Below are 56,117 nucleotides of genomic sequence, written 5' to 3'. Positions count from 1 at the left end.
TGTATATCCCTAGCGGCACTGTTGATCATTTCGTCAGTTGGAAAGAAGATAATTCTCTAGCGTATGAGTGGGCGAACTTTCGATATGTCGAAGGGTGGGTAAATTCCTCGAAAAACAAAAAGGAAGCCTCCCTAGTCCTAGACCCCTTCGTAGTGGGTGAAGGATGGTTCGAAATTTTACTTCCATCAATGCAGCTTGTGGCTACTGATCTTATTCCCGATGAATTTAAAGAACTGGCAAAAAGCACCTTGGAAAAGCTTCCAATCCGAGACGACGAGCGAATACTCCGAGTCCGCCGAGAGTGGTACAGAATGTATGAGGAGGAGGAGCTTACCCTCGAAGGACTGAGAAAAAAGGCCCCTCTTATCGCAGCAGCGGTTGAGAAAAAGAATGCGCAAGATGGTGGCTAATCCTCGCAAATCCAGGTTCGCTATGTTGCTCCGCCCTACAGCCTGGAGAATTTCAAGCTGCTGCATCGACAGTTGTTTTCCGACCTCTATGCCTGGGCGGGAGAGATAAGAAATGTTGATATCTCCAAGGGCGGAACGCGTTTCTGTAACTGCGGAAGAATCGAGGTGGAAGCCCTGAAGATTTTTTCCAATCTTCAAGAAAACAACTGGCTGAGTGGACTTGAGCGAAACGATTTCTGTGAAAAGTTGGCGGAATTCTACTGCGAGCTGAACATGATTCATCCGTTTCACGAGGGCAATGGCCGAGTCCAGCGGATCTTCTTTGAACACCTCGCGCTATCGGCAGGTTACGAACTGGACTGGGAAGAGGTCAGCCAGGATGAGTGGCTTGAAGCGAATATCAATGGCGTCTATGTGAACTACACGCCCATGGCAGAGATCTTCAAGCGCATCGTCACTGCCTAAAACCTCCTATCGAAGTTGGCCGCAATGGCCTGCTGGTTCTCGCGTGCTACGGCGTGCCGCCATCCTGAACATTCCCAACACCCGTGGCTTGGACATAAACGGCGACGCCTTCGTCGTTGCTGCGTGTCGAACCCGGACTAGTCTTTGAGCGTCGCAGCACACTCAGCGAGCGGGCTTGGTAACTCGTTCTGATACAGGCGCAACAGCGCCGCATTTCACTTGTGCAATGGTAGCTGTGCGTGGGAGGGGGCGTCCCTGCCGGGTTCCTGTATCTCCGGTTTACCAACCTGCACGCAGCTGCCACCCCTCCGCTTGGTAACCCGTTTTGATGCAGCTGCAGCAGCGTCCCATTTCGCTATTGCAGGCGGGTTGTGCGCCTGCGCATTCGTGCAATGGCAGCTGTGCGTGGAAGGGCTTCGTCCCTGCCGGGTTCCTGTATCTCCGGTCGACCAATCCGCGCACGGCTGCCACCCACAACAGGGCTGCGCATCTTCTGGCGAAGATGGGGACGGCAGTGATCGATGAGGCGGGTTCTAGATGAAGGAGAGGGGTCAGGCGTGCCGATCGTTCCCCCGTGTTTTAAGGGGAACGATCACAGGGCGTTTTAGTTCAGGTACTGACTGCCACGAATCCGCCGCCCCAACACGTCCAGCAGATCACAACCATCGCGCAACAGAATGGCGCTGGCGTGGGCGATCTGTGTCAGGTCGCTGGCATCGGCGTGGCGGTTGTCCATGTGCACGATGCTTTCCATCAGTTGAGTCACCGCGAGGATGCGGTAGGCGGCGCTGGCATGCAGTTCGTCCAAAGGCGCGCGGGTGTCGATAAACAGGGTGGGCGTGGAGGATTCGTTGCTGGTTAGCGCGATACGGTCCGTCATGGTGTGTTGCTCCGTGAGTTATCAAGAGCTGCCATCGGCTCGCCGTCAAACGAGTTGGGTGGCAACTGTACGCAGGTTGACGGACCGGTCTCACGTAACCCGGCGCACCCAAAGGTGCCCCACGTACAGGTGCCATAACGCAATGCTGCAGGCACAGGTGTGCCCGAGCGTAGAGATGAGGCAATGCACGTCGTGAGAGATGTTGTGGGCCGTCAAACCCGATCACGAATGAGTCGTGACAGGCGCGAGGATAGGGAGCGAGAAGAGGGCGGTCAACCCGATATGTGTAGCCTTGAACGACCTTTTGTATCCACAGGTGGCTGTTGATCTGGCTTGCCGCTTGCCGCTTCTTGCTGCCTCTACTGATCGCTGCTTCTTGTAGCCGCTGCCGCAGGCTGCGAACGACCGCGCAGCGGGCGCAGGGGGCTTGAGATCGCTGAAGGTCCTTCGGCCCTTTTCGCAGCCTGCGGCAGCGGCTACAAAAAAGCCCCCTGTCCAAGCGCCTGCGGATAGGGGACGCAGGCACCTGGAAAGGGGGAGCACAAAGGTCTGCTAGCACGACTCCCGGCTTTACGACTGCTTCTACTGATCGCTGCTTCTTGTAGCCGCTGCCGCAGGCTGCGAACGACCGCGCAGCGGACGCAGGGGGCTCAAGACCGCTGAAGGTCCTTCGGCCCTTTTCGCAGCCTGCGGCAGCGGCTACAAAAAAATCCCCCTGTCCAGGCGCCTGCGGATAGGGGACGCAGGCGCCTGGAAGGGGGGTGAAAGGACTCGCTGATAACGGCGCTCTGCCTTTGCTCGCAGCTTGCCGCTTGAAGCCTGTCGCTGTTACTGGGCGATGGTCTTCACTGAGACGCCACGTTCCACCGGGGTGGAGCGGCCGTAGATATCTTCAAACCGCTCGATATCGTCTTCGCCCAGGTAGCTGCCCGATTGCACTTCGATGATCTCCAGCGGGATCTTGCCCGGGTTGCGCAGGCGGTGCACCGAGGCAATCGGGATGTAGGTGGACTGGTTCTCGGTGAGCAGGAACACGTTCTCGTCACAGGTGACTTCGGCGGTGCCGCTGACCACGATCCAGTGTTCGGCGCGGTGGTGGTGCATCTGCAGGGACAGGCAGGCCCCCGGCTTGACCGAGATGTGCTTGACCTGGAAACGCCCGCCCATGTCCACCGAGTCGTAGGAGCCCCACGGACGGTAGACCTCGCAATGGTTCTGGGTCTCGCTGCGGCCCTGTTCGTTGAGGGTGTTGACCATCTGTTTCACCCCTTGGACCTTGTCCTTGTGGGCGATCATCATGGCGTCCTTGGTTTCCACCACGACGATGTTTTCAAGGCCGATCACCGACACCAGCTTGCCGTTGCCGTGGATCATGCAGTTGCGGCTGTCCTGGATCACCACATCGCCTTTGCTGACGTTGCCGTTGGCGTCTTTTTCATGCACGTCCCACAGCGACGACCAGCAGCCGACATCGCTCCAGCCAGCGGTCAGGGGCACCACGCAGGCGCGCTGGGTCTTCTCCATCACCGCGTAGTCGATGGAGTTGTCCGGGCAGCAGGCGAAGGTGGCTTCGTCGATGGTCACGGTGTCCGGGTCCTGCTGGCTGCGCTCCAGGGTCAAGAGGCAGGTGTCGTAGATGTCCGGGTCGTGTTTCTTCAGCTCTTCGAGGAAGCGGCTTGCGCGGAACAGGAACATGCCGCTGTTCCAGAAATAGCCGCCGGCCTGGACAAACTCGGTGGCGCGTTTTTCGTCGGGTTTTTCGACGAAGTGCGAGACCCGGCTGACCCCCTCCGGGAGCAGTGCATCGTTGGTGGACTTGATGTAGCCGTAGCCGGTTTCCGGCTTGGTCGCCGGGACCCCGAACAGCACCATTTCGCCACGCTCGGCGGCCACGGTGGCCAGGGCCAGGGCTCGTTGCAGGGCTTTCTGGTCGTCCAGGACGTGGTCGGCGGGCAGTACCAGCATCAGCTCGTCGCGGCCTTCGTTGACCAGCATCATCGCGGTCAGGGCCACGGCCGGGGCGGTGTTGCGGCCGAAGGGCTCCATGAGGATGCGTTGGGATTCGAGCTTACGCGCCGCCAGTTGCTCGTTGACGATAAAGCGGTGGTCCTTGTTGCAGACCACGATGGGGGTATCCATGCCTTCGAACACCAGGCGCTCCAGGGTCTGCTGGAACAAAGTGTGTTCGCCGGTCAGGGCGAGGAACTGCTTGGGGAATTGCTTGCGCGAAAGCGGCCAAAGACGTGAGCCGCTACCACCTGACAAGATCACCGGAATCATGTTGTTACTCCTTCAAACATCGTATGGGTTAGAGCTACTGCGTTCTGTCGTTTCACTCTTGTTTTTGTTGCGTGCCCGGATGCGCTGCCCACCTTCTGTAGGAGCCGGCTTGCCGGCGAAGGGGCCCGTGAGGACGCTTTCGCTGGCAAGCCAGCTCCTACGAGAGGCGGGGAGCAGCCTTCCGGAAATTCATTAGCGGGTGGAAACCGGGCGCTTGACCCAGACCGGCGACAGGCTGCTGCCGTTGCCGGTGACGTAGAGCACCGCCGCTTCGCCGCGCTCCAGGGCCACGGGCTTGAGGTCGCTGACCTTTTTCTCGCCGTCATACAGGGCGAAGCTGACCTTCACCGGGTTGATTTCGCGCTCGCCGCGGCCCTTGGCGGCCACGGCCTTGACCACATCGGTCTTGCCGTCGGCGGTCTTCAGGGTCAGGGCCTGGTCGCTGAGGTTCTGCACCCGCACCAGGGATTTCTGCTTGTTCTTGAACGGCGGTTCTTCGATCAGTTGCGGCTGGCCGCTGGCGTTGTTGACCAGGGTGTAATAGTGATCGGCGGCCAGTTTCACCGGCACGCTCTGGCTGCCCACCTTGGCGGTGTAGTCGCCGCCGGGCATGAAGCTGAAGTCGCTGCTGGCCAGGGGCGCGACGTCATTGACGTTGGTGCTGCCCACCGTGGCGCTGACTTCGCTGTTGCTGGCGTTGTACAGGCGCACGAAGGTCGAGCCCTTGGGCGCGGTGGGGCCGTACAGGGCGGCATCGCCACCGGCGAATACCGGAGCTGATAGCAGGCCCAGGCCCGCAGCCAATACGGCAGCTTTCAGGGATTTGGCAGCGAGACGACGAGGAGTAGTAGTGAAAGTCATGAGTGTTACCTCTTTTCAGTTTTGCGCCCGGTCGGGCGTCTCGGATTTGTTGAGTGCAGCTACGTTCTGTTGGCGAGCACCGGCTTGCTTGAGCTCTGCGACCCACTGCGGGTCGGCGTCGCCGATTTCGTTGTTCACAGGCAGATAGCGTTCAGGGAATTCCCAGATCAGCACCTGGGGCGGGTTGTTCTTGAAGTCGTCGCTTTTCAGGTAGCTGAGCATCGGCAGGATCGGGCCGTGGCCATCTTCGGCGTAGCTCAGCACGTCGCTGTGCAGGGCCTGTTTCAGGGCGCCGACGAAGTTCCAGCTGGGGTTGGCGCTGTAGCTGGTGCCCACCAGGGTCACCGGCACTTCGCGGTCGGCAAACAGCGCGTCGTCGGCGGCCGGCTGTTCCTCGCTGGCCCGGGTCACGCGCTTTTGCAGGGGCTCTTCGGCCGGCATCAGGTTTTCGAACAGCGGGTCCAGGGGCAGGAAGCGGCGCAGGTCGCCCTTGTGTTCCACGGTCTCTTCGGTCTCGGTGACGAAGCGTTGTGGCTGACCGCTGAGCGGGGTCTTGGCGGCGATGGTCAGGGCCAGTTGGCGGGCGACGATTTCGGCGCCGGCGGGGGTCCAGTGGGTGTCGGTGCGCAGGAACACTTGCTGGCCCTGTTGCTTGGCCTGTTGCAGGGGGCCAAGCAGGTCGGGGGCAAGGATCTTGTCGGCAGCGACCCGGGCGTGGAAGTCCTGGTAGAGGTTGGCGTGGATGCGCGCCGGGCGCACTTCGTCCATGTGTTCCGGGTACAGGCGCACCTTGGCCGGAACGATCGCCATCACCAGTTTCACCCCGTGCTCCTTGAGGGTCTGGCGCACGCCTTCCACCAGGGCGTAGTTGCCCTGCAGGTTGAGCTCCTCGTTGACCACGGGGTTGAACTCTTCATCGCTGTACAGCCACTGGTCACGGCCCAGCACCACCCCCGGGCGCCCTTCGTTGAACAGCTTGAAGTCCAGGGCGGCCCAGAGGTTGGTGCCCAGGCGCTTGATCGGGAACTGGTCGTCGTAGTGGGTTTCCACCGCCTTGGCCCAGCGCCCGTTGAGCACGGTGGCGTCGTTGTTGGTACTGAAACCGAAGAAGCTGCGCGCCGACCACAACCCCAGCACCAGCAGGGTCAGCAGGAACAGGGCGATGTAGAACACACGTAATGAGCGGGTCATGGGCAGATCCCTCAGAACTGGAAGTAAAGGAACGGCGAGAAGCTTTGCGCCGAGAGTTTGAGAATCGAGGCAATGAACAGCAGCAGCACCAGGGCGCGCATGGCGTAGCGCGACCAGTCGGCAGTCCAGTAGGCCGGCTGCACCTGGGCCTCGGTGCCGACGATGTAGCCCGGCTGGTGAATGCTGCCGGGGTTGTCCCCGGGGACCGCCTTGATCAGGCCGGGCTGGGCGCTGGCCGGGCCGTCGGCGGCGGTAGTGACCTCGGGCTTGGCCTTGACCGGCGCCGGGTTGCGGTACAGGTCACGCAGGCCGAAGAACGCCAGGGTGGCGTAGGCCAGGATCAGGGTCGCCACTTGCAGGCCGGTGAGGCTGGCGCGGTTGAGTTCCGACAGCGACCAGTCGCCAAAGCTGAACATCGCGCCGTACATGCGGCCTGCTACGTGCAGGTTCTCGGCGCGGAAGATCACCCAGCCCATCACCACCAGCAGGAAGGTCAGGGCCCAGCGCACCGGGTTCAGGCTGCGCGGCGTGGTGTTGATGCCCAGGGCCTTTTCGATGGCCAGCCACATGCCGTGCCAGGCGCCCCAGACGATGTAGGTGAAGTTGGCGCCATGCCACAGGCCGCCCAGGAGCATGGTCAGGAACAGGTTGCGGTAGGTGATCAGGGTGCCTTTGCGGTTGCCGCCCAGGGTGATGTACAGGTAGTCCCGCAGCCAGGTGGACAGGCTGATGTGCCAGCGCCGCCAGAACTCGGTGATCGACTGGCTGATGTAGGGCTGCTTGAAGTTTTCCATGAAGCGAAAACCCATCATCAAGCCCAGGCCGATGGCCATGTCGCTGTAGCCGGAGAAGTCGAAGTACAGCTGCGCGGTGTAGGCCAGGGCGCCGAGCCAGGCATCGCCCGTGGTGGGGTTGTGCAGGGCGAAGCAATGGTCGGCGACCACCGCCAGGGTGTCGGCGATGAACACTTTCTTGATGAAGCCCTGCATGAAGCGGGTGCAGCCTTCGGAGAACTTGTCCAGGGTGTGGGTGCGGTTGTTGAACTGGTCCGCCAGGTCACGAAAGCGCAGCACGGGGCCGGCGATCAGGTGCGGGAAGATCGCCACGAACGCCGCGAAGTCGATCAGGTTGCGGGTGGCCGGGGTGTCGCCGCGGTAGACGTCGATGATGTAGCTGATGGACTCGAAGATGTAGAACGAGATGCCGATCGGCAGCAGCACGTGGGTCAGGATGAACGGCTCAAGCCCCATGGAGGTCATGATGGCGTTGATGCTGTCGACGCCGAAGTTGGCGTACTTGAAGTAGCCGAGGATGCACAGGTCCACCGCCACCCCCAGCAGCAGCCAGCGCTGGGCGGGTTTGGTCCTGACACCGGCGGCGCCGACTTTCAGGCCGATCCAGTAGTTCCACAGGGTGACCCCGGCGAACAGCGCCAGGAAGTCCACGCGCCACCAGGCATAGAACACATAGCTGGCGATCAGCAGCAGCAAGTTGCGATAGCGTTGCCCGCTCAAGTAGTACAAGCCGAGAAAGATCGGCAGGAACAGGAACAGGAACACATTGGATGAGAAAACCATCCCGATCTCTCCATGTTTAACCAATAGTCAGAGGCCGGAGCCCCCCCAAACCCCCCCGTGAAAAACCGGGGAAGCGGTACTGCGTGCAGCGCGCCCCCTGTAGGAGCCGGCTTGCCGGCGAAGGCGCTCTTGAGGGCCTCTTCGCTGGCAAGCCAGCTCCTACAGGGGGACGTTCCAACGATTCGAATCAGGAGCCCTTTTCATGGGCCGGGTCGTAGACCTTGGTCAGGTCGCCACCCAGGCGGAAAGTCTTGAACGGCTGCATCTTGTGCTTGCGCTCCAATGTTTCCGGAGCGCAGGTGTAGAGGCTGCAGTAGGGTTCCAGCCAGGCGAATTTCGAGTCGACCTTGAGGTCGGTCATGTCCTGCTGCTTGCCGTTCTTCTTTTCGAAGGTGTCCGGGTCCTTGACCCCGGCCAGCACCCGCTCGCCCAGGCGCTTGAGTGCTTCGTGGTTTTCCTGGCGCAGGTCGACGCCGTTGACCTGGGCGAAGCTGGCGATCATTGCCAGCGGCGGCAGGGCGTAGTTGTGGTAGGCCAGGGCCCGCTGCTGGCGCTTGAGTTCGTTGGGCAAGAAGCCGTCGGCATCGACCTGGTTGGCGCCGACCTTGTATTCCTTGACCGCCCAGTCGAACAGGTCGCGGCGGTTGGTGGCCACGGCGGTGGCCATCACCGACCAGGCGGCCCAGTAGGAGTGGTTGTTGGTCTTGTCCAGGGGCAGGTTGTCCCAGTCGCTGACCACCTGGTCGGCCATCTTGCTGAACCAGGCCTCGATCTTCTGTGCCTGTTCCTGGTGGGTGGCCAGGGGGTGGGAGTCGGAGAACTTCAGCCGCAGGTAGGCCGAGGCCATGCTGCCCAGGGCCCATTTGCGCATGGACTTGCCGGTGTGGTTGAAGTCCTTGGACATCAGCGCATCGGCCTGGGCCCAGGCGCTGAGCCAGGCGAGGGTGCAGTCCAGCTGTTCAGGGCGGCCGTCGCGCATGAACTGCATGACCCGCTTGCTGGTGCCGCGCTCGATCTTGGTGATGTCCGCGGTGGTGTCGCGAAAGGCCTGTTCGGATTGCACGTTGAGGGTCGCCCGGGCCTTGTCCGAGCCTTCGTACTTGCTACGAAACTGCAGGGCGCCGGTGTAGGGCGCCGGCATGGCGTCGCAGCCCTCGCTGTTGTCGCCGCTCTTGAACTTGTCCACCGGGGCGTAATAGCCCTGGGGCGGGCGCAGCGGCGCGGCGGCCTGGGCGCTGCCGGTAACGATGGCCAGCCCCAGCAGGCTGGGTATCAACAAGCGTTTCAAGTCTGTGCTTTGCATAGGTAACCTCATTGCCCGATCTGCGCGGTGCGTTGCTCGGCGCTCGGGAATACGTTGCGTTTGCAAATTTTCGCTTCGACCTTCTGCCCCGCAGTGCCCGCTTCCGGGCCCTGGATCTCGACCGCCAGCAGGTTCTGCGAGGCCCAGTCTTCGTCGGTGCGCAGTTCGAAGGCGAAGCGCCCGTCGGTGTCGGATGTTTCCGGTTTTTCGATCTTGATGTCCTCGTGGCGCCCGTTCATGTACCAGAGGGTGGCTTGCAGGGTTTTCACCGAGGTGTCGGCGAAGCGGATGTCGACCTGATGACCGCTGTTGCGCAGGTCCATGTTCTTGCTGTTGACCAGCAATTCGTTCTTGCCGGGCTTGAGGGTGGTGCTGCCGGTCATCTGCGCGTCCTTGCCCTCGCAGCCGTTGTCCAGCAGGGCCATCATCTGCCGGTAGATGGTTTCCTGGTCCAGGCGGTACAGCGGCGAGAATTCCCAGATGAGGATCTTCGGCGGGCTCTTCTGGAACTCGTCGCTGCCCAGGTACTGCAGCATCGAGCCTTCCAGGCCGCCGCCGGGGAAGGCGACGTTGAGGATGTCGGCACCGATGGCCTCTTCCAGGAAGCCGGCGAAGTTGTAGTTCTTGCCACTGTGACTGGTGCCCACGAGGGTGATCTGCGGGTTGCCGGAGTCGCCGAACAGGTCGCCGTCGCCAGCCTCGCCCTTGGGCTCGGTGGTGAACTGGTCCATGTACTGGATGGCGTAGCTGGTGCCGCACAACTGGCCGGCCATGTTGTGCAGGGTGCCGGTCTTGCCCATGCGCCCGGACTTGTGGGTTTCGAATTCACGCCGTGGAATGTCGGCAAAGGCCGGCAACTGCTTGACCTTGTCGGCGACGATCTTCGCCGTGCGCTGGGCGCCATAAGGGGTCCAGTGCTGGTCGCCGCGGAAGTAGAAGTCGTGGGCCGGCAGGGTATCGGGCAGTTGTTCGTTGGTCAGCGGCGAGAGGTCCGGCACCACGTAGCCCATCTGCGCGAAGCGCCCGAGCATGGCCTTGTAGTTGCTCAGCGCCTTGTCATAGTCGAAACGGGCTTTCTCCGCCGGGTTGAGCTTGTTGCGGTTCACCAGGCCGCGGGTCGGCTGATAGACCACCACCAGTTCCACGCCCTTGCTCTTGAAGGCTTCGTGCAACTGCTTGAGGCGGCGGTAGCCTTCGGGAGTGGTGTTGAACTCGGTGCGCAAATCTTCCTGGGTACGGAACAGCCAGTCGCCCTGGGCTTGCACCAGGGTGGTGAAGTTCTGCTGGTAGCGGGTCACGTAGTTCTTTGCGTCGTGGGCGGCCGGGCACAGGTTGCAGCACGGCTCGGCCTTGAAGTTCGGCGCGGCGCTCGTGGCGCTGGTTTCGTCGGCACGGGCGCCGGCGCTGGCGGCGAGAATCCCCGCGGTCAGGGCCGACAGGCCCAGGAGTTTGATCCAGTGTGGGTGCATGAAAGTCATCCTCAATCCCGCAATTCGGTCTGGCGTTCGACGGGGTCGATCAACACGGCTTTCTGCTGGCGCACCAGCAGGTCGAGAATTTCATCCTGGCGGTCGCCCAGGACCCCGGAGAAGCTGATGCCGCTGCTTTTGGTCGGCGCCAGCATGGAGACCCGGTACAGCTCCACGCTCAAGGGGGAGTCGATGGACATCGGCCCGCTGCCGTTGGCGGCCAGCTCGCCGCCGACCACGATCAGCGAGACCTGGGCGTCGAACGGGTCGAGCTTGATGTCGCGGTCGGTGTCGGAAAGGTCCTTGATGTGGCCATAGACCCCGGTCAGGCCGTTGGCCATGGCGATGTTTTCGTACAGGCGGATGTTCACGCTGTTGCGAATGCGGATGCCGTGGCGGCGGTTGCTGATCACCTTGTTGCCGTAGATCAGGTTGTCGGCACTCTCGTAGAGGGTGATGCCGTCGGTGTGGTTGCGGTAGATCTCGTTGTAGGCGATCAGGTTGTTGACGCTGTTACGGTCGATCACCAGCCCGGAGAGGTGGTTGTCGTAGCTGCGGTTGTTGAAGATGAAGCTGTCGTTCACTTCCCGGGAAATGATGATGCCGTGCTTCTTCTTGGTGCCGTGGACGGTGTTGTCGGCAATGATCAGGCCATGGGAACGGTCGTGGGGGTCGATGCCGTAGACGATGTTGTCCTTGTAGGTGTTGCCCTTGAGCACGAAGTCCCGGGTCTCGTAGCAGTAGAAGCCGTACCACATGTCCGAGAACGTCGAGCCGACGATCCAGCCGGTGGGCTCGGGGCGCTTGAGCACCTTGGCCATGTTCGGCGTGTACTGGGAAATACTCACCCCGTAGGACTTGGAGTTGGCGTAGCCGAAGCTGGCCATCGTGCTGTTGACGATGTAAGTCTCGGTGCCGCCCCAGGCCAGCAGGAACGGGCGGAATTCCTTGGGCGAGCGGAAGGTCGCCGGGCCGTTGTCCTTTTCGCGCCAGCCCGTGACCTTGGTGTCACGCACGAACAGCTGGCCATCGTTGACCAGGAACGAGCCGCCTTCCTGGGACAGGCGCAGCTCCTGGGTCTGTTTGTCGATTTCCAGGATGCCGTGGCGGCCGACGACGATGGGCAGGCGGGCCAGGTAGACCCCGGGTGCGGTTTCGCTGATGTACTGCTTGGGCAGCTTGCCCACCAGTTCCTTGAGGTTGACGTAGCCGTCGTCGATGAAGATCGCCTGGGGTATGCCGTGCTGGCGCACCACCCATTCGGCCATCTTGTTGTCACCGCCGATAAAGTCCTTCAGGGCGTCTTCCTGCATCATCCGGCGCACGCTGATCTTGCCCGGCTTGCTGCGCACGATCTTCGCCGCGGCCACCTCGGCGGTGTAGCCGGAGAGGTCGGGCAGGGTCGGCTTGGCCAGGGCCAGGGGCTCGATGGGAGCACTGCTGACGGTGTAGGTCTTGGCCTGTTGCAGCTCCTTGGCGATGATCGGCGCCTTGGCCGTCTCGGCAGTGGCGAAGGCGCTGCTGCTGGCCAGCAGCAGGGCGCCGGCCAGGAGGCTCAGGGAGCCTCTGGACAACGGGCTCTGGAGAGTTTGATTAGGCATGTCGGGCACTCCTTTAGCGGCTTGTATCAGAAGCGCCAGATCACGTCGATAAAGGCGCGGTGCATGTAGGAGTCGACCTCTTTGCCGTAGGCGTCGCCGGGCTTGAACACGCCACCGCGCAAACGCACCAGGGCCGAAGGTTCATCGATCGACTGGCTCAGGGCCGCGGGCAACAGGCCTTGCTTGAAGTACTTGGTGACCACCAGGTCCATCTCCTGGCCGAGGTCCTTCTTGCCATCCATGAGCGGCAGCGAGGTGCTGCTGAGCAAGGCGCCGGTGGTGTCGTCGTAGTTGTTGTCCACTGCGTTGATGCCGTTGCTGCCCACCGGTTTGTTGCCGTCCACACGCCAGAACTTGTGGTAGACCAGGCTGGCGTCGTAGTCCTCGCGCAGTTGCCAGGAACCGAACAGGGTGGCGCTCTGGGTGTTGTTCATTTCGCCCCGGAAGGCTTCGCCGAAGCGGTGCACCCGGGAGCGAGTACCGGTGTAGTTGGAGCGGTTGCTTTGCAGGCCGTTCTGTTCGTACTCGGCGCTGGCCCGGGCATAGGCCGCGCCCACTTGCCAGTTCGGGTCAAGGCGCAGGCGCACGCCCAGGTCGGTGGCCCAGCCGTTGAGGTTGTCCCCGCGCTTGGCTTGGGTCGGGCGGCTGCCATCGGCGTTCAGCGGGTTGACCGTATCGCGGTCGCCGCGCATGCCGGTGAGGCTGGCCCAGTAGTTGACGGTATTGGTGTTGCGCCAGTTAAAGGCGTCGCTGTTGGCTTCCAGGCCGAGCCAGGTCAGGTCGCCGTTTTCCTTCTTGTCCAGCGGGTCGCTGGCCACGCCGGGCTGGGCATAGTCGAGCTTGCCGTCGTCGTGGGTGTGGTGGGCGCGGATGCCCACCCACTGGCCGGGCGTCCACTGGTAGGCGGCGTCGGCGTACAGGTGCAGGCGGTCCTTGTCCTTGGGCGCCAGCTCCTTGAGGTCGGTGCGGTATTCACTGAAGCGCTCGGCGGCCCCCAGGTTGGCCCGCAGCAGGGTGGTGTCGAAGGTCCAGTTCAGCGCCTCGATGTTGGTGTCGCGCCATTGCCCGTCATCGTTGCGCAGGCGCTGGCGGCCGAACTTCAGCTGCTCGCCGGGGTAGGCGGTGAAGCCGCTGTAGCCGACCCAGAACTCGCGCATGGCCAGGTAGTTCTTCTTGGTCTTGCGGTCATCGTTGCTGGACTGCTGGCTGGCGTCGTCGCCGGACTGTTGCAGGGTGTCGGTTTCGATCACGTCGCTTGCGGTCACTGCCTGGCCCATGGCGTAGGCGCTCCAGTTGCCGCTTTCGCCATAGACCCAGGGCCGCAGGTCGAGGCCGATGCCGTTGACGTCGCCACCGCCCTGGGTGCCCAGGTCGCGATCGTCCTCGGACTGGCCGGTGATCTTCACTTCCAGGCCGAAGTTCTTGGTGTCGGTGATGGCCGCCAGGGTCGGGTTGGACCAGATCATGGCAAAACCCAGGGCCATGCCCAGTTTCGACAGGCACAAGCGCTTGCCTGTGGTGGTGAAGGCGGGGTGTGCCCGTTCGCGCAGCGGCCGCGATTCGCGAGGGCAGGCGTGGCGAGCGCTTCGCGCTTGGTCGCAGCCTGCGGTAGCGGCTACACGGGCGGTGTTGAATGGGATGGACTTCATAGGGATTCCTCGCCGTCTTCTTCCTGCAGCGCGTGCAGTTGCAGCGTGTTCTGGGTCAGGGCACCGCGCGCCGCCTGCTCCTGTTGCAGCAGGCGCTGGGCTTCGGCGCGCTGGCCGGGGGGCAGTTGTTGATCCAGCTGCTGGGCCAGTTCGTTGGCCTGTGGGGTGTCCTGGGCCTTGGCCAGCTGGCTGAAGACGTAGGCGTTGACCGGGTTGGGCGCGGTGCCGCGGCCCTGGGAAAACAGCTGGGCAATGGCGAAGTCGGCGCTGTTCTGGCCGTTGCGGGCAGCCGTCAGCAGGTGGTCCAGGGCTTTTTGCGGGTACACCTGGCCCAGATAGCCACGGCGGTAGATCTGCCCCAGGTAGTAGTCGGCGGCGACTTCGCGGCCCACGGCTTTCTGGAAGTGCGCCTCGGCCACCTTGGCGTCCGCCGGCACCCACTTGCCTTCGTAGTAGAGCTTGCCCAGCAGCAGTTCGGCCCGGGGCTGGTCGGCGGCGCGGCCGTTCTCCAGGTATTCCATCATCTTGTCGACGTCACCCAGCTCGGGGAAGTCGTAGAGCAGTTGCGCCAGGCTGACCCAGGAGGCCGGGTAGCCGGGGGCGACCTGTTCCAGCAGGGCCTGGGCGGTCTTTTCATCCGGCTTGCCAAGACTGGCATCGCCCAGTACCCGGGCCACGCTGTCGACTCGCTGGGCACTGACGCTGCCACGGCTGTAGCCGGCCTGCAGTCGCTTGATCAGCTCGGCCTGCTGTTCTGGCTGGCCGCGTTTCTGGTAGACGGTGGCCAGCTCGACGTAGCAGATGTCGGTGCTGTCGAGGGCGGCCTTGCAGATGCTTTCCACCTGGTCCAGGTGCTGGTCGTAGGTGCCCTGGGTGCGGTACAGCAGGACCTGGGCCAGACCGGCTTCCGGATAGCCGGCGGCGCGCCATTGGCTGATCTGCTGCTGGGCGTCGACGTTGGGGAAGCTGTGGGGGTATTGCAGGTACAGCATCGCCAGGGGGATCAGGGTGTTGCCTTCGCCATTGGCAAAGGCTTTCTTCAGCAGGCCTTCGGCTTCGTGCTGCTCGGCCTCGCTGGAGCCGGGCTTGGCCACCAGCAGGCGCCCCAGGCGCGCCTGGGCACGGGGCGAGGTGTCGGCTGCGGCGCGGTAGGTGGCCTCGGCCTGCTTGATCTGCGCCGGGTCGCGGCTTTCCACCTGAATGTCGGCCAGGCCCACTTGCGCTTCGCTGTAGCCCAGGTCTGCCAGTTGGCGGTAGTTCTGCTGGGCCAGGGCGGTGTCGCCGCGCTTCAGGGCCTCGTTGGCCAGGCGCTGGTCCGGCAGGCCGGCGCAACCGGCCAGGGCCAGCGCCGCGACCAAAGGCAATACCGAACCCTGTAGCCGCTGCCGCAGGCTGCGATCGAGCGCGAAGCGCTCGTGCTGGTTGTCGGGGAGCATCGAGTCGGCCGGATGGCGTCCGCTGCGCGGCCGGGCGCAGCCTGCGGCAGCGGCTACAGGGAGCTGGGTAGGCACTCTCATGGTTACAGACCCGCAGCCATGGCTTTGTCGATCAGCCAGTTCATCGACGGGCCGCGGTCGCTGCTGACTTCCACCGGGCGGCCGGCGAAGGCGCTGCTCAGGGGCGCGTCGGGCTTGATCTGTACGCGGATGTCGGAGGACAGGTCGTTGCTGTTGAGGCTGGCGCTGCTGACGATGGTGCCGGTGCGCACTTCATCCTCGCCGGCGATCTGGAAGTTGACCTTGGTGCCCGGGCGCACGTCGCCGAACTGGCGGTAGGAGAACCGCGCCTCGACATTGGCCAGGCTATTGCGCGGCACCAGTTGGAAGATCACGTCGCCCTTGCTGGCGTACTGCCCGTCGGCCACCAGTTGCTGGGCCACGGTGCAGTCGCAGGGGGAGGTCAGGGTGCCGGTCATCTGCTTGCCGAACAGTTCCTCGACCTTGGCCGGTTGCAGCTGGTTTTCGTCCAGGTGGCCCTTGAGCACGTCCAGCATGCTGGTGCTGAAGCTGGCCAGGGGCGCGCCTTTGGCAACGCTGCCATCGGTCTGCACCAGGCTCTGCACGGTGCCGTCGCGCGGCATGGTGACGTTCATCCCCGGAACGTTGACCAGGCCGGCCTCGGCGTGGCTGACGAAGTACATGCCGTACACCGACTTGAGGATGAAACCGAAGGCGGCAAGGCCGACGATGAAGATCCCGGCGCTGAAGGTCACCGCCCGCAGGCGCCCCAGCGGAGTCATGCCGCTGCCGCTGTCCTTGTTCTTGCGCGCCTTGGTGAAGTTGTCCCGCTGCAGGGTGGCGAGCACGTCGCCCATGCTGACGATGTCGCCGGCCAGGTGCGAGGTGATCAGGTGGCGCAGGGTGGAGATGTCCTGGGGTTCGAGGTTCTGGAACTGGCAACCGACCCGGCCGCTCTGGCGATCGAAGGAGCGGACCTGCAGCTCGACGTCCATGGCCAGGCCGAGGTTGTCGATGACAAATTGCAGGCGGCCCTTGTGCACTTCGCCCACGGTCAGCATCTGCTGCCCGGCGTTGAAGCTCAGGCCGCCGGCGGAGAGGTCGTGGACCCGCACTTCAAGAGGCTTGGCCTCGGTTCCGAAGAAGCGCAGCTTGGCCGGGATCTTGACCCGGGCGTGCTGGCGTTGGGCTTCGGATTCATGCACTACATTGACGTTCACGGCGGTGTTCATAGAGTCGATTTCCTAGTTAATTCAGGCAAGGCGGTTCAGACCATCAGCAGCAGGACAGCGACGAACACGCTGCCGGCCGAGAAGGTCATGGTCCGAGACGACCAGGTGTTGAACCAACGTTGAAAACTGGCCAGGTCGCGGGTCAGCTTGGTGTCCTGGCGGGTCCAGGATTGCTGGTCGAGGCGGAAGAACACGTAGATCTTCACCAGCGCGCCGACGATCTGGTTGTAATAGAGAATCAAGGGGTAGGCCGGGCCGATGCGGTGCCCCGAGCAGGACAGCAGCAGGGTCAGGATCAGGCGGGTAATGCCGATCCACAGCAGGTAGGCCAGGATGAAGGCGGTGCCGTACTTGAAGCTGGCGATGATCGCCACGGTCAGGCCCAGCAGCGAGGTCCACATCGACACGCGCTGGTCGAACAGCACCACGCTGGTGAACAGCCCCAGGCGTTTCATGCCCAGGCCGAGGGCCCGGGAGTTCTGCCGCAGGTTGTTGCCGTACCAGCGGAACATCAGCTTGCGGCTGGCCTTGATGAAGCTCTTCTCCGGCGGGTGCTCCACGGTGTTGATTGCCGCGTCAGGCACGTAGAAGGTGTCGTAGCCCAGGCGCATCAGGCTGAACCAGCTGGACTTGTCGTCGCCGGTAAGGAACTTGAAGCGGCCCAGGCGCCAGTGCTGCAGGGAGTCGCTTTCCACGTCGGCGATGAAGTCCGGGTCGGTGACCACGGTGGCGCGGAACACCGACATGCGCCCGGTCATGGTCAGCACGCGCTTGGACAGGGCCATGGAGCACATGTTGATGTGGCGCTGGGCGAAGCGCAGCTTGTGCCATTCGCTCATGATGTAGCCGCCGCGCACTTCGCAGAATTCGTTGGTGGTCAGGCCGCCGACATTGCCGAACAGCTGGAACCAGGGCACGGTCTTGCGTACCACGCCTTCGCCGAGCACGGTGTCACCGTCGATCACCGCTACCACGGCGCGGCTGTCCGGCAGGTGGCGGGAGATGGCACGAAAGCCGAAGGCCAGGCCATCACGCTTGCCGGTGCCGGGGATGCGCACGAAGTCCAGCTTGACCCGCTCCGGCGGGTTCATCCGCGCCCACAGGCTTTTCACCAGCAGCTCGTCGGACATTTCCACGATCGAGCAGACCACGGTGGTGGGGAAGCCGCAGTCGATGGCTTCACGGATGACCGAGCCGTAGACCTGGGCGGTGGTCAGCGCGTCTATCCGGAAGCTGGTGACCATCAGGTACACATGGGACGGGTCCGCCGCGCTGCCGAGCTTGCGCACCTTGCGCCGCAGGTGCGGGTAGACCACGTAGAGAAACAGCATGCCGCGCACGAAGTGCGTGGCACCCATCGAGTAGCGCCAGATGCCCACGGCGCCAATCAGGAAAATGAAGTCCTTGGACTGTGAGTCGAAGGTCGAGGCGGGCAGCAACAAGGCCATGCCCATCAGCAAACTCAAGTAGAACAGCCAACCGGCGGCCTGAAGCAGGCCGTGCTTTAGCCTGTGCATAATCTGCGTCCATCAAGGTCTCGGGCGAGCCTGTGGGGTGGCCCGAGGGGGGTTAAGGCAGGCATGGAGATCTGGGAGGGCCAGATCGCTGGCCAGCCAGCTCCTACGGGGATGGGGTAGGAGCCGGCTGGCTGGCGAACCCTTACCAGCAGATCCCTTCGGTACGGCCTTTGCTGCAGGTAGCCTTGGACATGAAGCCCACCAGGTCGATGACCTGCTTGCCGTGGGGCACGTCTTCGGCCAGGGCGCGGAACTTCTCGTCGCGGTTGCCGAGAATGATCACGTCGGAGTTGCCGATTACCGCGTCGAAGTCCGAGTTGAGCAGGGACGAAACGTGGGGGATCTTCGACTCGATGTAGTCCTTGTTGGCGCCGTGAACCCGGGCGTACTCGACGTTGCTGTCGTAGATGCTCAGGTCGAAGCCCTTGCCGATGAGCATTTCCGCCAGTTCCACCAGCGGGCTCTCGCGCAGGTCGTCGGTGCCGGCCTTGAAGCTCAGGCCCAGCAGGGCGACCTTGCGCTTGTCATGGCTGGAAACGATGTCGAAGGCGTTCTGCACCTGGGATTCGTTGCTGCGCATCAGCGAGTTGAGCAGGGGCGCCTCAATGTCCAGGGAGCCGGCGCGGTAGGTCAGGGCGCGCACGTCCTTGGGCAGGCACGAGCCGCCGAAGGCGAAGCCCGGGCGCATGTAGTACTGGGACAGGTTGAGGGTCTTGTCCTGGCAGACCACGTCCATCACTTCACGGCCGTCCACGCCCACCGCCTTGGCGATGTTGCCGATCTCGTTGGCGAAGGTGACCTTGGTGGCGTGCCAGACGTTGCAGGTGTACTTGATCATCTCGGCGACTTCGATGTCCTTGCGGATGATCGGTGCATCGAGCTCTTCGTACAGCGCTTGCAGCACATCACCGGAGGCCTGGTCGAACTGGCCGATCACGGTCATGGGCGGGAAGTCGTAGTCCTTGATCGCGGTGCTTTCACGCAGGAACTCGGGGTTCACCGCGACGCCGAAATCCACCCCGGCCTTCTTGCCCGAGCAGTCTTCGAGGATCGGGATCACCACGTTCTTCACGGTGCCCGGCAGCACGGTGCTGCGCACCACGATGGTGTGGCGGGTGGCCTTGTCGCGCAGGACGAAACCGATCTCGCGGCACACCGATTCGATGTAGTCCAGTTCCAGGTCGCCGTTCTTCTTGCTCGGGGTACCGACGCAGATCATCGACAGGTCGGTATCGCGAATGGCCTCGGCGAAGTTGGTGGTGCCACGCAGACGAGCGGTCTGGATTCCTTGAGCCAGAAGTTCGCCCAGGCCCGGTTCGACGATCGGCGACTTGCCGGCGTTGATCAGGTCGATCTTGTCTTTGGAGATATCTACGCCAACCACTTCATGGCCCCGTGCGGACAGGCAACCGGCACATACTGCACCGACGTAACCCAAACCAAATATGCTGATGCGCATCGCATTTACCTCTGTGTTATTCACGCCATTAGATGGCCGGAGTTAATGTTTGCCAGCTGTTGTTGCGCACTCGGAAGTCCAGCGAAGTACGCTGTAGTGCCGTGTGCAGGCAGACTAAGTTCCGAGTGACTAAATAAATGCACTCAAGTTGTGCGCAACCGATCCATGTTGTTTTGACTTGCCCTTGAATGTTGCCGGCGGCTCCTGCTGCAGGTCCCTCGAGAAAAACCATCCGCGTTCCTGTGGATGGCTGGATGCCACGTAGTACGGGCTCTCCAGTTGTTTTCGGGGGCCTTGAAGGCCAGCTGTTCCTTGGCTCGTTAGGGGATAGTTGAGGTGCCTTATCTCCGTTTGTTTACCCTTTAGTTCAAGTTTGTGACTCGTTGGTCAAATCAATGTTGCAACTTGATTAGTTCCTCGTGAGTTCGTGTAAGTCATCTCCTACAACCTCGTTGAGAATCGTTACCGGTGGTATGAGCGGTGTCTGAAGGCATAGTTCCTGCCCGCTCATCCTGTTTTTCGAAATTTCTTGAAATATTGAGAAAGATGGCACTGCTCTCAAACTGATAGCACTAACGGTTTGAGCCTTTAGTTATGGGGAGTTGAAGGGGGGGGATATTTTTGTGCCACTACCGAATAAAAAAAGTGGTGCCACTACTGAAAAAAATCAGCGCTGTCGAGTGAAATAAAAGTTAGGCAAAACGCTGAAAGTTCTATGGCGCCAGAAAATTGGCTTATTAAAGGCGGGGAATGTGCGGATGATCACATTCTGGCGCGCTCGCCGGTTGGAAACGAGCGCGGCAGGGGAACGCTTTATTCCGGTGCGTGGTCGCGCAGGAATACCAGGTTGTCGGCCTTGGACTGCTCCGCGCTGAAGCGGTAGCCCTGGACGTCGAATTGCTTGAGCTGAGCGGGGTCGTTGATGCGCTCCTGGATGACGAAGCGGCTCATCAGGCCACGGGCTTTCTTGGCATAGAAACTGATGATCTTGTACTGGCCGTTCTTCAGGTCCTTGAACTCGGTATTGATGATCCGCGCGTTCAGGGCCGTGCGCTTGACCGCCGAGAAGTACTCGTTGGAAGCCAGGTTCAGCAGCAGGTCGTCACCTTGCTCGGCCAGGGCCTCGTTCAGCCATTCGCTGATACGGGTGCCCCAGAAGGCATACAGGTCCTTGCCCCGGGCGTTGGCCAGCTTGGTGCCCATTTCCAGGCGATAGGGCTGCATCAGGTCCAGGGGGCGCAGCAGGCCGTACAGGCCGGAAAGCATGCGCAGGTGTTGCTGGGCGTAGTCGAAATCCGCCTCGCTGAGGGTTTCGGCGTTGAGCCCGGTATAGACGTCGCCCTTGAACGCCAGCAGCGCCTGCTTGGCGTTGTCTGGGGTGAAGGCCGGGGTCCAGCTACCGAAGCGCGCGGCGTTGAGCCCGCCGATCTTGTCGGATACGTGCATCAGCTCGCTGATCTGCGCCGGGGTCAGTTCCCGCAGTTGCTGGATCAGTTCCTGGGAGTGGTCGAGGTATTGCGGCTGGGTGAAGCGCTGGGTAACCGGCGGTGTTTCGTAATCGAGGGTCTTGGCGGGTGAAATCACCATCAGCATGGGGTCGTCTCCTTTTGGCGTCGGGGGATTCTAGGGGCTCGGGCGCCCGGACTCCACCTATGATGGCGATAGTCATGACCGCTGATCGCGGTTCGCCGGCAAGCCGGCTCCTGCACGAGCCTGTAGGAGCCGGCTTGCCGGCGAAGGGGCCCTGATTCCTGGCACAGATCGGCTATAGTGCGGCGCGGGTTTTGTTCTGGAGGCATCCCTTTTGCGTATCGCGTTTCTCTTCTCGGCCTGGCTTCTGAGTTTCAGCGTGCTGGCAGCGCCCAATGATGTGGCGACCCTGGACCGCAGCACCTGGCCGGAAAAGCTCGACAATCCGACCCTGTTCGACGTCGCCTCGCGGGCCGAGATCCTCACCTTCGCTCGCGCCTTGCTGATCAGCGAAGCCTGGGACGAGGCCTCGATGAAGCAGCGCCTGGGCCTGCGGATGATCAATATGGAGGCGATCTCTGAGCTGCGCGAGCATCTGTGGCAGCGCCTGCTGGATAACTACAACTTCGCCCAGCAGAGCTGCGACCAGGACGCGTCCTTCTGTTACCTGGTGGAAAACATGCAGCAGTTGCGCAAGCAGGCCGGCAAGTTCCATCTGGCGCAGGACTCCTACTACGCACGCTGGGGCGAGCCGAGCCGGACCTTCCACGAGCAGTACCTGGACGAATTGCTGCGCAAGGCCGCGCTGTCACCGCAGACCAGCAGCGAAGTGCTGCGCTTTGGCGACTACGAGCGCAATGGCGACGAGCTCAATGACCGGCTGTTTCTGCTGACCTTCGACAGCGCCGCCAACCTGGCGCCGGACAACACGCCCTGGCTCACCAACTACCTGCGCAAGGCCAACCTCAGCGGCACCTTCTTCGTTCTTGGCAACGATATCCAGAACCGTCTCGACAAGGCGTCGGTGGCCAGCCTGCAATCCCTGTATTCCCGGCAGTGCGTTGGGGTCCAGGGGTGGGAATTCCGTTCCCACAGCCATTGGCAGGACTGGCAGTACTCGATCCAGCGCAGCGCCGACCTGGTGAAAAGCAAGCTGCCGGAAAACTACGTGCCGCTGTTCCGCCCGCCCTATGGCCAGCGTCGCGCCGACGCCCAGGGCTTCTTCAATGCCCAGGGCATGCAGGTGGCGCTATGGGACATCGACGCCCAGGATGGCGCCGGCAAGCTCAAGGCCGAGGACAGCGGGCAAAGAGTGTTGACCTTGATGCTGCTGTGGCGACGCGGGGTGATCGCCTTCAATGCCAAGCAGGATGGGGTCAAGAGCAGCCTGCCCTGGTTGCTGGCCCAGACCGCGCAGAGCGGCATCGGTTGGGAAGACTGCCAGGATGCATTTCGCTGAAACGAAACAGCCTGCGCAAACAGGGAGAAATGGCGGTTGAAGAGGGGAAAAATAGCGGGATTTCGAGGCAGGCGGACTTCCGACTTTAACGGTGCCCGGGCCACTCGCCAAGGGCTATTCGTCACTCTGCAAAATAAACATCAAAAAAGCGTCAAAGTGCTTTTTCCTGTCACGGCTTTTGGAGTATTACGAACTCAGACCGCCGAAACCTGCGACACAGGTGGCGTCTCCCAAGACTCCTTGTGTGTGCAGGTCACCTGAACCCCCGCGGGTGAATTCGGTGGCCCTTCGAGGCGCGATACCCCATGGTATTGCGTCGACTGGCTCCCACATAAGGTGACCGAGTATGGATGACCACGGACGTAGCTCTTCTTCCAACCAGCCAATCCTTTATGTACTCGATACCAATGTATTGATTCACGATCCAAACGCCTTACTGAATTTCGAAGAACACCACGTCGCCATCCCCATGACCGTCCTCGAAGAGCTGGACAAGCTCAAGAGCGGGCATCACAGCGTGGCCGCCGAATGCCGCCAGGCCATCCGCCTGATCGACAAGACCCTGGGTGAAGCCTCACCCGAGGACGTCGAGCTGGGCGTACCGATCCAGCGTGGCAAGAGTGGGCCCAAGGGCTTGCTGTCGATCCTCATGAGCAAGCGCAACGAGCCCACCAGCCTGTTGCCGGACAACCTCAACGACAACATCATCATCAACCAGCTGATCGACCTGCACGCGCGCAACAAGGACCTGCCCGTGGTGCTGGTGACCAAAGACATCAACATGCGCCTCAAGGCGCGGGCCTGCGGGATCGCCGCCGAGGACTACAGCACCGACCAGCTGGTGGACGATGTTTCCCTGCTGCCCAATGGTTTCCACAACATGAGCGGCTCGTTCTGGGACCGCGTAAGCAAGGTGGAAACCCGCCAGGACCATGGCCGTACCTGGCACCAGGTGCAGTTGATCGACAACCTGCCGGCGGTGCACATCAATGAATTCATCATCGACGAACAGGGCTTTGTCGGCTGGATCAAGGAAATCCGCGCCGATGTGCTGCTGATCCTCGACCTGCATCAGGAACCCCTGTTGCACCAGGAAGCCTGGGGCCTGAAACCGCGGGACATCTACCAGGGCCTGGCGCTGTACGCGCTGCTCGATCCGGATATCCACCTGGTCAACCTGTCCGGCGCCGCGGGCTCGGGCAAGACCATCCTGGCCCTGGCCGCCGCTATCGAGCAGACCATGGTCAGCAAGCGCTACCGGCGCATCATCGCCACCCGCAGCGTGCAGGGGCTGGACCAGGAGATCGGCTTCCTGCCCGGCACCGAGGCGGAGAAGATGGAACCCTGGCTGGGCGCCATCACCGACAACCTTGAAGCCCTGCACATGGATGACGAGAACACCCACGGCAGCGTCGACTACATCCTCAGCAAGGTGCCGTTGCAGTTCAAATCCCTGAACTACATCCGCGGCCGCAGCTTCCAGCAGAGCCTGATTCTGATCGACGAATGCCAGAACCTCACCCCGCACCAGATGAAGACCATCATCACCCGTGCCGGCGCCGGTTCCAAAGTGGTGTGCCTGGGCAACCTGGCACAGATCGATACCCCCTACCTGTCGGCCACCAGTTCTGGCCTGACCTACCTCACCGAACGTTTCAAGGACTTCCCCAACGGCGTGCACATCACCCTGCAAGGGGTGCCGCGCTCGATCCTGGCGGAATACGCCGAAAGCCACTTGTAACCTCACCCTGGAACACAACGGGCGGCCCTTGGGCCGCCCGTTGCACTTCTGGCGCAGGCTCAGGCCAGTTGCTGCAGTTCCTCCAGCTCGCTGGAACGACTGTGGGCGCGTGCCATCAGGCTGTAGATCGACGGCAGCACGAACAGGGTGAACAGGGTGCCCACCAGCATGCCGATTACGATCACCAGCCCCAGGCCGAAACGGCTGCTGGCGCCGGCGCCGGAAGAAAACAGCAGCGGTACCAGCCCCACCACCATGGCGGCGGTGGTCATGAGGATCGGCCGCAGGCGGATCCGTGCCGCGCGGATAATCGCCTGGGCCGCAGTGCAGCCCAGGGCCGCGCGCAGTTCATTGGCGAACTCCACCATCAGGATGCCGTGCTTGCTGATGAGGCCGATCAGGGTCACCAGGCCGATCTGCGTGTAGATATTGATGGTCGCCAGCCCCAGCGCCAGGGGAATCAGCGCGCCACAGATCGACAGCGGCACGGTGATCAGGATGATCAGCGGGTCGCTCAGGCTTTCGTACTGCGCGGCCAGCACCATGTAGATCACGATGAGGGCGAACAGGAAAGTCAGCAGCAGGGCATTGCCTTCGTGGATGAACTGCCGCGAATCGGCCTGCCAGTCATGGCTGAAACTGGCGGGCAGGGCCTGGCTTTGCTGCTGCAGGAAGGCCACCGCCTGGCCCAGGCTGACCCCCGGGGCGGGGATGCCCTGGAAGGTCGCGGCATTCTGCTGGTTGAACTGCTTGAGCTTGTTGGGCTGGATGCTGTCATGCAGGCTGACCACGGTGGACAACGGCACCTGGGTGCCGCTGTCGGTCTCCACGTAGAAGCCGTTGAGGGCCTGGGGCGTCAGGCGCTGGGCCGCGGCGCTCTGGGGAATCACGTCGTAGGAGCGGCCCTGCAGGGCGAAGCGGTTGGTGTAGTTCTCGCCGATCAGCACCGCCAGGGTGGTGCCGATGTCCTGCATGCGGATGCCCAGGCTGTTGGCCTTGCTGCGATCGATGCGCACCTCGGTCACCGGGTTGTTGAACTCCAGGTCGCTGTCCACCACCGCGAACAGGCCGCTGGCCCGGGCCTGCTGCTTGATCTCCTCCATGGCCTGGAACAGCGAGCGGTAGTCCTCGGTGCTGCGGATCACCAGTTGCACCGGCAGGCCGCCGGTGGAGGCCGGCAGCGGCGGCAACTGGAAGACGAAGATCGAGTTGCCCTCGACCGCATCGACCTCCTGCTGCAACTGCTGCTGGATGCTGGCCGCGCTGCGCTGGCGTTGCGACCACTCGCTGAAGTTGACCCCGGCGAAACTGGCGGCCACGCCGTCGCTGCCATTGATGATCCAGGTGCTGACGGTTTCCGGCAGGCCCTGGAGGATCGCGTCCAGCTGGTAGGCATAGCGCTCGACATAGTCCAGGTTGGCGTGCTGCGGCGACTTGATCGCCAGCAGCAGGTTGCCCTGGTCTTCGTTGGGCGCCAGCTCCTTGCTGGCGTGGCCGTAGAGCCACGGCAGGCTGAGCAGCACCAGGGCGGCAAACGCCAGGACCGCGCCGCGCCAGCGCAGGGAACGCACCAGGCCGTGCTGGTAGAGACGTGCCAGCCAGTGGAAGAACTGCTCGGCCCAGCGGCTCATGCGACCTTCCTGCTGCCCCGCCGGCAGCAGCTTGGCGCACATCACCGGGGTCAGGGTCAGGGCCACTACCCCGGAGATCAGCACCGCGCCGGCCAGGGTCAGGGCGAACTCCTTGAACAGCGCGCCGGTCAGCCCGCTCATCAGGCCGATGGGCATGTACACCGCAGCCAGGGTGATGGTCATGGCGATCACCGGCGAGGCGATTTCCCGCGCCCCGACAAAGGCCGCCTGCAACGGCGTGCGACCCTCCTTGAGGTGGCGGTGGATGTTCTCCATGACCACGATGGCATCGTCCACCACCAGGCCGATGGCCAGGACCATGGCCAGCAGAGTCAAGAGGTTGATGCTGAAGCCGAACAGGTGCATCAGCGCCAGTGCGCCGACCATCGACAGGGGAATGCTGACCACCGGGATCAGCACGCTGCGGACCGAGCCCAGGCACAGGTAGATGATCGCCACCACGATCAGGATGGCTTCGATCAGGGTTTCGATGACCTCGATGATCGAGGCCTGGATGAAGTGGGCGGTCTCGAACGCCAGGGCCACCTCCACTCCCGGCGGCAGGGTCTTCTGGATCTCCGGCAGCAGGCGCTTGATGTCGGCGACGATCAGCAGCGGGTTGCCCTTGGGCGTGGCATACAGGCCCAGGTGCACCGCCGGCTTGCCGTCCATCAGCGCACTGGTTTCATAGGACGCCGAGCCCAGCTCGACCCGGGCGATGTCCCGCAGGCGCAGGAGGTGGTCGCCACGGTTGCTGATGACCATGTCGCGAAACTCGTCGAGGTTGCTCAGGTCGGTGTTGACCTGGATCGACGAGATCACGTACTGGCCCTTGATCTGCCCGGGGGCGGCCTGGAAGTTGTTGGCGCGGATCGCCTGTTCCACCTGGGCCGCGCTGACGCCGTGGCCGGCCATGCGCTGCGGGTCCAGCCACAGGCGCATGGCCAGGCGCTGGCCGCCGAAGGTCTCGACCTTGGCCACGCCCTCGATGCTGGAAAACAGCGGCTGTACCACTCGGCTGAGGTAGTCGCTCAGCGCCGAGGCGGACAGCGAGCGGCTGGCGAAACCGACATAGGCCACGGCGGTGGCGTCCCCGGCGGAACGCTCGATCACCGGGTCGTAGGCCTGCTCGGGCAGGCGGTACTTGACCTGGTTGACCTTGGCGATCACCTCGCTCAGGGTCTTCGACGAATCCTGGTTGAGGGCCATGCGCAGGGTGATCAGGCTGCGCCCCTGGACCGAGGACGAGCTGACGTAGTCCACCCCCTCCACCGAGGCCAGGGACTGGTTGATCGGCTGGGTGACAAAGCCCTGCATCAGCTCAGCCGGCGCCCCGGGGTAGTCGGTGGTGACGCTGATCACCGAGCTTTCCAGCAACGGGTACTGGCGCACCGGCAGGTTGCTGTAGGCCTTGAGCCCCGCCAGCAGGATCAGCAGGCTGACCACCAGCGCCAGCACCGGGCGGCGGACAAACAGATCGGTGAACTTCACGGCTCTTCTCCCGCGGCCAGGGTTGTCGCACTGCCGCCGGCATCGCTGAGCACGCTGTGCTGCTGCGGTTCGATCGGGGCGCCGTCACTGAGCTTGATCTGCCCGGACGTCACCACTTGCGCGCCCGGCGCCAGGCCGCTGTCGATCACCACCCGGCCGGCATGCCGCGCGCCGGTTTTCACCGATACCCGCTGCACCGTCGGCGCGCCCTGGGCATCCTTGGCCGGCTGGACCACGAACAACTCTTCGCCGTAGGCGTTATAGGTCACCGCGGTTTCCGGCACGCTCAAGGTGCCGCTGGGCAGCGGCTGGGCCAGCCGCACACGGGCGAACATATGGGGCAGGGCGCTGGCTGGCGGGTCTTGCAGGCGCGCCTGGATGCTCAGGGTGCGGGTGCGATCGAGAAACGGATCGACAGCGCTCACTTTGGCGCTGAGCACCTGCCCGGGCAGGGCATCGAGAAGCACTTCCAGGGTCGCCCCCGGCGTGACCTGGGCCAGCGCCTGCTCGGGCACGCTGAAGTTGACGTACAGGCCCTTGTCGCCAATCAGGTTGATCAGCACGTCCCCGGGGTTCACGTATTGCCCCAGGTGCACCTTGCGAATGCCCAGGGTGCCGGCAAAGGGCGCGCGGATGGTGCGCTGCTCGATTTCCGCGGTCAGCGCCTGCAAGGCGCCCTTGGCGGTGGACAGCTCGGTCTGGGCATTGTCGAAGGCTTCCCTGGAGGTGGCGTTGACCGACACCAGGCGCCGCGAGCGTTCGAGGCGGATCCGGGCGTTTTCCATTTCCCCTTGTAGGCGCACCAGGTTGCCGCGCTGGGGCGCGTCGTTGAGCTGGACCAGGACCTGGCCGCGTTCGACCCGCTGCCCTGACTGGATCGGCAGGTTGACGATGCGCCCGCCGATTTCCGCCGGCACGCTGACTTGCTGGATCGCCTCCAGTTCGCCGATGGCTTCCAGGTAGTTCGGGAAGGGCAGGGTACTGGCCGTGGCCACGGCGACCTTGACCGGTGCCTGTGCATAGGCCTGTGGGCCGGGCCGGGCCCCGTGCCACAGCCACCCGGCCAGCAGGCCGACGGTCAGCAGCGCCGCGATCAGCGCCAGCCATGCGCGCAGGGAGGGGGGCTTGGTTACACCGACGGACACCATGACATTCACTCCTTGACGTCAGTTGCAGTTTCAGTAGATCGGCCAGCAACCGGGGGTGAGCAGCTCGACGAGGTTTTCATCCGGGTCGCGGAAATAGATGCTGGAGCCGCCCTTGGGCCATTCGGTACGACCTTCCAGGGGAATGCCGGAGTGGGCCAGGCGTTCCTTCCAGCCGGGCAGGTCCTGCTTGTCGATGGCAAAGCACACATGGATCCGCCCGCTGGCATCGTGGGGCGGGATCTCGCCGCCGCTGAGGTATTTGGTGTGCAGCGAGGCGCCCCGCTTGAACAGCAACAGGGTATTCTGGCCGCCGATGTTCAGCGCCACGAGGACATCGCTCTCGACCATGACTTCCAGCTGGAAGGTTTTTGCGTAGAATTCTTTCGCGATGTCGAGATCGTTCACATAAAGGGCTGTTTCAATAATTCGTTTGAGTTGCAGCATGTGTTGCTCCTTTTGGGACCTTGCTCCCTGAGTTGGAAATGACAGGATGGTCACGGTCTTACTGCGCAATATCGATTTGAACCTGCTGGTGGTGCTTGATGCCCTGCTGACAGAAAAACATGTCACCCGCACGGCCTTGCGCCTGCACTTGAGCCAGCCGGCCATCAGCCACTCGTTGAGCAAGTTGCGCGGGTTGCTGGATGACCCGATCCTGATTCGCCGGGGCAGCGAACTGGTGCTCAGTTCCCTGGCCCAGAACATCCAGCAGCCGCTGCGGGAAATCCTCGGCCAGATCGAAACCCTGTTCGGCAAGTCCATCGACTTCGACCCCGCCAGTTCCCAGCGCATCTTCACCCTGGCGATGTCCGACTACGGCGCCGCGCTGGTGCTGCCCAACCTGATGGTGCGCTTGCGCCGCGATGCGCCGAACACCACCTTGGTGGTGACCCAGGACACCCGGCACGGAATGTTCGAGCAGGTTTCCCAGGGCAAGATCGACCTGGCCCTGGGGGTGTTTCCCAACCTGTCCGGCGACATTTCCACCGAGGTACTGTTCGAGGAAACCTTCTCCTGCCTCCTCGATCGACGCACATTGCCGGCCGACGGCACGCTGGACCTGGACAGCTACCTGGCCCGGCCACACATCCTGGTGTCGATGGATGGCAGCGCCAACGGCGAGGTGGACAGCCTGCTGCGCGACGAAGGGCTGCAGCGGCGGATAGCCGTGAGCGTGCCCCATTGGCGCACTGCCCCCAGCATGATTCACAACACCGACCTGATTCTCACGGTGGCCACTCGCACCCTGGACGAAGCGCTGCTTAACCAGGACCTGATCCAGCTGCGACCGCCGTTGCCGATTCCGCCGTTTCCCTTCGTGCAGATCTGGCATCAGCGTTTCGACAATGAACCGGCCCATGTCTGGTTGCGTGAGCAGGTCAAGCAGGTGGTCGCTCATAGCGCGCTCGGCGGCTGAGCCGGCCGCAGGCGCAGACGCAGGTCCGGCCCCAGCTGGCTGACGTCATACAGGGCAAAGTCCAGGGCCTCCTCCAGGCGGTCGAAGCACGGCAGGTGCACCAGCGGCCGGGCCAGATCCCCCAGCAGGCGCGGAGCCACGTACAACAGCAACTCATCCACCAGATGCGCCTTGAGCAGGTTGCCGGCCAGTGTCGGGCCGGCTTCCACCAGCAGGTCGTGCAGGCCGCGCTGGCTGAGGTTGTGCAGCAACTGCTCAAGGTGCAGGCCCTGGTCGTCCCCGGGCAGCGCCATGACCTGCTCGCTGTCGCTGCTGGCCAGCGGGCACTCCCGGTGCACCACGTGCAGGCTCGGCGCCTGGTCGTTGAACACCCGCGCCGTGGCGGGCACCCGGCCCTGGCTGTCGAGCACCACACGTACTGGCGCCAGGGCCTCCGGGGAGGACAGCTGGCGTACCGTGAGCAGTGGGTCGTCCGCCAGGACAGTACCGCTGCCGGTGAGGATCGCCGAGCTGCGGGCCCGCCAATACTGCACGTCGGCCCGGGCCCGGGTGCTGGTGATCCACTTCGAGCGCCCATTGTCCAGGGCCGTGCGCCCGTCCAGGCTCATGCCCATTTTCAGTTGCACCCAGGGCCGCTGGCGCCGCACCGTGGACAGAAAGCCGCGGTTCAACTCCTGGGCCGCCGATTCCAGCAGGCCGACCCGCACCTCGATTCCGGCGTTGCGCAGTTGGGCGATGCCCTGGCCGTTGACCTGTTCGAACGGGTCCTGATGGGCCACCACCACGCTGTGCACGCCGCTGTCGATCAGGGCCTGATGGCAGGCACCGGTGCGTCCGACATGGCTGCAGGGTTCCATGGTCACGTAGGCGGTGGCCCCCCGCGCCAGGCCACCGGCCTGGCGCAGGGCGAACACCTCGGCGTGGGGCCCGCCGGCCCGCCGATGCCAGCCTTCGCCGACCACTTGCGAGCCATGGGCGATCACGCAACCCACCCGCGGATTGGGCCAGGTGGAGTGGCTGCCCCGTTCTGCCAGGGACAGGGCGTGCTGCATGTGCTGGAAGTCGACTTCGCTGAAGTAGGTCATGGGCGCGCCGACTGGACAGCGGCCGGGGGCGTGATCGGGTAGATCCGGCCGTCGTAGGCGCTGGCCAGGAAACCTTCGCCGCTGGCGTCATGGATCAGGCAGGAAATGCCGCTGGCGGTGGGTTTCTCCACGCTGGCCCAGACGCGCTTTTTCAGATCGAAGACGGCCACGGTGCCGCCGTAGCTGCCGGTGGCGATCATCGAGCGGTCGCGGGAGATGGCGATGCACTTGATCGAGTGGCTGTGGGGCGTGTCGAACACCTCGCTGGCGCCATCGCGCCACAGGCGCAGTTTCAGGTCGCGACCGATGCTGGCGAAGCCGCCCTGGATCTGCGTGCAGCCGTTGGAGATCCGCTCGTGGGCCTTGTCCAGGTAGGTTTCCAGGCCGAAGTCGGCAATCCGGAAGAAGGCCGCGGCTGCGGTGGCGCACACGCTGAAAATGTAGGTTTCATCGGCGGCGATGCCTTTGATGGCGTTCTCATGCATGCGCACCTGGGTGACGAAGCGCGGCTGTTGCTGGTCCAGGCAGAAGATCAGCGCTTCGCCGGTGTAGGTGCCGATGGCTGCGTGCAAGGCTCCGTCCTTGATGAAGGTGGTGCCGCAGTTCAGGGGCGAGCGGTGCTGGTACAGGGTGGCGCCGGTGCGGGCGTCGAACACCGTGCCCATCTGGCCGCCGGTCAACACACTGTCGCCAAAGGGCAGGAGGAAGTTGCACAGGCTGCCGGCCTTGATGCTGGGTTGGCCGTTGATATGCAGGATGCCGGCGTCGCCGATGCTGTAGACGTCTTCGCCGACCACCGCCACGGCGTTGAGGCTGACCGCCGGTTCGATGCCGCTGAGGTCCCAGGTCTGGGTGGCGAAATCCCAGGTGGCATAGCGCGAGCCGAAGGTGACGAAGGCGATGCGATGGCTGCCCAGCAGCGCGCAACTGCGTGGCCAGATGATGCTCGGCAGGGAGGTTTCCGCGGTCTTGACCAGGGTGCCGTCCTGCTTGAGGTGCCAGAGCATGACCGAGCGGTCGTAGCTGAGGCTGATCAGCAGGCGCTGGCTGTCGTCCCAGATGATGCGCTTGATCCCGGCGCTGTGGGCGGGCTGCAGCAGGGTGCCGCGGGGGCTGATGATGGAGATCTTGCCTTCGTCGTCGCCGGCGAAAATGATGCCCTCGCGGGACAGGGCCACGGTGTCGGTTTCCACGCCGCCCAGGTCGATGGTTTCCAGCTGTTGCCCGGTATTGGCATCCCAGCGCCGGATCGAACCGTCATCGCTGCTCGACACCAGGGTCTGGCCATCGGCCGACCAGCACACCGAGATCACGTCGGCGGTGTGGCCGTGGAGGATCCGCAGGGTCTGGCCGCTGAGGTTGAACAGGCGGATGCTGTGGTCCCGGGAGCAGGTGGCGATGGTCTGGCCGTCCGGGGAGAAGGCGGCCATCTCGATGTCGTCGTCATGGCCGATGAGCACGGTCTTCAGGCGCAGGGACGGCACTTCCCAGACCCGCGCGGTGTAGTCGCTGCTGGCGCTTACCAGCAGCGTGCCGGCGGCGTTGAATGCGCACTGGTTGGCCAGGTGATCGTGAAGGACCCGCTGGATCGGGGTCCGGGTCCTGGCATCCCAGAGGATCACCTGGTTGTCGTAGCCGGCGGTGGCGACGTAGGTGTCCTTGAACGTGGCGATGCCGCTGATGGGCCCGAAATGTCTCATGATTATTGTCCTTAATAATGCGTTGGCGGATGACGGGCAGCCGTCCCCCGGCCCGCGGGCTCCGGGGGAGGCAGGCTCTTCTATTTGATGAGATCGATGAGGTGGTGCTTCTTGTCTTTCTTGGCTTGCAGGTAGTGGCTGTTGTGCCGGGTGAGGAAGACCCCGGTGGGGATGGTGCTGTCCACGATGATGCCGTTGTCCTTCAGGGCCTGGACCTTGTCCGGGTTGTTGGTGATCAGGCGGCAGTGCTGCACGCCCAGGGCCTTGAGCATCCTGGCGGCCATGGAGAAGTCCCGGCCGTCCTCGGGGAAGTTCAAGTGGCTGTTGGCTTCGAAGGTGTCCATGCCGCCGTCTTGCAGGCGGTAGGCATCCAGCTTGGCGTACAGGCCGATGCCCCGGCCTTCCTGGCGCAGGTAGATGAGGTAGCCGCCTTCTTCCTGCATGCGCGAGATGGACTCGCTCAGTTGCGGGCCGCAATCGCAGCGCTGGGAGTTGAAGACATCGCCGGTCAGGCATTCGGAATGAATGCGCACCAGGGGGCTGTGTTCGCTGGCGGGGCCCAGCTTGATCAGGATGTGTTCATGGGCCGCCTCCAGGCCGCTGAAACTGTAGAAAGTGCCGGGGGTGGGCGAGTCGTTCAGGGGGATGTCGACCTGGTTTCTGATGCTGAGTGTGTTCATGGAAATCCCTTCCGTTCTTTGACGTTGAACGTGTAATTGTTTGGTTGCAAAAGTAGAAATGCCGGGTCAGAGGCTCTCGGCGAGCCTGAAGCCCATCACGTAGATCTCCCTGGGGTATTTGCCGTGTCGACGGCAGTTGCGGGTCAAGTCGCGAAAGCGCGTGAAGCTGCCGCCGCGGGCAATCCGGTGGGTGCCGACCACGGTCACCAGGTCGTCGATGACGGCGTTGCCGCCGGGGTAGGGGGCGTAGTCATCGGCCACGTATTCTTCGACGTTTCCGGCCATGTCCATGCAGCCGAAGGGCGATGCGCCCTCGGGCAGGGCACCTACCGGGGTGGTGGCGAACAGGCCCATTTCCGCGGTGTTGGCGTGCAGGGGCAGAAACTGGTCGCCCCAGGGGTATTCGAGGTTTTCATGGCCGGCGGCGGCAAACTCCCATTCCGCTTCGCTGGGCAGGCGGAACGAGCGACCGGTACGGGCCGCCAGCCACTGGCAGTAGACGTCGGCATCGCCGGCGCTCAGGCCATAGACCGGATGGTTGGCGCGTTCGCTGGGGAACTGGCCGAAAAGCCAGTTGCCGGGGATGGCGGGGTACTGCGAATCCTCCAGGAATGCCCGGTATTCCAGGTTGGTTACCGGGTACTTGCCAATGGCGTAGGGCTTGAGCTCCACCTGGTGGCGCGGGGCCTCCTTCTCGATCCAGCTGCGGTCCAGCCCCAGGCCCTGCATGCGCTGCAGCACCTGGTCGATGGCCGACTCCTCCAGGCCGATCTCGACCTGGCCGCCTTCGATGGTGATCATCGGCGGGTTGAGTACATCCAGGCGTGGGTCCATGGTCTGTGCCAGCAGCCGTGCCGAGGCCAGGCGCCATGACAGGGGAGCGTCAGGGTTTTCCACCCCCAGGGCCAACTGCTCCGCCGATTTGTCGGACAACTGCCGCCAGACTGCCAGGGGCAGCGAAAGCTCGATGCCTGGCTGAAAGTGTTCCGCGAGGCCCATCAATTGCCTGTCGGTCATTTCGGCTGTCAGGGGGCCGTCGAACACTGGCCAGTGAGCAAAACCCTTGGAATTCATAGTACTTCTTGTCCTGCATCTGGTTGAGGGGAGAGGGGCGGTCACAGGGTGCAGATCAGCCCGGTTTGCAGGCAGTTGCGCTCGAAATCGTCCCAGTAGCCGACGGGATGCTTGGCACGATTGGCGACGGAGATGATTGGCTTCTGCCACTGCAGCTTGGAGAAGCCGGCCTTGAGGATGGCGTGCTCGTAGGTGTCGCGGCTCCAGCGGTGGAAGGTGAAGGCGCTGGGCGGTTGGGTAACGAACTCGGCGTGATGGCGGAAGCCACCGGCATGGGCTTCTTCGCTGAGTACGTGGACGCCGTACTTGGTGAAGTTGCCGCGTTGCAACTCGAAGCCCGGGTCCACGGTGTAGGCGATGAGTTTGCCGCCGGGGACCATGTTCCTGGCCACGACCTTGAACATCTTTTCCAGCTCTTGTGGCGATTGCGCGTAATTGAACAGCCAGGCCGCAGTGACGCGGTCGAAGTGCCCCAGTACGCCCATGTCGCAGACGTTGGCGACGTGATACTCGATGGCCTCCTGGTTGCGCGCCGATTCCTTGCGTGCCAGTTCGATCATCGATGAGGAAATATCTACCCCGACCACCTTGCTGGCGCCCTGGTGGTAAAGCTCGCGGCCGAAGTAGCCGAAGCCGCAGGCCAGGTCCAGGACGGATTTGCCTTGGATGGCTCCCACCATATGGAAGAAGGTTTCGGTTTCTACCGAGCGTTGCGAGGCGGTGTCGGTAAAGTCTTCAAAGCGTTCACCGATGGAGTCATAAGTTGCAGCTTGACTGGTCATTGTTCACCTATCTGGTCGGCTGAGTGTTATTAACTTTCCGATGAGGAAATAGTTGGGCAGGTTGTTTCTGGTTGTTATCGGTTGTTGCGTTGTTCTTATGGCTAGCCGCGAGTGGTAATGATGAATCCACCAATGACGACTAATACGCCAATGAGTTTTTGCATGCTTATTGTTTGGCGTGGAAGACCGACCAAACCGAAATAGTCGATGAGCAAGGAAATGATCAGTTGTCCGACAATCACTGTCATGATGAAGTTGAGGGCCCCTAGGCGTGGCGCCATCAGTAGGGCGACGGTGATGTAGAACACACCGGCAATCCCGCCCATCCAGATCCACCAGGGGCCTTCCTGAGCGGCTGCGAAGTTGGGGCGAGGAACTTTAATAAAGATTATTACAGCAATAAGTGCCAGTAGGCTGACAAGTAGTGATACCCCGGTGGCCCATAGTGGATGGCCTAATAGGTGTCCAAGTCTTGAATTGGTTCCTGCTTGTAGTGGTACTGCGAAACCGGCCAGGAGGCTTAGGAGGATTGATATTAGAAATGCCATGTTTTTTCGTTTCCTTTTTCCGGGAAGTTGTACTTTTATTAATATAATGGCGCCAATTCTTTGTTCTTATGCTGGGTATTCGCCACGCTGATCGTCCTCTGGGACCCTGGGCCAGACAGGCCGGCTGACCATCTCGGGCAGGATTGTTTTCCCCCGGGGGGCGGGGCTGCAGGGTGCGGAAAACTGACCCGCGGGTTTACAATCGCCGCCACCAGATCAGGAGTAACGCCGTGCTGACTCATCTCGATTCCCAGGGGCGCGCCAATATGGTCGACGTCACCGACAAGGCCGTGACCTTTCGCGAGGCGGTGGCCGAAGCGCGGGTGCGCATGCTCCCGCAAACCCTGCAGATGATCGTCAGCGGCGGTCACCCCAAGGGCGATGTATTCGCCGTGGCGCGCATCGCCGGGATCCAGGCGGCAAAGAAAACCAGTGACCTGATCCCCCTGTGCCATCCGTTGATGCTTACCAGTGTCAAGGTCGAGCTCAGTGCCGAAGGCGAGGACTGCGTGCACATCGTTGCGCGTTGCAAGCTATCGGGGCAGACCGGGGTGGAAATGGAGGCGCTGACCGCCGCCAGCGTCGCCGCGCTGACCATCTATGACATGTGCAAGGCGGTGGACCGGGGCATGACCATCGACAGCGTTCGGGTGCTGGAGAAGCTCGGCGGCAAGAGCGGCCATTACCAGGCGGATCAGGCATGAAGATCTCGGTGAAGTTTTTCGCTCGCTACCGCGAGGCCCTGGGCATTGACGGGCTGGAGATCGAAGGCGTGTTCCAGCAGGTCGAGGATGTGCGCCAGGCGTTGCTGTCCCGGGACGGGGCCGAGGTATTGGCCGAGCAGAACCTGATGTGCGCCCGCAATGAAGAGCTGTGCCAGCTGGACGAACCCCTGGAAGACGGCGACGAAGTGGCGTTTTTTCCCACGGTGACCGGAGGTTGAGATGGCGATTCGAGTGCAGTCAGCAGCGTTCGATCCCGGGGCTGAAGTCAACGCCATGCACGCCGCGGATACCGGGGTGGGTGCGGTGGTCAGCTTTGTCGGCTACGTGCGCGATTTCAACGATGGGCAGGATGTCCACGGCATGTTTCTTGAGCACTACCCGGGCATGACCGAAAAGGCCCTGGGCAAGATCGCCGCCGAAGCCGAGCAGCGCTGGCCGCTGTTGCAACTGGAAGTCCTGCACCGCATCGGCGCCCTGGAGCCGGGCGAGCCCATTGTGTTTGTCGGCGCGGCCAGTGCCCATCGCCAGGCTGCGTTCGATGCCTGTGCCTTTGTCATGGACTACCTCAAGACCCGGGCGCCGTTCTGGAAAAAGGAAAACACCGCCGACGGCCCGCGCTGGGTGGAAGGCCGCGACAGTGATCACGCGGCGGCCGCGCGCTGGAAAGACTGATCCCCTGATACTTGCCGGCGGCGCCTGAGCCCGCCGCAATCCAACCTGCAATCGACTGCGACTGTTCCCGCCGACCGCTGGGGATAAGTCGTTGCGCGCGTCGTTGACGATATGTACGTAAAAGTCCAGTATGGATTAACAAGTACAAATAAAGCGTCGCCTGTTTCTCCTCTTCTTTCTGTCTTGCCAAACCAACAACAACCCGCGAGAGAACGAACATGAAAAAACTCCCCCTGATCAGTGGCCTGGCCTTGAGCCTGTTGGCGTGCAGCAGCCTGTTCGCGGCCGAAAAGACCCTGCGCCTGGGCATCGAGGCGGCGTACCCGCCATTTGCCTTCAAGACCGCCGAGGGCAAGATCGGTGGTTTCGACTACGACATCGGCAATGCCCTATGCGCGCAGATGCAGGTCAAGTGCGAGTGGATCGAGGGCGAGTTCGACGGCCTGATTCCTTCGCTGAAGGTGAAGAAGATCGACGCTGCGCTGTCCTCCATGACCATTACCGCCGAGCGCCGCAAATCCGTGGATTTCACCCACAAGTACTACTTCACGTCGTCGCGCCTGGTGATGAAGAAGGGCGCCGAGGTGGACGACCAGTACGCCAGCCTCAAGGGCAAGACCGTGGGCGTGCAGCGCTCCACCACCACCGACCGCTATGCCACGGAGGTGTTCGAGCCCAAGGGCATCAAGGTGGTGCGCTACAGCAACAACGAAGAGATCTACATGGACCTGGCGGCCGGGCGCCTGGACGCGATCTTTGCCGACAGCATTCCGCTGGCCGACTTTCTGTCGATGCCCCGGGGGGCCGACTACGCCTTTGTCGGGCCTGAGCTCAAAGATCCGAAGTACGTCGGCGAGGGCGCCGGGATTGCCGTGCGCAAGGGCAACAGTGAACTGGTGGGCGAGTTGAACAAGGCCATCGATGATATTCGGGCCAATGGTGAATATCAGAAGATCCAGGCCAAGTACTTCAAGTCGGATATCTATGGGGATTGAGACATTGTGGCGTTCTTGAGGACGCCTTCGCGAGCGAGCTCGCTCCTACAGGTGTTGTGCAATTCCGCGTAGGAGCGAGCTTGCTCGTGAACCTTTATTGTCCCTTCAATTCCTTCAGGTGCTTGTATACCGTCGCCCGGCCCATGTTCAGCACGTTGGCCACGTAGTTGGAGGCGCTCTTGCCCTTGAAGGCGCCCTCGGCGTGCAGCGCCAGCACCAGTTCGCGCTTGTGATCGCGGGTCAGCAGGTTCAGCCCCAGCTGGCGCTCGCGCAGCCAGTTGTGCAGGAAGGTGTTGATCCGCTCCTGCCAGTCATCGCGAAACAGCGAGTCGGGCTGGGGAATCAGTTTGCTCGGTGACAGAAACAGGTCCAGCGCCGCCTTGGCGTTTTCGAACAGCGAGATGTTCAGGTTGATGCACAGCACCGCCTGGGGCTGGCCCTGGCTGTCGCGCAGCACGCTGCTGAGGCTGCGGATCTTCTGTCCGTCCCAGTTGAGCTTTTCATAGGGGCCGATGTTGCGTTCGTCGCGGTCGCCGCTGAGCAGGTCTTCCAGGGCTGCGTCGTCGCCCACTTCGCGTTTGGACAGGTTGTTGGCGATGTAGTCGATCTTCTGTGTACGCAGGTCGTGGAGCACCACCTCGGCATGGGGGAAGAACAGGGTGGCAATGGCATCGGCAATCGCCCGGAAATTGTCCAGGGCAGGGTCCTTTGCAGGTGAGGTCATGGTCGTACTCCAGGCAGCTTCAGCGCCCGCCGGCAGCGGGCGCTGGGAGTGTGCCGCAATCGTTGGGGGCGCCTCAACCGGTGGTTCGGTCGAGGCGGGCCGGGGAGAGCATGGCAGGCGTGAGGCCGAAGCGGGTCAGGTGTTCCGGCAAGGGGGCACCTCGCACCAGGGCGGCGCTGGCCTGGCCCATGGCCGGCGAGGTCTGGATACCGTAGCCGCCCTGGCCTGCAACCCAGAACAGCCCCGGAACCTGCAGGTCGAAACCGGCCAGCAGATCGCCGTCGCTGACAAAGCTGCGCAGCCCGGCCCAGGTCCGGGTCGGACGACGGATGCTCAGGGTGGTGGCTTCTTCGATCTGGTGGATACCCAGGGCAATGTCCAGTTCTTCGGGTTGCACATCGTGGGGTTCAACCGGATCGGCATTGGCCGGTGAGCCGAGGAACATGCCGGCGTCGGGCTTCATGTAGAAGGATTCATCCAGGCTCACCAGCATTGGCCAGTGGTGAAAGTCCAGGCCTTCGGCGGCGGCGAAGATGAAAGCCGCGCGGCGCTTGGGCTGCAGGCCCAGGGCGCGGGCTCCGGCCATTGTGCCGATGTGGTCGGCCCAGGCCCCGGCGGCATTGATCAACACCGGCGCACTGAACGCCTGAGCGGTCGTTCGCACCTGCCACTGCCCTTGGCTGTCGCGCTCGATCCCCAGCACCTCATGGTCGGTGCAGACCTGGCCCTGGTTGCGACGGATGCCCCGCAGGTAGCCCTGGTGCAGGGCGTCGGTGTCGATATCGCTGGCGCTGGGGTCGTAGAGCGCGCCATGGACCTTTTCCCGGCGCAGGATCGGCAGGCGCGCGCAGGCTTCGTCGGCGCTCAGCAGTTGCATCTCCGGCACCGTGGCCCTGGCGCTCAGGTACTGGTTGTTCAGCTCGGCCGGATCACCGTTGAAGTCCACGGTCATTTCACCCCGCGGGGTCAGCAGCGGGTGCTCGCAGAAACCCTGCGGCGGGTGGTCGAAGAAAGCCCGGCTGGCCAGGGTCAGGGCGCGCACCTGGGCGGTGCCGTAGGCGGCGGTATAGAGCGCCGCGGAGCGGCCGGTGGAGTGATAGGCGGGATGGGATTCACGTTCCAGCACAACCACCCGGCCATGGGGCGACAGCCAGTAGCCGGTGGACGCTCCGGCGATACCGCCGCCAATGATGATGAAATCTGCCTGGATCATTCGAAGCTCCGCAATAGGGGCGAGCAGCAGTGGTTACTGCGGGCGCCGCAGGTGGTACAGGGCATTGGCCAGGGCGATGTCTTCCAGGCCCAGGCCGATGGAACGGAAGAACACCGGGCGTTCGGCATCCGGGAGCGGGGCCTGTTCGCTGAGCAGCTCCGGCAGGTCGCCGAGAATCGCCGCACTGTCCCAGCCGTGCTGTTCTTCGGCGATCAGCATTTCACCGGCGCAGCCCGGTGTGGTGCGCCGGTAGTCGCAGTAGACCTGCATCTGTGCCAGGGCCGCGGGCGGCACTTCGTGGGCCCGTGGCGCATTGGTGCTGATGGAGGTGATCAGCGCCGGCTTGCCGAGGCTGCTCGGATCCAGCACGGGGCCGGCGGACGAGGTGCAGAGCATGATCACATCGGCGCCCTCGGTGGCGTCCTCAAGCCGGGCCACCAGTTGCAGGCGCGGGTCGAGGGCTTGCAGGCGGGCAAGCTCCGCGGCGGGCTTGTTCGCCAGGCTCGGGGAGTAGAGGCGGATGCTCTGCCAGGGGCGCAGGTCCTGCACATAGCGCAAGTGCGCCTGGGCCACCGCGCCGCTACCGATGATCGCCAGGTGCCGGGTTGTGGGGGGCGCCAGGGCGTCGACCGCGACCGCTGTGGTGGCCGCGGTACGGGCGGTGGTCAGTTCGGCGGCGTCGCACAGCAGCAACGGCTGGCCGCTGTCCATGGACATCAGCAACGTCCAGGCGGTAACCAGCGCACCTTCGGTACGGACGATGTAGGGCGAGGTCTTGACCCCGTACACCCGGTCTTCGGCCAGCACCCCCAGGTAATTGATGAAGTCGCCGGCCCCCTGGGGAAACTCCACCAGTTGCTGCGCCGGTTGCACGGCGAGCCCGGCAGCCAGGTCGCGGAACAGTTTGCGCAGGATCTGCGGCACGTCGATGCGTTCGAGCAATTGACGGGCCTCGGGGCGGGCAATCACGTAAGGCGTGCTGGACATGCAAGGGCTTCCTGGATTTAAACTAATTTGTCTATTATGGACTTTTAGTTTTGATGGGCAATATCCAGGCGAAAAAAAACGCAGCCTGTGGTCGGGCTGCGTTTCTCCAGGTTGCCGGGGCGCCGCGGGAGCGCCGGCCGTCAGGCTTGCGGGCGCTTGCGCTCCACCGGGCGCAGCAGTTCGGCGGGCGGCATCTCGCAGCTGATCTTGCGGCCCAGCAGGGCTTCGATCGATGGCAGCTGGTAGGAGTCGTCTTCGCCGGCGAAGCTGATGGATACGCCGTCGGCACCGGCGCGACCGGTCCGGCCGATGCGGTGCACGTAGTCGTCCGGCACTTCCGGCAGGGTGAAGTTGATCACGTGGCTGATGCCGTCGATGTGGATGCCGCGGCCGGCCACGTCGGTGGCCACCAGGACCCGGATCTTGCCTTCGCGGAAGCCTTCCAGGGTCTTGATCCGCTTGTGCTGCGGCACGTCGCCGGACAGCTGGGCGGCGTTCACCCCATCGCGTACCAGGCGTTCCTCGATGCGTCGCACTTCATCCTTGCGGTTGGCGAAGACCATCACCCGTTCCCAGCCGTTGTCGGTGACCAGGTTGTACAGCAGCTTGTACTTGTCGGCGCCGGCCACGGCATAGATGTGCTGTTCGACGTTGGCGTTGGCGACGTTCTCGGCTTCGATCTCGACGATGGCCGGGTCGGTGGTCCATTGCTTGGCCAGGTTCATCACGTCTTCGGTGAAGGTGGCGGAGAACAGCAGGGTCTGGCGCTCGCTCTTGGGGGGTGTCTGGCGAATGATCTGCCGTACCTGCGGGATGAAGCCCATGTCGAGCATGCGGTCGGCTTCGTCCAGCACCATGACTTCGACCATGTCCAGGTGCACGTCGCCGCGCTGGTTGAAGTCCAGCAGGCGGCCCGGGGTGGCGACCAGGATGTCGCAGTGGCGCGCTTCCAGGTGCTTGAGCTGCTTGTCGAAATCCATGCCGCCAACGAAGGTCATGACGTTGAGGCCGGTGTACTTGGTCAGCGCCGCGGCGTCCTTGGCGATCTGTACCACCAGCTCCCGGGTCGGAGCGATGATCAGCGCCCGTGGTTCGCCCATGTAGCGCTCCTTGGGCGGCGGGGTCTGCAGCAGCTGGGTGATGATCGACACCAGGAATGCGGCGGTCTTGCCGGTACCGGTCTGGGCCCGGCCGATGGCGTCCTTGCCCGCCAGGGTATAGCCCAGCACCTGGGCCTGGATTGGCGTGCAATAGGGAAAGCCCAGGTCCTGGATGGCGTGCATCAGTTCCGGAGCGAGCTTGAAGTCGTGGAAGCGGGTCTTGCCTTCCTGGGGTTCGACCACGAAGTCTTCGAGTTTCCAGGTGCTGACCGGCGGTTTCGGCGCGCGCGGGCGACGCGGCTGCTCAGCTTTGGGTTGCTCGGCCTTGGGCTTCTCTTGGCGTGGGGCTTTGGGAGCGGAAGGGGTAGCCGGTGTGTTCACCGGTTCTTTTTTAGCTGCGGTAGCGGGTGCGCTCCGTTCCGGCTGACGGCCGTCATGACGGCTGCTGGAACTGGGGGAGGGGGCACTGGGGCTTGGCGCGAGCGGCTCAGCCTCGCTTTTACCGAAGATTTTCTTGAGTGCTTTGAGCACGGTCATCTCATCAATTGGTTAAGGAATGTACGCCGGCCAGTGTAATGCAAGAAGCGGGCGCGGCGTAGTCTGTTGCTCGCCGGGGGCACGGCGCGCGGATTTTCTAGCGCAAACGCTCGCTCAGCCAGGTGCCGATGTCGCGGATTTCCTCTGGTAACACCTCGTGTTCCATTGGGTATTCCTGCCATGTCACGGTGACACCATGCTGCTTCAGGTACTCATAAGCGGTACGGCCCATGGCGTTCTGTACCACTTCGTCGTACTGGCCGTGCAGGCAAAGCACCGGAATCCGCTGTTGGCTGGCCGATAGTTGCAGTTCATCGCTGAAGGTCGGGGCATAGGTGGACAGGGCAAGTACGCCACCCAATGGACCCTGCCATTTGAGGAAGGCGGTGTGCAGTACAACGGCGCCACCCTGGGAGAAACCGGCGAGGAAAATTCGCGATGCGTCTATTCCGCTGGTGCGTTGTTCTTCGATCAGTCTGATGACCTCGTCAGACGATTCCTCGAGCTGTTCACGGCTGATGGCGCGGGCCGGGTTCATGGCCAGAATGTCGTACCAGCTGGGCATGGCATATCCGCCATTGATGGTCACTGCCCGGGTCGGCGCCTGGGGCAATACGAAGCGCGTGCTCAGCAGGGTTTCCTGCAGCATCTCGGCTACCGGCAGGAAGTCGTAACGGTCCGCTCCCAGGCCGTGAAGCCAGATCACACAGGCATCTGCGGGCTTGCTGGGCTGAAGAATCAAGGGCTCGGTCATGGCTGCTCCATTTGTGTGCGTGCGCGCTGATTGAGTGCGTGAGTGAAGGGCGCGCCCGGTTGATCGGTGAAGAAGATGTCGCACGGTTGAACGTTTTACTGTTGACCACTGGCTGAAACGCTTTAGCCGGGACTGTGGTACGGGCTTTGCTATGGCTCAGAAAGAGGAGTCCAGGTGAAAGCCCTGTCCGCCGGCGGTAACACTAACAGGCTACCGCAGGCGATGGGATAGCCAGCCTCCTCTGATGAAGGTTCGCCACCGGCCGCTACGGGCTTTGCGAACTGCGAAGGGCTACAGCCCGTTCGGCCGATTGGTGAGATGTAGGCCCCCTATTATGTGGATTTCTCCTACTAGACTCATAGCTAAGGTCTTACGCCGCTTGACCCCATAAAAAAGCCGACACGGGTCAACAGCGCCTCATGAGGGTGCGGCAGGACTCAAGCTCCGACACAACAAGAGCAAAATTGGAGGTTTGAATGAAGATGTTGAAATCCACCCTGGCTGCCGTCACGGCAGCAACGGTGCTGGGTATGAGCGGTTTCGCACAGGCGGGTGCGACCCTCGATGCAGTACAGAAGAAAGGATTCGTGCAATGCGGCGTCAGTGACGGTTTGCCGGGCTTCTCGGTACCGGATGCCACCGGTAAGATCCTCGGCATCGATGCCGACGTCTGCCGCGCGGTGGCGGCTGCGGTGTTCGGCGATGCGACCAAGGTCAAGTTCAGCCAGTTGAACGCCAAGGAGCGCTTCACTGCGCTGCAGTCCGGCGAGATCGACGTGCTGTCGCGCAACACCACCTGGACCAGTTCCCGCGATGCGGGCATGGGCCTGGTGTTCGCCGGCGTCACCTATTACGACGGCATCGGTTTCCTGGTGAACAAAAAGCTGGGCGTAAAAAGCGCCAAAGAGCTGGACGGTGCGACTATCTGTATTCAAGCCGGTACTACTACCGAACTGAACGTGTCGGACTACTTCCGCGGCAATGGTCTGAAATACACCCCGATCACTTTCGATACCTCTGACGAAAGCGCCAAGTCCCTGGAGTCCGGGCGTTGCGACGTACTGACCTCCGACAAATCCCAGCTCTACGCACAGCGCAGCAAGCTGGCAACCCCTACCGACTATGTCGTTCTGCCGGAAACCATCTCCAAGGAGCCCCTGGGCCCGGTGGTGCGCAAGGGCGACGAAGAGTGGTTCAGCATCGTCAAGTGGACCCTGTTCGCCATGCTCAACGCCGAAGAGGCGGGCGTCACCTCGAAAAACGTCGAGGCTGAAGCCAAATCCACCAAGAACCCTGATGTTGCACGTCTGCTGGGCGCGGACGGTGAATACGGCAAAGACCTGAAACTGCCGAAGGACTGGGTGGTGCAGATCGTCAAGCAAGTAGGTAACTACGGTGAAGTGTTCGAGAAAAACCTCGGCAAGAGCACGCCACTGGCCATCGACCGCGGCCTGAACGCGCTGTGGAACAACGGCGGCATCCAATACGCACCACCTGTGCGCTGATGGTTCTATCACCCGGCGGGCCAACCGCCGGGTGATGTTCTGTTCCATTATTCCTGGGGCACTTCATGCAAAATACAATCGGCGCACCCAAGCAGAGGCTCAGCCTCAGCGATCCCCGTGTGCGCGCCTGGCTGTTCCAGATCATCACCCTGGTGGCGGTGGTTTCGCTGGGCTGGTTTCTGTTCGACAACACGCAAACCAACCTCCAGCACCGAGGGATCACCTCGGGTTTCGACTTTCTCGAGCGCAGCGCCGGGTTCGGCATCGCGCAACACCTGATTGCCTACACCGAAGCGGACAGTTATGCCCGGGTGTTCGTCATCGGCCTGCTCAACACCCTGCTGGTGACCTTTATCGGGGTGATCCTCGCGACCCTGCTGGGGTTCATCATCGGTGTGGCGCGGCTATCGCCGAACTGGATCATCAGCAAGCTGGCGACGGTGTATGTGGAAGTGTTCCGCAACATTCCGCCGCTGCTGCAGATCCTGTTCTGGTACTTCGCGGTATTCCTGACCATGCCGGGGCCGCGCAACAGCCACAACTTTGGCGATATGTTCTTTGTCAGCAGCCGCGGCCTGAACATGCCGGCGGCGCAGATGGCCCCCGGTTTCTGGGCGTTTGTCGCAAGCCTGGTCCTGGCCATCGGCGCCATCGCGCTGATGTGCCGCTGGGCCAACCGGCGCTTTGAGGCCACCGGCGTGCCTTTTCACAAGTTCTGGAGCGGCCTGGGCCTGCTGTTGGTGATTCCCGCGTTGTGCACGCTGATCTTCGGCTCGCCGGTGCACTGGGAGATGCCGAAGCTGGCGGGGTTCAATTTCGTCGGCGGCTGGGTACTGATTCCCGAGCTGCTGGCCCTGACCCTGGCCCTGACTGTCTACACCGCGGCGTTCATCGCCGAGATCGTGCGGTCCGGGATCAAGTCGGTGAGCCACGGCCAGACCGAGGCGGCCCGCTCCCTGGGGCTGCGCAACGGCCCGACCCTGCGCAAGGTGATCATTCCCCAGGCCCTGCGGGTGATCATTCCGCCGCTGACCAGCCAATACCTGAACCTGGCGAAGAACTCTTCCCTGGCCGCGGGTATCGGCTACCCGGAAATGGTTTCGCTGTTCGCCGGCACGGTGCTCAACCAGACCGGCCAGGCCATTGAAGTCATTGCCATCACCATGAGCGTATACCTGGCGATCAGCATCAGCATTTCCCTGCTGATGAACTGGTACAACAAGCGCATTGCGCTGATCGAGCGGTGAGGAAGCGCCCATGACGACTCATACCTTCAAGCCCGATATGCCGCCGCCCAGCCGCAGTATCGGCGTGCTGGCGTGGATGCGCGCCAACATGTTCTCCAACTGGCTCAATACCCTGTTGACCCTGTTTGCCTTCTACCTGATCTACCTGGTGGTGCCGCCGCTGCTGCATTGGGCGATTCTCGACGCCAACTGGGTCGGTACCTCTCGCGCCGACTGCACCAGGGGCGGCGCCTGCTGGGTGTTCATCCAGCAGCGCTTCGGCCAGTTCATGTACGGCTACTACCCGGTGGAACTGCGCTGGCGAGTGGACCTGAGCGTGTGGCTGGCGGTGATCGGTGCCGCACCGTTGTTCATCTCGCGCTTCCCGCGCAAGGCGATCTACGGGCTGTGCTTCCTGGTGGGTTACCCGATCATTGCCTACAGCCTGTTGCACGGCGGTTACCTGGGCCTGAGCACGGTGGCCACCAGCCAGTGGGGTGGCCTGATGCTGACCCTGGTGATTGCCACCGTGGGCATCGCCGGGGCACTGCCGCTGGGAATCCTGCTGGCATTGGGAAGGCGCTCCAACCTGCCGGCGATCCGCGTGGTCTGCGTGACCTTCATCGAGTTCTGGCGCGGCGTGCCGCTGATCACCGTGCTGTTCATGTCATCGGTGATGCTGCCGCTGTTCCTGCCCGAAGGCATGAATTTCGACAAGCTGTTGCGGGCCCTGATCGGGGTGATCCTGTTCCAGTCGGCCTATGTGGCCGAGGTGGTGCGCGGTGGCTTGCAAGCCATTCCCAAGGGCCAGTACGAAGCCGCTGCGGCCATGGGCCTGGGTTATTGGCGGGCCATGGGCCTGGTGATTCTGCCCCAGGCCCTGAAGCTGGTGATTCCCGGCATCGTCAACACCTTCATCGCCCTGTTCAAGGACACCAGCCTGGTGATCATCATCGGCCTGTTCGACCTGCTCAACAGCGTCAAGCAAGCCGCCGCCGACCCCAAATGGCTGGGCATGGCCACCGAAGGCTATGTCTTCGCGGCCCTGGTGTTCTGGATTTTCTGTTTTGGTATGTCCCGCTACTCCATGCACCTGGAGCGTAAGTTGGACACAGGCCACAAGCGTTAGGAGTATCTCCATGAGTCAAGCGAGCAAAAAGCCTGTGGGCCCTGAAGGCATTATTCAGATGCAGGGTGTGAACAAGTGGTACGGCCAGTTCCACGTGTTGAAGGACATCAACCTCAACGTCCGCCAAGGCGAGCGCATTGTCCTGTGCGGGCCTTCGGGGTCGGGCAAATCCACCACCATCCGCTGCCTCAACCGCCTGGAAGAACACCAGCAGGGGCGCATCGTGGTGGACGGCGTGGAGCTGACCAACGACCTCAAGCAGATCGAGGCCATTCGCCGGGAAGTGGGCATGGTGTTCCAGCACTTCAACCTGTTCCCGCACCTGACCATTTTGCAGAACTGCACGTTGGCGCCGATGTGGGTACGCAAGATGCCCAAGCGCAAGGCCGAGGAAATCGCCATGCATTACCTGGAGCGAGTGCGCATTCCGGAGCAGGCCAACAAGTACCCTGGCCAGCTCTCCGGTGGCCAGCAGCAACGGGTGGCGATTGCCCGGGCGTTGTGCATGAAGCCCAAGATCATGCTCTTTGACGAGCCCACCTCGGCCCTCGACCCGGAGATGGTCAAGGAGGTGCTGGACACCATGATCGGCCTGGCCGAAGACGGCATGACCATGCTCTGCGTGACCCACGAAATGGGCTTTGCCCGCACCGTGGCCAACCGGGTGATCTTCATGGACAAGGGCGAGATCGTCGAGCAGGCGGCGCCCAACGATTTCTTCGACAACCCGCAGAACGACCGTACCAAGCTGTTCCTGAGCCAGATCCTGCATTGATGCTGCAGCGGGGCCTGCGCTGACGATAAACCCGGACTAGCTCCGGGTTTATTTTTGCCCGGCGTTCAACGGCCGGCAGCGCCGAGCTGTGGTTCGGGTTGGTCGCTCAAGGCTGAGGGCGCCAGTTGCGGTTCGCTGAGCTCCAGTACGTCCTTCATCAACTGCGGGTGGCGATCCAGCAGGCGCATCAGCATGTACAGCGGCTGGGGCGCGCCGACTTCGCCGCGCTCGTAACGGGAAAAGGCATTGTGCCCGCCACCCGACAGCAGCCTGACCGCTTCTTTCTGGGAAAGGTGCAGCTTGCGGCGGATGCGCTTCATGTCGGCGGCGACGCTCTGCCGGTACTCCTCCAGCAATTGGTCGCCCGCGGCGGCGTAACGTTCTGCGCTCGGTGCGTCGAATTCGATTTCACCGCATTCCTGGCATTCCCAACCCGCCAGGCCATGGAGGTGACGCTGCAGGTGCCGGTAGTCGATGAGCTCGCTGCGCTGCTCGAAGGCCAGCATGCCGGTGGGAGCGCCGCAGCTGTAGCATTGTTGTCGTTTCATGTCTCTGCCTCCTTGAAGGAGATCACCGGAGGCCCTGCACCGGGGCGGTAGGTGACCTTGATGTAGAGCGTCCGGTTATCGATGCGGGTGTAATACACGTCCTGCCACAGCCGGTGATCGCCATAGGTGGTCATCGATTTGTAGAACATGCTGCCCTGGAGTCCGGCTATCACTCGTTGCATGGCCGCCAAGGACAATCCGAGTTCCTTGCCGCAGAGCAACGCGCTTCGAGTGAAGGCTTGTGCCCCTTGCCGAACGACCTGTGCCTTGATCAGCGACAGGTCGTAATGAGGTGTTTTCTTTTCCATGAGACACCCTTGAGGCTTGATTGAAATTACCCTTATAGGGTTTTTTGTCAAGGCCTGGCTGAAATGGCGAAAGTGCCTGCTCCAGCCTAAAACGTTGAACTCTGGGAAAGGTCTGAATACCATGCCAGGCAATTCGTCCGATGATTGGATGAAAGAGTGAGTTCAATGAGCGAAATATCCCCCCTGATCAAACGTTCCCTGGTCGACCAGGCCCTGGAGCAACTGCGCCTGCGCATCACCAATGGCGCCTGGGTCGTGGGCCAGCGCCTGCCCACCGAACCGGAACTGGCCAGTGAGCTGGGCATCAGCCGCAACACTGTGCGCGAGGCCCTGCGGGTACTGGCGTTTTCCGGGCTGATCGAGATCCGCCAGGGTGACGGCAGTTACCTGCGGGCGGTGGCCGATCCCTTGGACATGATCCAGGCCCTGTCCCAGTGCTCCCTGGAGCAGGCCCGGGAAACCCGCCACATTCTGGAAGTGGAGGCCGTCGGCCTGGCCGCCCTGCGCCGCACCGACAAGGACCTGCACGCCCTGAGCGATGCGCTGGCCGTCAGCGGCCGGCACTTTCATGGCGACCTGGAAAGCTACATCGCCTGCGACCTGGTGTTTCACCAGCGCCTGGTGGACGCCGCCCACAACCCGACCCTCAGCCAGCTGTATCGCTATTTCTCCAGCGTGGTCGGCGCCCAGTTGCGCCAGACCCTGACCGTGACCCCCAGGCGTCAGGAAGTCTTCGATCGGCACCAACACCTGCTGGATGCCATCGAGCAACGCGACCCCGAACGAGCCAAGAACATTTCCCGCCAGCTGATCAACGAATCCTGAGTCCGAGACCTCCATGTCCAATCAAACGGTACCTGCGAAAACCCCGTCCTCGCCTCGGCGTTCCGCCGAGCTCGAAGAGCTGCTGATCGACGCCGAGGCTGATGATGAGGAGGTGCAGCAGGCTCCACCGCCTCTGCAGCGCCCCTGGCTGTTGCTGCTGGGGCTGATCCTGGTGGCGCTGAACCTGCGTCCGGCGCTATCGAGCATGGCGCCACTGCTCAGTGATGTGTCGCAGCACCTGGGGCTATCGGCCGCCAAGGCCGGGCTGCTGACTACCTTGCCGGTGCTGTGCCTGGGGCTGTTCGCGCCTTTGGCGCCGCTGCTGGCCCGGCGCTTCGGCGCCGAGCGGGTGGTGCTGGGCATCCTCATGACCCTGGCCCTGGGCATTGTGCTGCGCAGTTCCTTCGGTGAGGTCGGAGTGTTTGCCGGGAGCATCCTGGCCGGCGCCAGCATCGGCGTGATCGGGGTGCTGCTGCCGGGTATCGTCAAGCGCGACTTCGCCCGGCACGCGGGCACCATGACCGGGGTCTACACCATGGCCCTGTGCCTGGGCGCGGCGATGGCGGCGGGGGCCACGGTGCCTCTGAGCCAGCATTTCGGGGGCAGTTGGGCCATGGGGCTGGGCTTCTGGGTGGTGCCGGCGCTGGTGGCGGCCCTGTTCTGGTTGCCTCAGGTGGGGCACAAGCACGGTGCTCACCATGTGGCCTTTCGCGTGCGCGGCCTGTTGCGGGACCGCCTGGCCTGGCAGGTAACCCTGTACATGGGCCTGCAATCCTCCCTGGCGTACATCGTGTTTGGCTGGTTGCCGTCGATCCTGATCGGCCGTGGGCTGACCCCGACCCAGGCCGGGCTGGTGCTGTCCGGTTCGGTGATCGTGCAATTGGCCAGTTCTCTGGCGGCGCCCTGGCTGGCGACCCGGGGCAAGGACCAGCGCCTGGCCATCGTGATTGTCATGCTGATGACCCTGGGCGGCCTGTTCGGTTGCCTGTACGCGCCCATCGAGGGCCTGTGGGGCTGGGCGGTCCTGTTGGGCCTGGGGCAGGGCGGCACCTTCAGCCTGGCCCTGACCCTGATCGTGCTGCGCTCCCGGGACCCCCATGTGGCGGCCAACCTGTCGAGCATGGCCCAGGGCATCGGCTACACCCTGGCTTCCATGGGGCCGTTTGCGGTGGGCCTGGTGCACGACTGGACCGGGGGCTGGAACGCTGTGGGCTGGATTTTCGCGGTGTTGGGCTGCGGTGCGATCATTGCCGGGCTGGGCGCCGGTCGTTCGCTGCATGTGCAGGTGCAGAGCGAGAGAATCTGACGGGCCTTGCTTGCGCTATTTGCCCGGTAAATGCCGATAGTGTTCGCCGGGGTTGCGGATTATTGTGCTGCATCCCCCTTGCCCTTTCGGAGTCCGTTCATGAGTGATGCCCATCGCGCCCTGATCACCGAGTTCTATCAGGCTTTCCAGCGCCTGGATGCCGAGGCCATGAGCGCCTGCTACACCGAGGATGTGCTGTTCAGTGACCCGGCGTTCGGCGAGTTGCGCGGGCGTGATGCCGGCGATATGTGGCGCATGCTCACCTCCCGTGCCAAGGACTTTTCCCTGACTTTCGATCAGGTGCGTGCCGACTCGAATTCCGGCGGCGCGCACTGGGTTGCCACCTACCTGTTCAGCCAGACCGGCAATACGGTGATCAACGATATCCAGGCCCGGTTCGTGTTTCGCGACGGCAAGATCTGCGAGCATCACGATCAGTTCGACATGTGGCGTTGGGCGCGCCAGGCCCTGGGCACCAAGGGCCTGCTGCTGGGCTGGACGCCGCTGCTCAAGAATGCTGTTCGAGCCCAGGCGCGCAAGGGGCTCAAGGCCTTCCAGAGCGGTCGCTGAAAGCCATCCTCTGCTAAGATCGCGGCTTGTTATCCACAGGCCTCGATACCTTTTGTGACCAGCCCTCTTTCATCCTCCAGTGCCGAAACGGCGCAGCCTGCCACTGACGCCAAGCCCTGGTTCGTGTATCTGGTGCGGGCGGCCAACGGTGCCCTGTACTGCGGTATCAGCGACGACCCGGTGAAGCGCTTCGCCAAGCACCAGAGCGGCAAGGGCGCGCGTTTCTTTCTCTCCAGCCCGGCGGTGGCGCTGGTCTATACCGAGGCTTGCCGGGACAAGGGCGAAGCCTTGCGCCAGGAGCGGCTGATCAAGAAGCTCAGGAAGAGTGCCAAGGAATGCCTGGTGGCTTCGGCCACCGCCGCGGCATCAATCTGACTGATAGGTTCTCATCAGCCGGATCTGTAGGCCGTCCACGGATTGCGCGCTAAGCTCAGCGCTCTCCCTCTTCCGGCGGACCCCAGCATGTCAGAGTTGATTCTCCACCATTACCCGACCTCTCCCTTTGCGGAAAAAGCCCGCTTGCTGCTGGGTTTCAAGGGTCTGTCCTGGCGCTCGGTGAAGATTTCCCCGGTGATGCCCAAGCCCGACCTGACCGCCCTGACCGGTGGCTATCGCAAGACCCCGGTGTTGCAGGTCGGCGCGGATATCTATTGCGACACGGCCTTGATCGCGCGCCGCCTGGAGCAGGAAAAATCCTCGCCTGCGCTGTTTCCCGAAGGCCAGGAAATGATCAGTGCGGCCTTCGCCGCCTGGGTCGATTCGGTAGTGTTCCAGCACGCGGTGACCCTGGTATTCCAGCCTGAATCCGCAGCCGTGCGTTTCGGCAAGCTGCCGCCGGAAGCGGTCAAGGCCTTCATGGCCGACCGTGCCGGGCTGTTCAGTGGCGGCAGCGCCAGCCGGCTGCCTCTGGAGGTGGCCAAGCATCAGTGGCCGACCCTCATGGCGCGCCTGGAGCAGCAGTTGCAGCGCGAGCCCGGGGACTTCCTGTTTGGCCAACCGTCGATTGCCGATATTGCCCTGGCTCACCCGCTGTGGTTCCTCAAGGGCACGCCGGTGACCGCGCCGCTGGTGGACGACTACCCGGCGGTTGCTGGCTGGCTGGCGCGGGTCCTGGGTTTCGGGCATGGCTCCTTCACCGAAATGAGCGCCGAAGAGGCCCTCGAGGTCTCGCGCAGTGCCACCCCGGCGGCGCTGCCAGATGAACAGTTCGTCGACCCCAACGGCTTCAAGGCGGGCCAGCAGGTGGTGATTGCCGCGACTGACTACGGTGTCGACCCGGTGGCGGGCGAGTTGCTGTTCGCCGGTACTGAAGAGCTGATCCTGCGCCGTGAAGATCCACGTGCCGGAGTGGTCCACGTGCACTTCCCACGGCTGGGCTTTCGCATCCAGGCCCAGTGATGCATATCTGCAGGAGCTGGCTTGCCTGCGAAGGCGTTCCCAGGTTCGACGAACGAGCGGCCGCCGCCTTCGCTGGCAAGCGAAACGGCACTTAGGGCTTCAGCGCGGCCATGATTGCGTCGGGGTCGTAGGTGCGGATCAGGGTGCCATTCACGTCCAGGATCGGAATCCCGGCACCGCCCAGGGCGGTGTAGGCCTGGCGTGCCGCGGCGTCTTTCTCGATGTCGAATTCCCGGAAGGGAATGCCCTTCTGATCGAGAAAGCGCCGGGTGGCCTTGCAGTAGCCGCACCAATCGGTGGCGTACAGCACCACCCGGGCATGCTCGCGGGTCTCTTCGCTGACCATTGCCGAAGGGTTGAACAGCCGTTCGATCTTGCCCCAGTGCTGGTAGGTCACCACCACCAGCAGGATCAGCAGGAACTTCTTCAACACCCCCTGGAGCATCAGTTACGGCGCTTGAGCTGGTCGGTCAGCTGGGTTGGCAGGCCCTTGATGATCAGGGTCCCGGCTTCTTCGTCGTACTCGATCTTCGAGCCCAGCAGATGGGCCTCGAAACTGATGGACAGGCCCTCGGCGCGACCGGTGAAGCGGCGGAACTGGTTCAGGGTGCGCTTGTCCGCGGGGATCTCCGGTGACAGCCCGTAGTCCTTGTTGCGGATGTGATCGTAGAAGGCCTTGGGGCGATCCTCGTCGATCAGTTCCGAGAGTTCTTCCAGGCCCATGGGTTCGCCGAGCTTGGCCTGGCTGCTGGCGTAGTCCACCAGGGTCTTGGTCTTCTCCCGGGCCGAGTCTTCCGGCAGGTCCTCGCTTTCCACGAAGTCGCTGAAGGCCTTGAGCAGGGTGCGGGTCTCGCCCGGGCCGTCGACGCCTTCCTGGCAGCCGATGAAGTCGCGGAAATACTCCGAGACCTTCTTGCCGTTCTTGCCCTTGATAAAGGAGATGTACTGCTTGGACTGCTTGTTGTTCTGCCATTCGGAGATGTTGATCCGCGCCGCCAGATGCAGTTGGCCCAGGTCCAGGTGACGGGACGGCGTCACGTCCAGCTGGTCGGTCACCGCCACGCCCTCACTGTGGTGCAGCAGGGCGATCGCCAGGTAGTCGGTCATGCCTTGCTGGTAGTGGGCGAACAGTACGTGGCCGCCCACCGACAGGTTGGACTCTTCCATCAGCTTCTGCAGATGCTCCACCGCCACCCGGCTGAACGCGGTGAAGTCCTGGCCGCCTTCCAGGTACTCCTTCAGCCAGCCGCTGAAGGGGAACGCACCGGACTCGGGGTGGAACAGGCCCCAGGCTTTGCCCTGTTTGGCGTTATAGCTTTCATTGAGGTCGGCGAGCATGTTCTCGATGGCCGCGGACTCTGCCAGTTCGGAATCGCGGGCGTGCAGGACTGCTGGGCTGCCGTCGGGTTTTTTGTCGATCAGGTGGACGATGCAATGACGGATCGGCATGGGCTTCTCGGCTGATTGAAGGGGGAGGGCGGGCTCCCCGAAAAAGTGCCCAGTGTACCGCACCCGCTGGTTTTGGCGCGGTTTGCCGGGTGATGAACGGCTCCTCGGTAAGGCTTATGCATTTTTTTACCGATTTAGAGCAATAAAGCTGACCAAATGGCTAGGTAGAGGCGGATATTTCCCCGTCTGTGTGCTAGTTTTGCCCCGTCTTACGCGATGTCTCAGCGTTAAGCGTGCATTCAGCATTTGTCGGGTCGAACCAAACCCTGATTTCGGTATCTATAACCCCGATCTGTCGTGGTTGTAACCGGGGTGCCAGATTCACAAGATCTGGCTCGATGGCTGACACTGCACTCTGCAATCCAAATGAATTTGATAGGGAAGGAACACCACAATGGCTATTACTAAAGACCAACTGATCGCTGATATCGCTGAAGCTATCGACGCGCCGAAAACCACCGCGCGTAACGCCCTGGACCAACTGGCTCAGATCGTTGCTGATCAATTGGAAAATGGCGGCGAAATCACTCTGCCAGGTATCGGCAAACTGAAAGTGACCGAGCGTCCTGCCCGTACTGGCCGTAACCCATCGACTGGCGCTGCCATCGAAATCGCTGCCAAGAAAGTTATCAAGCTGGTTGTGGCTAAAGGCCTGACCGACGCTGTTAACAAGTAATACTTGCAGTGAAACCGTGCTCAGAAGTCTTCCGGGCACGGTTTGTGTGACACCGATTCACGCAAGGTGAATCGTCTTTGAATTCCCCGCCTCTCTAGTTCTTCCTAACCCAGCGTTCCTGACCCCAGGCCTGTTGCTGTGCCTTGTCCTTGAAGGTCCAGGCGACGAAGCGGCTCTGTTTCTGTCCCTGGGACATTTCCACCACCTGGCTTTCCAGGGCTCCGGCCTTTTTCAGTGCGCTTTCAATGGCTGGCAGGTTCGAAGCCTTTGACACCAGGGTGCTGAACCACAGCACTTGCTGGCCGACGCCCGCGCTCTCGCTGATCAACTGACTGACGAAACGGATCTCGCCGCCCTCGCACCAGAGTTCCCGTGCCTGGCCGCCGAAGTTCAGCACCGGCAGCTTGCGCTTGGGATCGGCCTTGCCCAGGGCTCGCCATTTGCGCTGGCTGCCGCGGGTGGCTTCGTCCAGGGAGGCATGGAAGGGCGGGTTGCACATTGTCAGGTCGAAACGCTCGGTGCTGTCCAGCAGGCCGGTGAGGATCTGCTTGGGATTGCCTTGCTGGCGCAGGCTGATGGCCTTGTTCAAGCCGTTGGCCTGGACAATCGCCTTGGCCGCCGCCAGGGCGGTGCTGTCGATGTCCGAGCCGAGGAACTGCCAGCGGTAGTCGCTGTAGCCGATCAGGGGGTAGATGCAGTTGGCGCCGACCCCGACATCTAGGACCCGCACGGCCGCGCCACGAGGGATTTCACCCTGGTTGTGGCTGGCCAGCAGATCGGCGAGGAAGTGCACATAGTCAGCGCGACCGGGCACTGGCGGGCAGAGGAAGTCCGCCGGAATATCCCAGTGGGCGATGCCGTAGAAGGCCTTGAGCAGGGCCCGGTTGAATACCCGCACGGCGGCCGGGTCGGCGAAGTCGATGCTTTCCTTGCCATAGGGATTGAGGATCACGAACTGCCCCAACTCCGGTGTGCTCTTGATCAGTTGCGGGAAGTCGTAACGCCCCTGGTGACGATTGCGCGGATGCAGGCTGGCCTTTTCCCGGGGCGTGGCGGCTTTGGCTGGGGAGGCAGGCTTGGTTTTTTTGCGCGCAGGCTTGGGGGTGTTGGGGGAGGTC

General features: G+C 62.8%; 52 protein-coding genes and 1 pseudogene (1 of these 53 running past the window's edge). 20 read left to right on the top strand and 33 right to left on the bottom strand.

The window, feature by feature from the left end; translation table 11 throughout:
• Both A9971_RS14990 and A9971_RS14985 read left to right on the top strand, forming a co-directional pair.
• On the top strand, positions 1–410 hold the 3' portion of the coding sequence (locus A9971_RS14990) for a hypothetical protein (RefSeq protein WP_179598034.1). The gene continues 175 nt to the left of window position 1, outside the view; the window shows 410 of its 585 coding nt (coding positions 176–585); its start codon lies off the left edge, out of view; it ends in the stop codon at positions 408–410.
• Between the two features lie 15 nt (positions 411–425).
• Positions 426–875: pseudogene (locus A9971_RS14985) on the top strand (Fic/DOC family protein); the annotation flags it as partial.
• 604 nt (positions 876–1,479) lie between these two features.
• On the opposite strand, the gene A9971_RS14980 reads toward A9971_RS14985, so the two are convergent.
• From A9971_RS14980 to yaaA, 14 genes are all read right to left on the bottom strand, one after another.
• Entirely contained in the window at positions 1,480–1,755 is a 276-nt protein-coding gene (locus tag A9971_RS14980; RefSeq protein ID WP_183001360.1) for a short-chain dehydrogenase, read from the bottom strand.
• Positions 1,756–2,583: 828 nt separating this feature from the next.
• The gene (locus tag A9971_RS14975; protein WP_015634232.1) at positions 2,584–4,035 is read right to left on the bottom strand and encodes a mannose-1-phosphate guanylyltransferase/mannose-6-phosphate isomerase; all 1,452 of its coding nucleotides are present in this window, start codon (positions 4,033–4,035) and stop codon (positions 2,584–2,586) included.
• Positions 4,036–4,227: 192 nt separating this feature from the next.
• Positions 4,228–4,896 carry an alginate O-acetyltransferase AlgF gene (locus tag A9971_RS14970; protein ID WP_072451224.1) on the bottom strand — a complete coding sequence of 223 codons (669 nt, stop codon included), beginning with the start codon at positions 4,894–4,896 and terminating at the stop codon, positions 4,228–4,230.
• Between the two features lie 15 nt (positions 4,897–4,911).
• Positions 4,912–6,087 (bottom strand): alginate O-acetyltransferase, encoded by a 1,176-nt coding sequence (locus A9971_RS14965; RefSeq protein WP_053149123.1) that lies wholly within the window; start codon positions 6,085–6,087, stop codon positions 4,912–4,914.
• 11 nt (positions 6,088–6,098) lie between these two features.
• Positions 6,099–7,664 (bottom strand): MBOAT family protein, encoded by a 1,566-nt coding sequence (locus A9971_RS14960; protein ID WP_053149125.1) that lies wholly within the window; start codon positions 7,662–7,664, stop codon positions 6,099–6,101.
• 187 nt (positions 7,665–7,851) lie between these two features.
• Positions 7,852–8,967 carry a mannuronate-specific alginate lyase gene (locus A9971_RS14955; RefSeq protein ID WP_011059370.1) on the bottom strand — a complete coding sequence of 372 codons (1,116 nt, stop codon included), beginning with the start codon at positions 8,965–8,967 and terminating at the stop codon, positions 7,852–7,854.
• A gap of 8 nt (positions 8,968–8,975) precedes the next feature.
• Complete coding sequence (locus A9971_RS14950) at positions 8,976–10,436, bottom strand: alginate O-acetyltransferase (protein ID WP_011059371.1); 1,461 nt, start codon at positions 10,434–10,436, stop codon at positions 8,976–8,978.
• 11 nt (positions 10,437–10,447) lie between these two features.
• Positions 10,448–12,037 carry a mannuronan 5-epimerase AlgG gene (gene algG, locus A9971_RS14945; protein ID WP_183001361.1) on the bottom strand — a complete coding sequence of 530 codons (1,590 nt, stop codon included), beginning with the start codon at positions 12,035–12,037 and terminating at the stop codon, positions 10,448–10,450.
• Between the two features lie 26 nt (positions 12,038–12,063).
• The gene (locus tag A9971_RS14940; protein WP_036996876.1) at positions 12,064–13,521 is read right to left on the bottom strand and encodes an alginate export family protein; all 1,458 of its coding nucleotides are present in this window, start codon (positions 13,519–13,521) and stop codon (positions 12,064–12,066) included.
• A 161-nt stretch (positions 13,522–13,682) separates the two neighbouring features.
• A complete protein-coding gene (gene algK, locus A9971_RS14935; protein ID WP_011059374.1) occupies positions 13,683–15,122 on the bottom strand; it encodes an alginate biosynthesis TPR repeat lipoprotein AlgK in 1,440 nt (479 codons plus the stop codon).
• 83 nt (positions 15,123–15,205) lie between these two features.
• Positions 15,206–16,375: an alginate biosynthesis protein Alg44 gene (locus A9971_RS14930; protein WP_011059375.1), complete on the bottom strand. Its 1,170-nt coding sequence runs from the start codon at positions 16,373–16,375 to the stop codon at positions 15,206–15,208.
• Positions 16,376–16,410: 35 nt separating this feature from the next.
• Positions 16,411–17,892 (bottom strand): mannuronan synthase, encoded by a 1,482-nt coding sequence (gene alg8 / locus A9971_RS14925; RefSeq protein ID WP_072451220.1) that lies wholly within the window; start codon positions 17,890–17,892, stop codon positions 16,411–16,413.
• Positions 17,893–18,034: 142 nt separating this feature from the next.
• Positions 18,035–19,351 (bottom strand): nucleotide sugar dehydrogenase, encoded by a 1,317-nt coding sequence (locus A9971_RS14920; RefSeq protein ID WP_011059377.1) that lies wholly within the window; start codon positions 19,349–19,351, stop codon positions 18,035–18,037.
• A gap of 813 nt (positions 19,352–20,164) precedes the next feature.
• Positions 20,165–20,944, bottom strand: a complete 780-nt coding sequence (yaaA, locus tag A9971_RS14915) for a peroxide stress protein YaaA (RefSeq protein ID WP_011059378.1) — start codon at positions 20,942–20,944, stop codon at positions 20,165–20,167.
• 211 nt (positions 20,945–21,155) lie between these two features.
• On the opposite strand from yaaA, the gene A9971_RS14910 reads away from it, so the two are divergent.
• On the top strand, positions 21,156–22,280 hold the full coding sequence (locus tag A9971_RS14910) for a polysaccharide deacetylase family protein (protein WP_053156463.1): 1,125 nt from the start codon (positions 21,156–21,158) through the stop codon (positions 22,278–22,280).
• Between the two features lie 346 nt (positions 22,281–22,626).
• Positions 22,627–24,021, top strand: coding sequence for a PhoH family protein (locus A9971_RS14905; protein WP_011059380.1), 1,395 nt, complete (start codon positions 22,627–22,629; stop codon positions 24,019–24,021).
• 59 nt (positions 24,022–24,080) lie between these two features.
• Here A9971_RS14905 and A9971_RS14900 read toward each other — a convergent pair whose 3' ends face one another.
• The 3 genes from A9971_RS14900 to A9971_RS14890 are packed head-to-tail and all read right to left on the bottom strand — an operon-like array spanning position 24,081 to position 28,735.
• On the bottom strand, positions 24,081–27,143 hold the full coding sequence (locus A9971_RS14900) for a MexW/MexI family multidrug efflux RND transporter permease subunit (RefSeq protein WP_152685963.1): 3,063 nt from the start codon (positions 27,141–27,143) through the stop codon (positions 24,081–24,083).
• Complete coding sequence (locus A9971_RS14895) at positions 27,140–28,291, bottom strand: efflux RND transporter periplasmic adaptor subunit (RefSeq protein WP_015634242.1); 1,152 nt, start codon at positions 28,289–28,291, stop codon at positions 27,140–27,142. Before A9971_RS14895 ends, A9971_RS14900 begins: the two co-directional genes overlap by 4 nt.
• 30 nt (positions 28,292–28,321) lie before the next feature.
• On the bottom strand, positions 28,322–28,735 hold the full coding sequence (locus A9971_RS14890; protein WP_015634243.1) for a VOC family protein: 414 nt from the start codon (positions 28,733–28,735) through the stop codon (positions 28,322–28,324).
• A 46-nt stretch (positions 28,736–28,781) separates the two neighbouring features.
• On the opposite strand from A9971_RS14890, the gene A9971_RS14885 reads away from it, so the two are divergent.
• Positions 28,782–29,708, top strand: coding sequence for a LysR family transcriptional regulator (locus A9971_RS14885; protein ID WP_011059384.1), 927 nt, complete (start codon positions 28,782–28,784; stop codon positions 29,706–29,708).
• On the opposite strand, the gene ribD is transcribed toward A9971_RS14885, so the two are convergent.
• From ribD to A9971_RS14855, 6 genes are all read right to left on the bottom strand, one after another.
• Complete coding sequence (gene ribD, locus A9971_RS14880; protein ID WP_011059385.1) at positions 29,687–30,793, bottom strand: bifunctional diaminohydroxyphosphoribosylaminopyrimidine deaminase/5-amino-6-(5-phosphoribosylamino)uracil reductase RibD; 1,107 nt, start codon at positions 30,791–30,793, stop codon at positions 29,687–29,689. The genes A9971_RS14885 and ribD overlap by 22 nt on opposite strands.
• On the bottom strand, positions 30,790–32,493 hold the full coding sequence (locus tag A9971_RS14875; protein WP_015634244.1) for a WD40 repeat domain-containing protein: 1,704 nt from the start codon (positions 32,491–32,493) through the stop codon (positions 30,790–30,792). Before A9971_RS14875 ends, ribD begins: the two co-directional genes overlap by 4 nt.
• Positions 32,494–32,573: 80 nt before the next feature.
• Positions 32,574–33,173, bottom strand: a complete 600-nt coding sequence (ribA, locus tag A9971_RS14870) for a GTP cyclohydrolase II (RefSeq protein ID WP_011059387.1) — start codon at positions 33,171–33,173, stop codon at positions 32,574–32,576.
• A 66-nt stretch (positions 33,174–33,239) separates the two neighbouring features.
• Positions 33,240–34,247, bottom strand: coding sequence for an SUMF1/EgtB/PvdO family nonheme iron enzyme (locus A9971_RS14865; protein ID WP_183001362.1), 1,008 nt, complete (start codon positions 34,245–34,247; stop codon positions 33,240–33,242).
• Between the two features lie 41 nt (positions 34,248–34,288).
• A complete protein-coding gene (locus tag A9971_RS14860) occupies positions 34,289–35,029 on the bottom strand; it encodes a class I SAM-dependent methyltransferase (protein ID WP_015634246.1) in 741 nt (246 codons plus the stop codon).
• A gap of 101 nt (positions 35,030–35,130) precedes the next feature.
• A complete protein-coding gene (locus A9971_RS14855) occupies positions 35,131–35,577 on the bottom strand; it encodes a DMT family transporter (protein WP_011059390.1) in 447 nt (148 codons plus the stop codon).
• A 230-nt stretch (positions 35,578–35,807) separates the two neighbouring features.
• On the opposite strand from A9971_RS14855, the gene moaC reads away from it, so the two are divergent.
• From moaC to A9971_RS14835, 4 genes are all read left to right on the top strand, one after another.
• Positions 35,808–36,281: a cyclic pyranopterin monophosphate synthase MoaC gene (moaC, locus tag A9971_RS14850; RefSeq protein WP_011059391.1), complete on the top strand. Its 474-nt coding sequence runs from the start codon at positions 35,808–35,810 to the stop codon at positions 36,279–36,281.
• Positions 36,278–36,520: a MoaD/ThiS family protein gene (locus tag A9971_RS14845; RefSeq protein ID WP_011059392.1), complete on the top strand. Its 243-nt coding sequence runs from the start codon at positions 36,278–36,280 to the stop codon at positions 36,518–36,520. The genes moaC and A9971_RS14845 overlap by 4 nt, the downstream gene beginning before the upstream one ends.
• Before the next feature lies 1 nt (position 36,521).
• A complete protein-coding gene (gene moaE / locus A9971_RS14840) occupies positions 36,522–36,974 on the top strand; it encodes a molybdopterin synthase catalytic subunit MoaE (protein ID WP_015634248.1) in 453 nt (150 codons plus the stop codon).
• A gap of 218 nt (positions 36,975–37,192) precedes the next feature.
• Positions 37,193–37,969, top strand: coding sequence for an ABC transporter substrate-binding protein (locus A9971_RS14835; RefSeq protein ID WP_019094752.1), 777 nt, complete (start codon positions 37,193–37,195; stop codon positions 37,967–37,969).
• A 94-nt stretch (positions 37,970–38,063) separates the two neighbouring features.
• On the opposite strand, the gene A9971_RS14830 is transcribed toward A9971_RS14835, so the two are convergent.
• The 5 genes from A9971_RS14830 to A9971_RS14810 form a co-directional block, all read right to left on the bottom strand.
• Positions 38,064–38,693 (bottom strand): transcriptional regulator, encoded by a 630-nt coding sequence (locus A9971_RS14830; RefSeq protein WP_011059395.1) that lies wholly within the window; start codon positions 38,691–38,693, stop codon positions 38,064–38,066.
• A 73-nt stretch (positions 38,694–38,766) separates the two neighbouring features.
• Positions 38,767–39,906, bottom strand: a complete 1,140-nt coding sequence (locus tag A9971_RS14825) for an FAD-binding oxidoreductase (protein ID WP_077933385.1) — start codon at positions 39,904–39,906, stop codon at positions 38,767–38,769.
• A gap of 33 nt (positions 39,907–39,939) precedes the next feature.
• Positions 39,940–40,893, bottom strand: a complete 954-nt coding sequence (locus tag A9971_RS14820; protein ID WP_077933386.1) for an ornithine cyclodeaminase family protein — start codon at positions 40,891–40,893, stop codon at positions 39,940–39,942.
• A gap of 140 nt (positions 40,894–41,033) precedes the next feature.
• Positions 41,034–42,530 carry an ATP-dependent RNA helicase RhlB gene (gene rhlB / locus A9971_RS14815; protein ID WP_015634252.1) on the bottom strand — a complete coding sequence of 499 codons (1,497 nt, stop codon included), beginning with the start codon at positions 42,528–42,530 and terminating at the stop codon, positions 41,034–41,036.
• A 97-nt stretch (positions 42,531–42,627) separates the two neighbouring features.
• On the bottom strand, positions 42,628–43,284 hold the full coding sequence (locus tag A9971_RS14810; protein ID WP_011059398.1) for an alpha/beta hydrolase: 657 nt from the start codon (positions 43,282–43,284) through the stop codon (positions 42,628–42,630).
• Positions 43,285–43,760: 476 nt separating this feature from the next.
• Here A9971_RS14810 and A9971_RS14805 point away from each other — a divergent pair, with 476 nt between their 5' ends.
• From A9971_RS14805 to A9971_RS14790, 4 genes are all read left to right on the top strand, one after another.
• Complete coding sequence (locus A9971_RS14805; protein ID WP_011059399.1) at positions 43,761–44,789, top strand: amino acid ABC transporter substrate-binding protein; 1,029 nt, start codon at positions 43,761–43,763, stop codon at positions 44,787–44,789.
• Positions 44,790–44,854: 65 nt separating this feature from the next.
• A complete protein-coding gene (locus A9971_RS14800; protein ID WP_011059400.1) occupies positions 44,855–46,036 on the top strand; it encodes an amino acid ABC transporter permease in 1,182 nt (393 codons plus the stop codon).
• 10 nt (positions 46,037–46,046) lie between these two features.
• Entirely contained in the window at positions 46,047–47,144 is a 1,098-nt protein-coding gene (locus A9971_RS14795) for an amino acid ABC transporter permease (RefSeq protein WP_011059401.1), read from the top strand.
• Positions 47,145–47,154: 10 nt separating this feature from the next.
• Positions 47,155–47,919, top strand: a complete 765-nt coding sequence (locus A9971_RS14790; protein ID WP_011059402.1) for an amino acid ABC transporter ATP-binding protein — start codon at positions 47,155–47,157, stop codon at positions 47,917–47,919.
• Positions 47,920–47,984: 65 nt separating this feature from the next.
• Here the strand turns inward: A9971_RS14790 and A9971_RS14785 are convergent, their stop codons facing one another.
• Together A9971_RS14785 and A9971_RS14780 are read right to left on the bottom strand one after the other, a co-directional pair.
• On the bottom strand, positions 47,985–48,467 hold the full coding sequence (locus A9971_RS14785; RefSeq protein ID WP_015634254.1) for a type II toxin-antitoxin system MqsA family antitoxin: 483 nt from the start codon (positions 48,465–48,467) through the stop codon (positions 47,985–47,987).
• On the bottom strand, positions 48,464–48,775 hold the full coding sequence (locus A9971_RS14780) for a type II toxin-antitoxin system MqsR family toxin (RefSeq protein ID WP_041120555.1): 312 nt from the start codon (positions 48,773–48,775) through the stop codon (positions 48,464–48,466). The genes A9971_RS14785 and A9971_RS14780 overlap by 4 nt, the downstream gene beginning before the upstream one ends.
• A gap of 16 nt (positions 48,776–48,791) precedes the next feature.
• On the opposite strand from A9971_RS14780, the gene A9971_RS33205 reads away from it, so the two are divergent.
• From A9971_RS33205 to A9971_RS14755, 6 genes are all read left to right on the top strand, one after another.
• Positions 48,792–48,935: a hypothetical protein gene (locus A9971_RS33205; protein WP_350404221.1), complete on the top strand. Its 144-nt coding sequence runs from the start codon at positions 48,792–48,794 to the stop codon at positions 48,933–48,935.
• Between the two features lie 5 nt (positions 48,936–48,940).
• The gene (locus A9971_RS14775) at positions 48,941–49,600 is read left to right on the top strand and encodes a FadR/GntR family transcriptional regulator (protein ID WP_041116097.1); all 660 of its coding nucleotides are present in this window, start codon (positions 48,941–48,943) and stop codon (positions 49,598–49,600) included.
• A 13-nt stretch (positions 49,601–49,613) separates the two neighbouring features.
• Positions 49,614–50,906: a CynX/NimT family MFS transporter gene (locus tag A9971_RS14770; RefSeq protein ID WP_053156472.1), complete on the top strand. Its 1,293-nt coding sequence runs from the start codon at positions 49,614–49,616 to the stop codon at positions 50,904–50,906.
• 99 nt (positions 50,907–51,005) lie between these two features.
• Positions 51,006–51,476 carry a nuclear transport factor 2 family protein gene (locus tag A9971_RS14765; RefSeq protein ID WP_011059407.1) on the top strand — a complete coding sequence of 157 codons (471 nt, stop codon included), beginning with the start codon at positions 51,006–51,008 and terminating at the stop codon, positions 51,474–51,476.
• Between the two features lie 54 nt (positions 51,477–51,530).
• Positions 51,531–51,851 carry a GIY-YIG nuclease family protein gene (locus A9971_RS14760; RefSeq protein ID WP_011059408.1) on the top strand — a complete coding sequence of 107 codons (321 nt, stop codon included), beginning with the start codon at positions 51,531–51,533 and terminating at the stop codon, positions 51,849–51,851.
• An 87-nt stretch (positions 51,852–51,938) separates the two neighbouring features.
• On the top strand, positions 51,939–52,874 hold the full coding sequence (locus A9971_RS14755) for a glutathione S-transferase family protein (RefSeq protein WP_015634257.1): 936 nt from the start codon (positions 51,939–51,941) through the stop codon (positions 52,872–52,874).
• Between the two features lie 91 nt (positions 52,875–52,965).
• Here A9971_RS14755 and A9971_RS14750 read toward each other — a convergent pair whose 3' ends face one another.
• Both A9971_RS14750 and yejK read right to left on the bottom strand, forming a co-directional pair.
• Positions 52,966–53,319 (bottom strand): glutaredoxin family protein, encoded by a 354-nt coding sequence (locus A9971_RS14750; protein ID WP_011059410.1) that lies wholly within the window; start codon positions 53,317–53,319, stop codon positions 52,966–52,968.
• Entirely contained in the window at positions 53,319–54,323 is a 1,005-nt protein-coding gene (yejK, locus tag A9971_RS14745; protein ID WP_015634258.1) for a nucleoid-associated protein YejK, read from the bottom strand. Before yejK ends, A9971_RS14750 begins: the two co-directional genes overlap by 1 nt.
• 394 nt (positions 54,324–54,717) lie before the next feature.
• Between yejK and A9971_RS14740 the strand changes: the two genes are divergently transcribed.
• On the top strand, positions 54,718–54,999 hold the full coding sequence (locus tag A9971_RS14740; RefSeq protein WP_003440137.1) for an HU family DNA-binding protein: 282 nt from the start codon (positions 54,718–54,720) through the stop codon (positions 54,997–54,999).
• Between the two features lie 94 nt (positions 55,000–55,093).
• Here the strand turns inward: A9971_RS14740 and rlmF are convergent.
• Positions 55,094–56,117, bottom strand: a 1,024-nt coding sequence (rlmF, locus tag A9971_RS14735; protein WP_183001975.1) for a 23S rRNA (adenine(1618)-N(6))-methyltransferase RlmF, incomplete at its 5' end; no start/stop codon positions are given.

The sequence above is a fragment of the Pseudomonas sp. UME65 genome, assembly GCF_014170225.1.
GTDB lineage: Bacteria > Pseudomonadota > Gammaproteobacteria > Pseudomonadales > Pseudomonadaceae > Aquipseudomonas > Aquipseudomonas protegens.
The sequence above is the reverse complement of the archived record's forward strand: the minus strand, read 5'-3'. Positions and strand labels throughout refer to the sequence as shown.

Excerpts from the sequence above, each read along its gene's own strand:
- algK (WP_011059374.1), bottom strand. The coding sequence starts at position 15,122 with ATGCTCCCCGACAACCAGCACGAGCGCTTCGCGCTCGATCGCAGCCTG.
- A9971_RS14905 (WP_011059380.1), top strand. The coding sequence starts at position 22,627 with ATGGATGACCACGGACGTAGCTCTTCTTCCAACCAGCCAATCCTTTAT.
- A9971_RS14765 (WP_011059407.1), top strand. The coding sequence starts at position 51,006 with ATGAGTGATGCCCATCGCGCCCTGATCACCGAGTTCTATCAGGCTTTC.
- A9971_RS14770 (WP_053156472.1), top strand. The coding sequence starts at position 49,614 with ATGTCCAATCAAACGGTACCTGCGAAAACCCCGTCCTCGCCTCGGCGT.
- A9971_RS14800 (WP_011059400.1), top strand. The coding sequence starts at position 44,855 with ATGCAAAATACAATCGGCGCACCCAAGCAGAGGCTCAGCCTCAGCGAT.
- A9971_RS14835 (WP_019094752.1), top strand. The coding sequence starts at position 37,193 with ATGAAAAAACTCCCCCTGATCAGTGGCCTGGCCTTGAGCCTGTTGGCG.
- A9971_RS14930 (WP_011059375.1), bottom strand. The coding sequence starts at position 16,375 with ATGAACACCGCCGTGAACGTCAATGTAGTGCATGAATCCGAAGCCCAA.
- A9971_RS14855 (WP_011059390.1), bottom strand. The coding sequence starts at position 35,577 with ATGGCATTTCTAATATCAATCCTCCTAAGCCTCCTGGCCGGTTTCGCA.
- A9971_RS14875 (WP_015634244.1), bottom strand. The coding sequence starts at position 32,493 with ATGAGACATTTCGGGCCCATCAGCGGCATCGCCACGTTCAAGGACACC.
- alg8 (WP_072451220.1), bottom strand. The coding sequence starts at position 17,892 with ATGCACAGGCTAAAGCACGGCCTGCTTCAGGCCGCCGGTTGGCTGTTC.
- A9971_RS14860 (WP_015634246.1), bottom strand. The coding sequence starts at position 35,029 with ATGACCAGTCAAGCTGCAACTTATGACTCCATCGGTGAACGCTTTGAA.
- A9971_RS14795 (WP_011059401.1), top strand. The coding sequence starts at position 46,047 with ATGACGACTCATACCTTCAAGCCCGATATGCCGCCGCCCAGCCGCAGT.
- algG (WP_183001361.1), bottom strand. The coding sequence starts at position 12,037 with ATGCCTAATCAAACTCTCCAGAGCCCGTTGTCCAGAGGCTCCCTGAGC.
- A9971_RS14955 (WP_011059370.1), bottom strand. The coding sequence starts at position 8,967 with ATGCAAAGCACAGACTTGAAACGCTTGTTGATACCCAGCCTGCTGGGG.
- A9971_RS14810 (WP_011059398.1), bottom strand. The coding sequence starts at position 43,284 with ATGACCGAGCCCTTGATTCTTCAGCCCAGCAAGCCCGCAGATGCCTGT.
- A9971_RS14780 (WP_041120555.1), bottom strand. The coding sequence starts at position 48,775 with ATGGAAAAGAAAACACCTCATTACGACCTGTCGCTGATCAAGGCACAG.
- A9971_RS14895 (WP_015634242.1), bottom strand. The coding sequence starts at position 28,291 with ATGGTGTCCGTCGGTGTAACCAAGCCCCCCTCCCTGCGCGCATGGCTG.
- A9971_RS14845 (WP_011059392.1), top strand. The coding sequence starts at position 36,278 with ATGAAGATCTCGGTGAAGTTTTTCGCTCGCTACCGCGAGGCCCTGGGC.
- A9971_RS14805 (WP_011059399.1), top strand. The coding sequence starts at position 43,761 with ATGAAGATGTTGAAATCCACCCTGGCTGCCGTCACGGCAGCAACGGTG.
- A9971_RS14885 (WP_011059384.1), top strand. The coding sequence starts at position 28,782 with ATGGTCACGGTCTTACTGCGCAATATCGATTTGAACCTGCTGGTGGTG.
- A9971_RS14920 (WP_011059377.1), bottom strand. The coding sequence starts at position 19,351 with ATGCGCATCAGCATATTTGGTTTGGGTTACGTCGGTGCAGTATGTGCC.
- A9971_RS14890 (WP_015634243.1), bottom strand. The coding sequence starts at position 28,735 with ATGCTGCAACTCAAACGAATTATTGAAACAGCCCTTTATGTGAACGAT.
- A9971_RS14830 (WP_011059395.1), bottom strand. The coding sequence starts at position 38,693 with ATGACCTCACCTGCAAAGGACCCTGCCCTGGACAATTTCCGGGCGATT.
- A9971_RS14820 (WP_077933386.1), bottom strand. The coding sequence starts at position 40,893 with ATGTCCAGCACGCCTTACGTGATTGCCCGCCCCGAGGCCCGTCAATTG.
- A9971_RS14740 (WP_003440137.1), top strand. The coding sequence starts at position 54,718 with ATGGCTATTACTAAAGACCAACTGATCGCTGATATCGCTGAAGCTATC.
- A9971_RS14965 (WP_053149123.1), bottom strand. The coding sequence starts at position 6,087 with ATGACCCGCTCATTACGTGTGTTCTACATCGCCCTGTTCCTGCTGACC.
- A9971_RS14785 (WP_015634254.1), bottom strand. The coding sequence starts at position 48,467 with ATGAAACGACAACAATGCTACAGCTGCGGCGCTCCCACCGGCATGCTG.
- yaaA (WP_011059378.1), bottom strand. The coding sequence starts at position 20,944 with ATGCTGATGGTGATTTCACCCGCCAAGACCCTCGATTACGAAACACCG.
- A9971_RS14755 (WP_015634257.1), top strand. The coding sequence starts at position 51,939 with ATGTCAGAGTTGATTCTCCACCATTACCCGACCTCTCCCTTTGCGGAA.
- A9971_RS14980 (WP_183001360.1), bottom strand. The coding sequence starts at position 1,755 with ATGACGGACCGTATCGCGCTAACCAGCAACGAATCCTCCACGCCCACC.
- yejK (WP_015634258.1), bottom strand. The coding sequence starts at position 54,323 with ATGCCGATCCGTCATTGCATCGTCCACCTGATCGACAAAAAACCCGAC.
- A9971_RS14865 (WP_183001362.1), bottom strand. The coding sequence starts at position 34,247 with ATGAATTCCAAGGGTTTTGCTCACTGGCCAGTGTTCGACGGCCCCCTG.
- A9971_RS14775 (WP_041116097.1), top strand. The coding sequence starts at position 48,941 with ATGAGCGAAATATCCCCCCTGATCAAACGTTCCCTGGTCGACCAGGCC.
- rhlB (WP_015634252.1), bottom strand. The coding sequence starts at position 42,530 with ATGACCGTGCTCAAAGCACTCAAGAAAATCTTCGGTAAAAGCGAGGCT.
- A9971_RS14950 (WP_011059371.1), bottom strand. The coding sequence starts at position 10,436 with ATGCACCCACACTGGATCAAACTCCTGGGCCTGTCGGCCCTGACCGCG.
- ribD (WP_011059385.1), bottom strand. The coding sequence starts at position 30,793 with ATGACCTACTTCAGCGAAGTCGACTTCCAGCACATGCAGCACGCCCTG.
- moaE (WP_015634248.1), top strand. The coding sequence starts at position 36,522 with ATGGCGATTCGAGTGCAGTCAGCAGCGTTCGATCCCGGGGCTGAAGTC.
- A9971_RS14970 (WP_072451224.1), bottom strand. The coding sequence starts at position 4,896 with ATGACTTTCACTACTACTCCTCGTCGTCTCGCTGCCAAATCCCTGAAA.
- A9971_RS14975 (WP_015634232.1), bottom strand. The coding sequence starts at position 4,035 with ATGATTCCGGTGATCTTGTCAGGTGGTAGCGGCTCACGTCTTTGGCCG.
- ribA (WP_011059387.1), bottom strand. The coding sequence starts at position 33,173 with ATGAACACACTCAGCATCAGAAACCAGGTCGACATCCCCCTGAACGAC.
- A9971_RS14790 (WP_011059402.1), top strand. The coding sequence starts at position 47,155 with ATGAGTCAAGCGAGCAAAAAGCCTGTGGGCCCTGAAGGCATTATTCAG.
- A9971_RS14825 (WP_077933385.1), bottom strand. The coding sequence starts at position 39,906 with ATGATCCAGGCAGATTTCATCATCATTGGCGGCGGTATCGCCGGAGCG.
- A9971_RS14940 (WP_036996876.1), bottom strand. The coding sequence starts at position 13,521 with ATGGCCCTGGGTTTTGCCATGATCTGGTCCAACCCGACCCTGGCGGCC.
- A9971_RS14960 (WP_053149125.1), bottom strand. The coding sequence starts at position 7,664 with ATGGTTTTCTCATCCAATGTGTTCCTGTTCCTGTTCCTGCCGATCTTT.
- A9971_RS14750 (WP_011059410.1), bottom strand. The coding sequence starts at position 53,319 with ATGCTCCAGGGGGTGTTGAAGAAGTTCCTGCTGATCCTGCTGGTGGTG.